This is a genomic window from Kribbella sp. NPDC050241, from assembly GCF_044459685.1.
Lineage (GTDB): Bacteria > Actinomycetota > Actinomycetes > Propionibacteriales > Kribbellaceae > Kribbella.
Genome location: NZ_JBITJE010000004.1, coordinates 337,647 through 395,317, shown reverse-complemented (window position 1 = coordinate 395,317; position 57,671 = coordinate 337,647). Strand labels below are relative to the sequence as shown.

General features: G+C 69.5%; 47 protein-coding genes (2 of these 47 cut by a window edge). 25 read left to right on the top strand and 22 right to left on the bottom strand.

Annotated features, from left to right (window positions below; genetic code table 11):
* Window positions 1–2,563 carry the 5' portion of an error-prone DNA polymerase gene (locus ACIBG5_RS22085; RefSeq protein WP_396393353.1) on the bottom strand. Its footprint begins 863 nt before the window's first position, so only the first 2,563 of its 3,426 coding nucleotides appear in the window; its start codon is at window positions 2,561–2,563; the stop codon falls past the left edge of the window.
* Between the two features lie 63 nt (window positions 2,564–2,626).
* Here ACIBG5_RS22085 and ACIBG5_RS22080 point away from each other — a divergent pair, with 63 nt between their 5' ends.
* Window positions 2,627–2,962: a hypothetical protein gene (locus ACIBG5_RS22080; protein WP_131353872.1), complete on the top strand. Its 336-nt coding sequence runs from the start codon at window positions 2,627–2,629 to the stop codon at window positions 2,960–2,962.
* 22 nt (window positions 2,963–2,984) lie between these two features.
* Window positions 2,985–3,758, top strand: coding sequence for an inositol monophosphatase family protein (locus tag ACIBG5_RS22075; RefSeq protein ID WP_396393352.1), 774 nt, complete (start codon window positions 2,985–2,987; stop codon window positions 3,756–3,758).
* Between the two features lie 10 nt (window positions 3,759–3,768).
* On the opposite strand, the gene ACIBG5_RS22070 is transcribed toward ACIBG5_RS22075, so the two are convergent.
* Complete coding sequence (locus ACIBG5_RS22070) at window positions 3,769–4,503, bottom strand: type 1 glutamine amidotransferase (RefSeq protein WP_396393351.1); 735 nt, start codon at window positions 4,501–4,503, stop codon at window positions 3,769–3,771.
* Between the two features lie 60 nt (window positions 4,504–4,563).
* Here ACIBG5_RS22070 and speB point away from each other — a divergent pair, with 60 nt between their 5' ends.
* The 5 genes from speB to ACIBG5_RS22045 all read left to right on the top strand — a co-directional run bounded on the left by speB (window position 4,564) and on the right by ACIBG5_RS22045 (window position 11,220).
* On the top strand, window positions 4,564–5,589 hold the full coding sequence (speB, locus tag ACIBG5_RS22065; RefSeq protein WP_396393350.1) for an agmatinase: 1,026 nt from the start codon (window positions 4,564–4,566) through the stop codon (window positions 5,587–5,589).
* 75 nt (window positions 5,590–5,664) lie between these two features.
* Complete coding sequence (locus ACIBG5_RS22060) at window positions 5,665–7,119, top strand: amino acid permease (protein ID WP_396393349.1); 1,455 nt, start codon at window positions 5,665–5,667, stop codon at window positions 7,117–7,119.
* A complete protein-coding gene (locus ACIBG5_RS22055; protein WP_396393348.1) occupies window positions 7,116–8,036 on the top strand; it encodes a universal stress protein in 921 nt (306 codons plus the stop codon). Before ACIBG5_RS22060 ends, ACIBG5_RS22055 begins: the two co-directional genes overlap by 4 nt.
* Before the next feature lie 2 nt (window positions 8,037–8,038).
* Window positions 8,039–9,304 (top strand): diaminopimelate decarboxylase, encoded by a 1,266-nt coding sequence (gene lysA / locus ACIBG5_RS22050; protein WP_396393347.1) that lies wholly within the window; start codon window positions 8,039–8,041, stop codon window positions 9,302–9,304.
* Window positions 9,304–11,220 (top strand): primary-amine oxidase, encoded by a 1,917-nt coding sequence (locus ACIBG5_RS22045; protein ID WP_396393346.1) that lies wholly within the window; start codon window positions 9,304–9,306, stop codon window positions 11,218–11,220. The genes lysA and ACIBG5_RS22045 overlap by 1 nt, the downstream gene beginning before the upstream one ends.
* Here ACIBG5_RS22045 and ACIBG5_RS22040 read toward each other — a convergent pair.
* Window positions 11,217–13,334, bottom strand: coding sequence for a transglycosylase domain-containing protein (locus ACIBG5_RS22040; RefSeq protein WP_396393345.1), 2,118 nt, complete (start codon window positions 13,332–13,334; stop codon window positions 11,217–11,219). The two genes, ACIBG5_RS22045 and ACIBG5_RS22040, sit on opposite strands and share 4 nt — an antisense overlap.
* A gap of 9 nt (window positions 13,335–13,343) precedes the next feature.
* On the bottom strand, window positions 13,344–18,860 hold the full coding sequence (locus ACIBG5_RS22035) for a carboxyl transferase domain-containing protein (RefSeq protein WP_396393344.1): 5,517 nt from the start codon (window positions 18,858–18,860) through the stop codon (window positions 13,344–13,346).
* 194 nt (window positions 18,861–19,054) lie between these two features.
* Between ACIBG5_RS22035 and ACIBG5_RS22030 the strand changes: the two genes are divergently transcribed.
* Window positions 19,055–20,410, top strand: coding sequence for an FAD-binding oxidoreductase (locus tag ACIBG5_RS22030; protein WP_396393343.1), 1,356 nt, complete (start codon window positions 19,055–19,057; stop codon window positions 20,408–20,410).
* Here ACIBG5_RS22030 and ACIBG5_RS22025 read toward each other — a convergent pair.
* Window positions 20,407–21,255 (bottom strand): NAD-dependent epimerase/dehydratase family protein, encoded by an 849-nt coding sequence (locus ACIBG5_RS22025; protein ID WP_396393342.1) that lies wholly within the window; start codon window positions 21,253–21,255, stop codon window positions 20,407–20,409. The two genes, ACIBG5_RS22030 and ACIBG5_RS22025, sit on opposite strands and share 4 nt — an antisense overlap.
* Before the next feature lie 107 nt (window positions 21,256–21,362).
* Between ACIBG5_RS22025 and ACIBG5_RS22020 the strand changes: the two genes are divergently transcribed.
* The gene (locus tag ACIBG5_RS22020) at window positions 21,363–22,523 is read left to right on the top strand and encodes a pyridoxal phosphate-dependent aminotransferase (protein ID WP_396393341.1); all 1,161 of its coding nucleotides are present in this window, start codon (window positions 21,363–21,365) and stop codon (window positions 22,521–22,523) included.
* Here ACIBG5_RS22020 and ACIBG5_RS22015 read toward each other — a convergent pair.
* The 5 genes from ACIBG5_RS22015 to ACIBG5_RS21995 form a co-directional block, all read right to left on the bottom strand.
* A complete protein-coding gene (locus tag ACIBG5_RS22015; RefSeq protein WP_396393340.1) occupies window positions 22,513–23,688 on the bottom strand; it encodes a DegT/DnrJ/EryC1/StrS family aminotransferase in 1,176 nt (391 codons plus the stop codon). The genes ACIBG5_RS22020 and ACIBG5_RS22015 overlap by 11 nt on opposite strands.
* Complete coding sequence (locus ACIBG5_RS22010; protein WP_396393339.1) at window positions 23,685–24,440, bottom strand: amidohydrolase family protein; 756 nt, start codon at window positions 24,438–24,440, stop codon at window positions 23,685–23,687. The genes ACIBG5_RS22015 and ACIBG5_RS22010 overlap by 4 nt, the downstream gene beginning before the upstream one ends.
* The gene (locus ACIBG5_RS22005; RefSeq protein WP_396393338.1) at window positions 24,437–25,120 is read right to left on the bottom strand and encodes an amidohydrolase family protein; all 684 of its coding nucleotides are present in this window, start codon (window positions 25,118–25,120) and stop codon (window positions 24,437–24,439) included. Before ACIBG5_RS22005 ends, ACIBG5_RS22010 begins: the two co-directional genes overlap by 4 nt.
* Before the next feature lie 4 nt (window positions 25,121–25,124).
* The gene (locus ACIBG5_RS22000; protein WP_396393337.1) at window positions 25,125–26,393 is read right to left on the bottom strand and encodes an ABC transporter substrate-binding protein; all 1,269 of its coding nucleotides are present in this window, start codon (window positions 26,391–26,393) and stop codon (window positions 25,125–25,127) included.
* 97 nt (window positions 26,394–26,490) lie between these two features.
* A complete protein-coding gene (locus ACIBG5_RS21995; RefSeq protein ID WP_396393336.1) occupies window positions 26,491–26,862 on the bottom strand; it encodes a DUF5997 family protein in 372 nt (123 codons plus the stop codon).
* Between the two features lie 56 nt (window positions 26,863–26,918).
* Between ACIBG5_RS21995 and ACIBG5_RS21990 the strand changes: the two genes are divergently transcribed.
* Both ACIBG5_RS21990 and ACIBG5_RS21985 read left to right on the top strand, forming a co-directional pair.
* Window positions 26,919–27,620, top strand: a complete 702-nt coding sequence (locus tag ACIBG5_RS21990; RefSeq protein ID WP_396393335.1) for a LysR family substrate-binding domain-containing protein — start codon at window positions 26,919–26,921, stop codon at window positions 27,618–27,620.
* 69 nt (window positions 27,621–27,689) lie between these two features.
* Window positions 27,690–28,208 carry a VOC family protein gene (locus ACIBG5_RS21985; protein ID WP_360449254.1) on the top strand — a complete coding sequence of 173 codons (519 nt, stop codon included), beginning with the start codon at window positions 27,690–27,692 and terminating at the stop codon, window positions 28,206–28,208.
* Between the two features lie 3 nt (window positions 28,209–28,211).
* Here ACIBG5_RS21985 and ACIBG5_RS21980 read toward each other — a convergent pair whose 3' ends face one another.
* Window positions 28,212–30,212, bottom strand: coding sequence for a GMC oxidoreductase (locus tag ACIBG5_RS21980; protein WP_396393334.1), 2,001 nt, complete (start codon window positions 30,210–30,212; stop codon window positions 28,212–28,214).
* 100 nt (window positions 30,213–30,312) lie between these two features.
* On the opposite strand from ACIBG5_RS21980, the gene ACIBG5_RS21975 reads away from it, so the two are divergent.
* A complete protein-coding gene (locus ACIBG5_RS21975) occupies window positions 30,313–31,410 on the top strand; it encodes an aldo/keto reductase (protein ID WP_396393333.1) in 1,098 nt (365 codons plus the stop codon).
* On the opposite strand, the gene ACIBG5_RS21970 is transcribed toward ACIBG5_RS21975, so the two are convergent.
* The 3 genes from ACIBG5_RS21970 to ACIBG5_RS21960 are packed head-to-tail and all read right to left on the bottom strand — an operon-like array spanning window position 31,397 to window position 33,989.
* On the bottom strand, window positions 31,397–31,993 hold the full coding sequence (locus ACIBG5_RS21970) for a TetR/AcrR family transcriptional regulator (protein ID WP_396393332.1): 597 nt from the start codon (window positions 31,991–31,993) through the stop codon (window positions 31,397–31,399). The two genes, ACIBG5_RS21975 and ACIBG5_RS21970, sit on opposite strands and share 14 nt — an antisense overlap.
* A 26-nt stretch (window positions 31,994–32,019) precedes the next feature.
* Window positions 32,020–32,979, bottom strand: coding sequence for an aldo/keto reductase (locus ACIBG5_RS21965; protein WP_396393331.1), 960 nt, complete (start codon window positions 32,977–32,979; stop codon window positions 32,020–32,022).
* The gene (locus ACIBG5_RS21960; protein ID WP_396393330.1) at window positions 32,979–33,989 is read right to left on the bottom strand and encodes a hypothetical protein; all 1,011 of its coding nucleotides are present in this window, start codon (window positions 33,987–33,989) and stop codon (window positions 32,979–32,981) included. The genes ACIBG5_RS21965 and ACIBG5_RS21960 overlap by 1 nt, the downstream gene beginning before the upstream one ends.
* A 74-nt stretch (window positions 33,990–34,063) precedes the next feature.
* On the opposite strand from ACIBG5_RS21960, the gene ACIBG5_RS21955 reads away from it, so the two are divergent.
* Complete coding sequence (locus ACIBG5_RS21955) at window positions 34,064–34,693, top strand: TetR/AcrR family transcriptional regulator (RefSeq protein WP_396393329.1); 630 nt, start codon at window positions 34,064–34,066, stop codon at window positions 34,691–34,693.
* Here ACIBG5_RS21955 and cpt read toward each other — a convergent pair.
* Window positions 34,671–35,204 carry a chloramphenicol phosphotransferase CPT gene (gene cpt / locus ACIBG5_RS21950; RefSeq protein ID WP_396393328.1) on the bottom strand — a complete coding sequence of 178 codons (534 nt, stop codon included), beginning with the start codon at window positions 35,202–35,204 and terminating at the stop codon, window positions 34,671–34,673. The genes ACIBG5_RS21955 and cpt overlap by 23 nt on opposite strands.
* Window positions 35,201–36,454: an MFS transporter gene (locus ACIBG5_RS21945; RefSeq protein ID WP_396393327.1), complete on the bottom strand. Its 1,254-nt coding sequence runs from the start codon at window positions 36,452–36,454 to the stop codon at window positions 35,201–35,203. The genes cpt and ACIBG5_RS21945 overlap by 4 nt, the downstream gene beginning before the upstream one ends.
* A gap of 100 nt (window positions 36,455–36,554) precedes the next feature.
* On the opposite strand from ACIBG5_RS21945, the gene ACIBG5_RS21940 reads away from it, so the two are divergent.
* The gene (locus ACIBG5_RS21940) at window positions 36,555–38,480 is read left to right on the top strand and encodes a potassium transporter Kup (RefSeq protein ID WP_396393326.1); all 1,926 of its coding nucleotides are present in this window, start codon (window positions 36,555–36,557) and stop codon (window positions 38,478–38,480) included.
* 3 nt (window positions 38,481–38,483) lie between these two features.
* On the opposite strand, the gene ACIBG5_RS21935 is transcribed toward ACIBG5_RS21940, so the two are convergent.
* Window positions 38,484–39,116 carry a maleylpyruvate isomerase family mycothiol-dependent enzyme gene (locus ACIBG5_RS21935; RefSeq protein ID WP_396393325.1) on the bottom strand — a complete coding sequence of 211 codons (633 nt, stop codon included), beginning with the start codon at window positions 39,114–39,116 and terminating at the stop codon, window positions 38,484–38,486.
* A gap of 126 nt (window positions 39,117–39,242) precedes the next feature.
* Between ACIBG5_RS21935 and ACIBG5_RS21930 the strand changes: the two genes are divergently transcribed.
* From ACIBG5_RS21930 to ACIBG5_RS21905, 6 genes are all read left to right on the top strand, one after another.
* On the top strand, window positions 39,243–40,457 hold the full coding sequence (locus ACIBG5_RS21930; RefSeq protein WP_396393324.1) for a helix-turn-helix domain-containing protein: 1,215 nt from the start codon (window positions 39,243–39,245) through the stop codon (window positions 40,455–40,457).
* 90 nt (window positions 40,458–40,547) lie between these two features.
* A complete protein-coding gene (locus ACIBG5_RS21925) occupies window positions 40,548–42,503 on the top strand; it encodes a PQQ-binding-like beta-propeller repeat protein (protein WP_396393323.1) in 1,956 nt (651 codons plus the stop codon).
* A gap of 4 nt (window positions 42,504–42,507) precedes the next feature.
* A complete protein-coding gene (locus tag ACIBG5_RS21920; protein WP_396393322.1) occupies window positions 42,508–44,463 on the top strand; it encodes a hypothetical protein in 1,956 nt (651 codons plus the stop codon).
* A gap of 30 nt (window positions 44,464–44,493) precedes the next feature.
* A complete protein-coding gene (locus ACIBG5_RS21915; protein WP_396393321.1) occupies window positions 44,494–45,726 on the top strand; it encodes a DegT/DnrJ/EryC1/StrS family aminotransferase in 1,233 nt (410 codons plus the stop codon).
* Window positions 45,726–46,454 (top strand): hypothetical protein, encoded by a 729-nt coding sequence (locus tag ACIBG5_RS21910; protein ID WP_396393320.1) that lies wholly within the window; start codon window positions 45,726–45,728, stop codon window positions 46,452–46,454. Before ACIBG5_RS21915 ends, ACIBG5_RS21910 begins: the two co-directional genes overlap by 1 nt.
* Window positions 46,448–47,179, top strand: coding sequence for an amidohydrolase family protein (locus ACIBG5_RS21905; RefSeq protein WP_396393319.1), 732 nt, complete (start codon window positions 46,448–46,450; stop codon window positions 47,177–47,179). Before ACIBG5_RS21910 ends, ACIBG5_RS21905 begins: the two co-directional genes overlap by 7 nt.
* Here ACIBG5_RS21905 and ACIBG5_RS21900 read toward each other — a convergent pair.
* The 4 genes from ACIBG5_RS21900 to ACIBG5_RS21885 form a co-directional block, all read right to left on the bottom strand.
* Window positions 47,169–47,708, bottom strand: coding sequence for a GNAT family N-acetyltransferase (locus ACIBG5_RS21900; RefSeq protein ID WP_396393318.1), 540 nt, complete (start codon window positions 47,706–47,708; stop codon window positions 47,169–47,171). The genes ACIBG5_RS21905 and ACIBG5_RS21900 overlap by 11 nt on opposite strands.
* Before the next feature lie 63 nt (window positions 47,709–47,771).
* On the bottom strand, window positions 47,772–48,077 hold the full coding sequence (locus tag ACIBG5_RS21895; RefSeq protein WP_396393317.1) for a hypothetical protein: 306 nt from the start codon (window positions 48,075–48,077) through the stop codon (window positions 47,772–47,774).
* Window positions 48,078–48,127: 50 nt separating this feature from the next.
* Complete coding sequence (locus ACIBG5_RS21890) at window positions 48,128–48,931, bottom strand: CPBP family intramembrane glutamic endopeptidase (RefSeq protein ID WP_396393316.1); 804 nt, start codon at window positions 48,929–48,931, stop codon at window positions 48,128–48,130.
* 3 nt (window positions 48,932–48,934) lie between these two features.
* Window positions 48,935–49,522: a TetR/AcrR family transcriptional regulator gene (locus tag ACIBG5_RS21885; protein ID WP_396393315.1), complete on the bottom strand. Its 588-nt coding sequence runs from the start codon at window positions 49,520–49,522 to the stop codon at window positions 48,935–48,937.
* A gap of 69 nt (window positions 49,523–49,591) precedes the next feature.
* On the opposite strand from ACIBG5_RS21885, the gene ACIBG5_RS21880 reads away from it, so the two are divergent.
* A complete protein-coding gene (locus ACIBG5_RS21880; protein WP_396393314.1) occupies window positions 49,592–52,006 on the top strand; it encodes a glycoside hydrolase family 3 protein in 2,415 nt (804 codons plus the stop codon).
* Here the strand turns inward: ACIBG5_RS21880 and ACIBG5_RS21875 are convergent.
* Window positions 51,966–52,958, bottom strand: a complete 993-nt coding sequence (locus tag ACIBG5_RS21875) for an ArsR/SmtB family transcription factor (protein ID WP_396393313.1) — start codon at window positions 52,956–52,958, stop codon at window positions 51,966–51,968. The genes ACIBG5_RS21880 and ACIBG5_RS21875 overlap by 41 nt on opposite strands.
* A gap of 58 nt (window positions 52,959–53,016) precedes the next feature.
* Here ACIBG5_RS21875 and ACIBG5_RS21870 point away from each other — a divergent pair, with 58 nt between their 5' ends.
* The 4 genes in view from ACIBG5_RS21870 to ACIBG5_RS21855 are tightly spaced (at most 52 nt apart) and all read left to right on the top strand, a layout consistent with a single transcriptional unit that may run on beyond the window.
* The gene (locus ACIBG5_RS21870) at window positions 53,017–54,291 is read left to right on the top strand and encodes an MFS transporter (protein ID WP_396393312.1); all 1,275 of its coding nucleotides are present in this window, start codon (window positions 53,017–53,019) and stop codon (window positions 54,289–54,291) included.
* Window positions 54,203–55,024, top strand: coding sequence for an ATP-binding cassette domain-containing protein (locus ACIBG5_RS21865; RefSeq protein ID WP_396393311.1), 822 nt, complete (start codon window positions 54,203–54,205; stop codon window positions 55,022–55,024). Before ACIBG5_RS21870 ends, ACIBG5_RS21865 begins: the two co-directional genes overlap by 89 nt.
* The gene (locus ACIBG5_RS21860; protein WP_396393310.1) at window positions 55,021–55,677 is read left to right on the top strand and encodes a hypothetical protein; all 657 of its coding nucleotides are present in this window, start codon (window positions 55,021–55,023) and stop codon (window positions 55,675–55,677) included. Before ACIBG5_RS21865 ends, ACIBG5_RS21860 begins: the two co-directional genes overlap by 4 nt.
* A 52-nt stretch (window positions 55,678–55,729) precedes the next feature.
* A protein-coding gene (locus ACIBG5_RS21855; RefSeq protein WP_396393309.1) for an ATP-binding protein crosses the window boundary here: on the top strand, window positions 55,730–57,671 show its 5' portion. The gene runs 173 nt beyond the window's last position; only the first 1,942 of its 2,115 coding nucleotides appear in the window; its start codon is at window positions 55,730–55,732; its stop codon lies beyond the right edge, outside the window.

Genomic DNA, 57,671 nt, shown 5'->3' with positions numbered 1-57,671 from the left:
GCAGGTGCGGACGGCGTACCTCGACGCCGTGGCGGCGGGCGTCGGCGACCAGGGACTGGGGTGAGTAGAAACCCATCGGCTGGGCCCGCAGCAGAGCGGCCAGGAACGCGGCCGGGTAGTGCAACCGCAGCCACGTGCTGGAGTAGACCAGCAGGGCGAAGCTGATCGAGTGGGACTCGGCGAACCCGAAGTTCGCGAAGGCCTCGATCTTGTCGTAGATCTCGTCGGCCAGGTCACCGGTGATCCCGTTGCGCGCCATCCCGGCGTACAGCTTCTCCTTCAGCGACGAGATCTTCTCGATCCCGCGCTTGGACCCCATCGCCCGGCGCAGCAGGTCGGCCTCGTCGCCGTCGATCTCGCCGACCGCCATCGCCATCTGCATCAACTGCTCCTGGAACAGCGGCACGCCCATGGTCCGCTCCAGCACCGGCCGCAGCTTCGGGTGCAGGTAGGTGATCGGCTCCTCACCGGTCCGGCGGCGGATGTACGGATGGACCGCGCCACCCTGGATCGGGCCGGGCCGGATCAGCGCGATCTCGGTGACCAGGTCGTAGAACCGGCGCGGCTTCAGCCGCGGCAGCGTCGCCATCTGCGCCCGCGACTCGACCTGGAACACGCCCACCGAGTCCGCGCGGCACAGCTGGTCGTAGACGCCCGCCTCCTCCTTGGGGATCGTGTGCAGCAGCCACGACTCCCCGATGTGCTCGCGGACCAGCTCCATGCAGTACTGCAACGCGGCCAGCATCCCCAGCCCGAGCAGGTCGAACTTCACCAGCCCCATCCACGCGCAGTCGTCCTTGTCCCACTGCAGGACCGTGCGGTTCTCCATCCGGGCGTGCTCGATCGGCACCACCTCTCCCACCGGCCGCTCGGTCAGCACCATCCCGCCGGAGTGGATGCCCAGGTGCCGCGGGAACTTCAGCAGCTCGGTCGCCATCGCCACCACCTTCGGCGGGATGTCGTGCTCGGTCGAGGTGATCTCCGGGCTCCAGCCGTCCACCTGCTTCGACCAGGCGTCCTGCTGACCGACCGAGTACCCCAGTGCCTTGGCCATGTCCCGGACGGCGGACTTCGGCCGGTACGAGATCACGTTCGCCACCTGGGCGGCGTTGCGGCGCCCGTACTTGCGGTAGACGTGCTGGATCACCTCCTCGCGGCGGTCGGAGTCGAAGTCGACGTCGATGTCCGGCTCCTCGGTCCGGGTGGTGGCGAGGAAGCGCTCGAACGGCAGGTCGTAGAGGATGCTGTCCACCGCGGTGATCCCGAGCGCGTAGCAGACCGCCGAGTTCGCCGCCGAGCCGCGGCCCTGGCAGAGGATGCCGTTGTCGTGCGCGTACCGGACGATGTCTTCGACGATCAGGAAGTACCCCGGGAACTCCTTCTCCTCGATGACCGCCAGCTCGCGCTCCAGCCGCTCGTAGGCGTCCGGCCGCTGCCCGCGGGTCCCGTACCGCTTGGCGGCGCCGTCGAAGGTGAGGTGCCGCAACCACGACATCGGCGTCTCCCCCTCCGGTACGTCGCGCAGCGGCAGCTTGGGTTTCGCCCGGGCCAGGTCGAAGGCGAGCTGGTCGGCCAGTGTCACCGATCGCGCCACGGCGCCGTCGTACCGGCGGAACCGGAACGCCATCTCCTCCCCCGAGCGCAGGAACGCCGTCCCGCTCGGCGGCAGCCAGCCGTCCATCGTGTCCAGGTCCCGCCGGGCCCGGACCGCGGCCAGCGCGGCGGCCAGCTTGTGCTGCGCCGGGGTGGCGTAGTGAACGTTGTTCGTGGCAACTACCGGGAGGCCGCGGTCGGCCGCCAGCCCGGCCAGAATCCGGTTCCGGGTCGTGTCGGCCGGAAGGTGGTGGTCGATCAACTCGACCACCACCCGGTCCTTGCCGAACAACCCGGTCAGTCGGTCCAGCTCACGCCCCGCGGCGGCCGGACCATCGGCGTGCCCGCCGAGCTCCAGCGCCTGCCGGACCAGCCCCTTGCGGCAGCCGGTCAGGATCAGCCAGTGGTCACGCCCCTCCGCGGCCAGCCTCTCCAGGTCGTAGACCGGCTTGCCCTTCTCACCGCCGGCCAGTTGTGCCTCGGTGATCTCGCCGGCCAGCTTGTGATAGCCCTCCTGTCCCTCGGCCAGCACCAGCAGGTGACTGCCCTCGGGATCGGCCACGCCGTTCTGCGGGCCGGTCAGGCCGAGCGACAGCTCCGCTCCGAACACGGTCGGCAGGGTGTACGCCGCTGCCGCCTCGGCGAACCGGGCCGCGCCGTAGAACCCGTCGTGATCGGTCAGCGCCAGCGCGTGCAGCCCCTGCCGGACCGCGGCCTCGACCAGGTCCTCCGGCTGGGAAGCACCGTCCAGGAAGGAGAAGTTGGAATGCGCGTGAAGCTCCGCGTAAGGCACCGCGTGCTCCGGGCGACGGACGGTGTCAGGCACATACGGACCGCGGTGCTGCGACCACGCCGGGCTGTCGCCGCCGTCGCCCGTCACCGGCCGCCCGCCGTGACTGCCCGGCCGGGACCGGTCCGACAGCTTCCGCTCCAGCTCCGACCACTTGATCGGCGGATTGTTGTGGCCCATCACACACCCTCCTATCAGGATCAAGACTAGAACATATGTTCGAAGAGGCGATAATCTGAAAACATGCTTGGTCGGTTCACGGTTCGCCCGGCCGACGACGGATCGAACGGATTCGGCGTCTGGGACGGTGCGGTCAACGGGTGGCGTGCGATGGGTATCGACAGCGAGACGGAGGCCCACCGGATAGCCAGCGATCTCGACGTCCAGTACGACGCTCACGGCCCACGTCCGGCGGACGCCGTACGGCGGGTGGACCCGGCCCAACCGGTCCAGCGCGCCGAGTGGCAGGACGGCGAGCTCGACGTCTGGATCCGCGACAACGGCGAGTGGCTCGGCCGGGTCTGCGACAAGGACGGCCACATCACCTGGATCCCCGGCACCGACCTCCGCCCGTTGTAGGCAGTCGGGTTGGATGGACGGCATGAGCACTCAGACCGACGCGGAGGTGGCGATCCGGACGGCCGAGGCCGGCGCCGCGGTCGTCCGCGCCAAGTACGGCGTACCGCTGGCCAGGTACGACAAGTCGCCCACCGACTTCGCCACCGAGGCGGATCTCGAGGCGGAGCGGGCGATCCTCGACGTCCTGCGCACCGCGCGGCCCGGCGACGCGGTGATCGGCGAGGAGTACGGCGCCGACGGTCAGGCGGCCCGGACCTGGTTGGTGGATCCGCTCTGCGGCACCCTCAACTTCGCCGCCGAGACACCGCTGTTCTCGGTGAACGTCGCCCTCCAGGGACCGGGTGTCGCCGCCGTCGCGCAGCCGCTCACCGGTGAGGTGTTCTGGACCGACGGGACGACCGCCGCGGTGCGCCGCGACGGTGCCGACTCGCCGGCAACACCGTCGGCGACCTCGCTCCTGATCGACGTCGATGTCGACGATCCACCCGGGAGCGACCTCCTCGGCGCCCGGATCCTGACCGACCCGACCCTCCTGGCGACCTTCGGGCTTCGGGTCTCGTCGACCACCCTCACACTCGCCTGGGTGGCTGTCGGTCGCCGGGCCGGCTACATCACCAACGGCTCGCTGGTCGACAGCGTGCACTTCACCGCCGGCATCCAGCTGTGCCAGGCGGCCGGCTGCGTCGTCACCGACTTCCGCGGGCAACCGGTGCACACCGGCCCTGGCCTGGTCGTCGCAGCGGACACCGCAACCCACGATCGTCTGCTGGAGGTCGTTTCCCGCTGCTTGAGGTAGCCGATCGGTGTCAGCGGGCCGGCTCGCGCGAGCCGGTGGCCAGGGCGGCGAAGGCGAGAGCGAGCGGACGCCATGCGGCGTACATCTCGGTCTCGGCCGCGCGGATCTCGGCCAGCCCGCGCTCCATCTCCGGACGAGCGGTGCCGGCCATGCACTGCGCCTCGTACCACCCCTTGACGATCCCGTACGACGCCTCCGGGTGCCACTGAACGCCCCACGCCGATCGACCGATCCGGAACGCCAGCAGGTCGCCGTCATCGCTTCCGGCCAGTTCGATCGCGCCGGGTGGCGGTACGGCCACGGTGTCGGCGTTCCACGCCACCGCGGGCGGTCGGGGCGACCCTGGATCGAGCCCTGGATCGAGCACTGGACCGAGCACTGGATCCATGGCGGCTTCGGCGGTCCAGACCGGCCGGAGCACGCGGGAGTTCTGGCCGTGCGGCCGGGAGATCACCTTGCCGCCCAAGGCGTCGGCGAGCAACTGGTGCCCGAGGCAGATGCCGAGCGTCGGCACTTCCTGCCGCACCGCGTCGGCGAGGAGCCTCTTGATCGGAGTCAGCCACGGCACCCGATCCGCGTCGTGCACGCCGGGCAGACCACCAAGCACGACCAATCCGGAGATCCCGTCCGCGTTCTTCGGCACGGGATCACCGCCGTCCGCGCGGCAGACCCGAAACGGTGACAACCAGTCGGTGAGATGGCCCGGCGGGCAGAGTTCGTCCGGCTGCACGACGAGTAGATTCACGGCCGCCAGACTACGTCGCCGTTCGGTTGACATGTGGTGGCTGGATGCCAGACTCCGAGCATGACCCGCTACGGGCAGCAGTTCGGGCCGGACTTCACGTTTCTCGGGGTGCCGGCCTGTGATCTGGACGATCCGGCGTCGTACGCGGATGCGCAGGTGGTGATTCTCGGTGCGCCGTTCGACGGCGGTACGTCACATCGGCCGGGTGCCCGGTTCGGGCCGATGGCGATCCGGATGCGGGACTACCTGGGCCACGACGGATCGCGGCCGAGTCTCGCGTTGCGCACCGACGGTCTGGTCGAGCTGAACGTCGTCGACGCCGGTGACGTCGAGATGTACTCCGGCGACATCGAGGTCGCGCTGCCCGCGCTCGAGGCGGCGGTCGAGACGGTGACCCGCTCGGGTGCGATCCCGGTCGTCCTCGGCGGCGACCACTCGATAGCGTTCCCGGACGCGAAGGGTGTCGCGAACGTACTCGGCCACGGCCGGGTGTCGATGCTGCACTTCGACGCGCACGCCGACACCGGCGACATCGAGTTCGGGTCGCTGTGGGGCCACGGCCAGCCGATGCGCCGGCTGATCGAGTCCGGTGCGTTGCGCGGGGATCGCTTCCTGCAGATCGGGTTGCGCGGGTACTGGCCGCCGCCGGACACGCTGGACTGGATGGCCGAGCAGCGGATGCGCTCCTACGAGATGACCGAGATCGTGCATCGTGGCCTGGACGAGTGCCTGACCGAGGCGTTCGTGATCGCCACCGACGAGTGCGACGGCGTCTTCCTGTCCGTCGACATCGACGTCTGCGACCCCGGCCACGCGCCGGGCACCGGGACCCCCGAGCCCGGCGGCCTGACCGCTCGTCAGCTGCTCGACGCGGTACGCCGGATCTGCCTCGAACTGCCCGTGGCCGGGATGGACGTGGTGGAGGTGAGTCCGCCGTACGATCACGCCGACATCACCGCGGCGCTGGCGAATCGGGTGGTGCTCGAGGCGGTGTCGGCGATCGCTCGCAAGCGCCAGGACGAGCGCAACGGCACGCGGTGGGATCCTGCCCACCCGCTGTTGAGTGACCGGCCGGAGCCGGGCTGACCTGTTCCGTCGGCCAATTCCGAGTGCCACACTCCGAATTGGGGGTGGGGAGACCTCCCTCGAGGGGAGGGCATCATGGCGATGACGGTGCGGCAACTGTTCCGTCGCAAGCCGGTCCCGGAGATGGCGCAGGAGAGCGGCACCGACACCGGGAAGAGCGAACTCGCCCGGACCATCGGCTTGTTCCAGCTCTCCATGTTCGGCATCGGTGCCACCATCGGCACCGGCATCTTCTTCGTCCTCGCCCAGGCGGTGCCGGTCGCCGGACCGGCGGTGATCTGGTCGTTCGTGATCGCCGGTGTGGTCGCTGGACTGACCGCGATCTGTTACGCCGAGCTCGCCAGTGCGGTCCCGGTGTCGGGATCGTCGTACTCGTACGCCTACGCGACGCTCGGCGAGCTGCCGGCGATCGGGGTCGCCGCCTGCCTGCTGCTCGAGTACGGCGTGTCCGCGGCCGCCGTGGCCGTCGGCTGGTCGCAGTACCTGAACGAACTGTTCGACAACCTCTTCGGCTTCACCATCCCCGACAGCCTGTCGCAGGCGCCGGAGCAGGGCGGTGTGTTCAACCTGCCCGCGACGATCCTGGTGCTGCTCTGCACCCTGCTGCTGATCCGCGGCGCGAGCGAGTCGGCCACGACGAACGCCGTCATGGTGTGCATCAAGATCGGCGTCCTGCTGCTGTTCATCGTGCTCGGGCTGAGGGGCTGGGACGCGAACAACCTGTCCGACTTCGCCCCCTTCGGCATCAGCGGGATCACCTCCGCGGCCGGCATCATCTTCTTCTCCTACATCGGTCTGGACGCCGTCTCGACCGCGGGTGAGGAAGTGAAGAACCCGCGGCGGACGATGCCCTTGGCGATCCTGATCGCGCTCGTCACGGTCACCGGGCTCTACATCCTGGTCACCCTGGTCGCGGTCGCCGCCCAGCCGTCCGGCGAGTTCGAGAACCAGGAGGCCGGCCTGTCGGCGATCCTGGAGAAGGTGACCGGCGCGACCTGGCCGGCCACCGTACTCGCGGCCGGCGCGGTGATCTCGATCTTCAGCGTCACGTTGATCGTGATCTACGGCCAGACCCGCATCCTGTTCGCGATGGCGCGCGACGGGATGATCCCGGAGCTGTTCCACAAGGTGAACCCACGCACCCACACGCCGGTGCCGAACACCATCATCGTGGCCGTGCTGATCGCCCTGCTGGCCGGGCTGATCCCGATCAACTTCCTGGCCGAGATGACCAGCATCGGCACCCTGGTCGCGTTCCTGGTCGTGTCGATCGGAGTGATGGTGCTGCGGCGGACCCATCCCGAGCTGCCGCGCGGATTCAAGGTGCCGGGCTATCCGGTCACACCGATCCTGTCGATCCTCGGCTGCCTGTGGATCATCAAGGACCTGCGCGCGGTCACCATCTGGGTGTTCCTGATCTGGCTCGCCGTGGCAATGGCCTGGTACTTCATCTACGGCTTCAAGCACTCGCATCTCGGCAGGCACGAGCACGTCGGGCTGATCCACGACGACGACGGGCCGACGCCATGACGATGATCGTCGGCTACGCCTCGGACGAGCGCGGGAAGGCGGCGCTCCACCTCGCGGCGATGCTGGCCCGGTCCGCGCACGACGACCTGATCGTCTGCACCGTCGTACCGGCGCCGTGGACGCCTGGAATGGCGCGAGTGGACGCGGAGTACCAGAACTACCTGGCGCAGACCGCGGACCAGGCGCTCGAGCGGGCCCGGAACTACCTGCCGGGTGACGTGCCGGCGACGTACGTCCGGTACAGCGCCCGGTCGGCGCCGGCCGGTCTGCTCGAGGTGGCCGCGCAGAACGACGCCCGGCTGATCGTGCTCGGGTCGTCGTCGGCCGGCGCGTTCGGCCACATCTCACTCGGCAGCGTCACCGACCGGCTGCTGCACAGCTCGCATGTCTCGATCGCCCTGGCCACCCGGGGATTCCGATGCCCGGGGGATGCCAAGGTCCAGCGGGTGACCGCGGCCTTCGGCGGCACCGAGAGCGCGGAGGAGCTGGTCCTCGCCGCGGCAGCGGTCAGCGCCGACGCGGGTGCTTCGCTGCGCATCGCCACGTTCGCGGTGTGGTCCCGTCCGGCGTACACCACCCGGCTCGGCACCGACTCCGAGGACCTGGTGATGGACGATTGGCGGGCGGAGGTGGAGAAGACCGTCGCCGCCACGCTGACCCAGGTGAAACACCTGCCGCACGGGCCGCGAACGGTCGAGACGGTGATCGGCTCCGGTGCGAACTGGGCCGAGGCGATCGACGACATCGGTTGGGAGCCCGGCGACATCCTCGTGGTCGGGTCGAGCGAGCTCGGGCCGGTCGCGCGGGTGTTCCTCGGCTCGCGGGCGACCAAGATCCTGCGGCACTCCCCCGTCCCGGTCCTCGTCGTACCGCGCAACCGGGCCGAGGAGCTGGCCGGACGCGCCGCTGAGAACTGACCATGCATCAGGCCGACCGGAGCGACCTGCTCTCGCTCTTCCCGGCCGGCAGCGGCCTGACCGGCGACGGCATGCTGGTCGTCGCCGGCTGCCGTGCGGACGACCTGGCCGCCGCGTTCGGTACGCCGGTCCTGGTCGTCGCCGAGGACGCCCTTCGCTCCCGCGCCCGCGAGTACCGCGAAGAGCTGTCCGCCCGCTGGCCGGACTCCCGCGTGGTCTTCGCGTCCAAGGCCTTCCCCTGTACGGCGGTTCAGCGGGTCATGGTCGAGGAAGGACTCGGCCTGGACGTCGCCGGCGGTGGCGAGATCCTGACCGCACTGAAAGCCGGTGTCGATCCCGGCCTGATCGTCCTGCACGGCAACGCCAAGAGCGACGACGAGATCGCGCTGGCTGTCGAACACGGCATCGGCCTGGTCGTGGTCGACAACGCCGACGACGTCGACCGGCTGGAAGCGACCGGCCGCACCCAGGACGTCTTGGTACGCATCATCCCCGGTGTCACCGCTGATACCCACAGCCATGTGCTGACCGGCCACGAGGGCTCGAAGTTCGGCCTCGCCCCACCCGACGCGGCCCGGTTGATCCAGCGCATCGAACACAGCCCACGGCTGCGGATGCGCGGTCTGCACGTCCACGTCGGCTCGCAGATCCTCGACGTCGAGCCGTTCGCGGAGTCGGTGGAGCCGCTCGCGCGACTCGGCGAGTTCGAGGTGTACGACCTGGGCGGCGGCCTCGGCGCCCGCTACACCTGGTCCGACGAGCCGCCCACGGTGGCGGCGTACCTCGATGCTCTGATCGGCGCGGCGAAGCAGCAGCTGCCCGCATCCGCGCACCTCATCATCGAGCCTGGACGCAGCATGGTCTGTACGGCGGCGACCACGATCTACCGGGTCACCACGGTCAAGCGCGGTGCGATCACCTTCGTCGCGGTGGACGGCGGGATGGGCGACAACCTGGAGGTCGCGTTGTTCGAGCAGCGGTTCGAGGCCGGCATCGTCGGACGGTTCGAGGGTCCCGGGCTGGAGACCGTGACCGTGGTCGGGCGGCACTGCGAGAGCGGCGACGTCCTCGTCGACGGCGTACCGCTGGCGGAGCCGGCTGTGGGTGATCTGCTCGCCGTTCCCGCGACCGGGGCGTACTGCTACACGATGGCCAACAACTACAACGGCAATCGCCGGATCCCGGTGGTCTTCGCAACCGGCGGCCGAGCCCGGCTTGTCGTACGACGGGAGTCCTGGGACGACCTGATGGCCCGGGACGTGGACTGATGGCGACCCATCCGCTCGAACCGCTGGACGAGGACGAGTTCCGGCAGACCGCTGCGATCCTGCGCAGGGACCGGGAACTCGGCGGGTCCTGGCGGTTCGCGGCGATCGAGCTGCTGGAGCCGGCCAAGTCCGCGGTCCGCGCCTGGCGTCCCGGCGACCCGGTACCGCGGACCGCGTTCGCCGTCCTGTGGAACCGGGCCGACAACCAGACCTGGGAAAGCGTCGTCGACCTGGCCGGCGACCGGGTGGTGTCGTGGATCCACGTCCCCGGCGTCACCCCCAACGTCACCGGCGACGAGTACCACGAGGTCGACGAGGCGATGCGCGCCCATCCGGACGTGATCGCCGCGCTGGCCGAACGCGGCATCACCGACCTGTCGCTGGTGATGATCGAGGTCTGGACGTACGGCAAGGCGCTGATGCCGGACCAGTACCGCGACCGGCGGCTCGGCTGGTGCGACATCTGGTACCGCGAGACGCCCGACGGCAACCCGTACGCCCACCCGGTGTCGGGCCTCAAGGTCGTCGTCGACATGAACACGCTCGAGTTGCTCGAACTCGAGAACGACCACGACCACGGGCAGCCCGAGGTCGACGCGGAGTACGCGCCCGGACCGTGGACCGGCGTACTCCGCACCGACCTCAAGCCGCTGCACGTCACCCAGCCCGAGGGCGTCTCGTTCACCGTCGACGGCACCGAGCTGAAGTGGCAGAACTGGACCATGCGGCTGGGCTTCAACCACCGCGAGGGCCTGGTCATCCACCAGGTCACGTACGACGACCATGTCAACGGCCGCAGCGCCATCCGGGACATCGCCTACCGGATGTCGTTCGCCGAGATGGTGGTCCCGTACCGGGACGCGTCCTTCGACCACTACCGGCGTACGGCGTTCGACATCGGCGAGTGGGGTCTCGGCTTCATGACCACCTCGCTCGAACTCGGCTGCGACTGCCTCGGCGAGATCGTCTACCTGGACGCCGTACTGCACGACACCCACGGTGAGCCGGTCACGATCAAGAACGCGATCTGCCTGCACGAGGAGGACAACGCCGTCTTGTGGAAGCACGTCGACCACACGACCGGTGCCGAGGTACGGCGGATGCGCCGGATGGTCGTGTCGTGTCACGCGACCGTGGCGAACTACGAGTACTTGATCTACTGGCGCTTCTATACCGACGGCAACATCGAGTGCGAGGTCCGGGCGACCGGGCTGATGGTCACCACGCCGTTCGCCGCGGACGGTACGCCGCCGGCCACCGGCACGGTCGTCGACAAGCAGACGTACGCACCGTTCCACCAGCACTTCCTGGTCGCGCGGCTCGACCTCGACGTGGACGGCGACGCGAACACCGTGCAGGAGGTCGACTCCCGCGCCCTACCGGTGTCGGACGACAACCCGTACGGGCTGGCCGTCGTCACCGAGGCGACCCCGATCCGGTCCGAGTCCGAGGCCGCCCGAGACTTCGACTGGGCGGCCCAGCGCACCTGGAAGGTGGTCAACCCGAACCGCGTGAACGCCCTCGGCACCAATCCGGCGTACAAACTGATCCCGAGCGCGTCGATCCCCGCACTGATGGACCCCGGTACGCCGCAGTACCTGCGGGCTCCGGTGATCGGGCACACGGTGTGGGTGACCCGGCAGCACGACGAGGAACGCTGGCCGTGCGGCGATTACCCGACTCAGTCGACGGTCGACGACGGGATGACGCGCTGGATCGCGGACGACGAAGCGCTGGAGAACACCGACGTCGTGCTCTGGTACGTGTTCGGCATCCACCACGTCACCCGGGTCGAGGACTGGCCGGTGATGCCGGTGGACACGATCGCCTTCTGGCTGAAGCCGTTCGGCTTCTTCGACCGCAACCCGGCGCTCGACGTCGCCCCCAGCAGCGAGCATCACGACGCAGGGCACTAGCGGCGCCCGTTGCCGCTGGCGTCCGGACCCCCGTTCTGGTCCGCCGGCTGGGGGGCACCCAGCATCTTGCGCGGTGGCGCCTTGAAGTGGCGCAGCGGCATGCCCTTCAAGGCGCCTTCCATCGCGGTCTGCCACAGCGGCCCGGCGGTGCCGGAGCCGGTCGGGTCGGAGATGTCCCGGCCGTCGAGGGTGTGGCGGTACATCAGGTTCGTGTAGGGAAGATTCGCGTCCGCCACAACTGCGGCGCCGGCCAGGTTCGGCGCGTAACCGGCGTACCAGACGGCGAGGTTGTCCTGGATCGTGCCGGTCTTGCCGGCCAGGTCCCAGTTGCCGAAGTTCAGCCGGCCGCCGGTGCCGCCAGGCTCCATCACCGCACTGAGCACCCGGTTGACGCCGTCGGCGACCTGCGGGGAGAGCGCCTGGTTGCAGTCGATCTGCGGCGTGTCGATGTACTTGCCGGCCTTGTCCCGCACAGAGGCGACGACCAGCGGCTTGCAGTACTTGCCGCGGGCCGCGAACGTCGCGTAGGCGTTCGACAGCATCAGCGGGGTCACATAGCCGACGCCAAGCGTCATCGAGATGACCTGGTCGAGTGGATGCAGCGTCTGTGCGTTGTACATCCCGAGCTTGGTCGCGACCCGGGCGATCGGGCACAGCCCGACCCGCTGCGACAACTGCAAGAAGTAGGTGTTGGTCGAGAACCGCGCCGCGTCGACCATCGTGAGGTTGCCGCCGCGGGTCGAGTTCTGCGGGGTGTAGTCCGGGTCCCGGGTCCAGCCCGAGCAGGTGCGGAACCGCTTCCCGCTCAGGTTGATCTGCTGCGGGGAGTTGATCCGGTAGTTCAGCGGCACGCCTTTCTGGATCGCCGCCGCGATCGTGAACGCCTTCATCGTCGAGCCGTTCTGGAACCCGCCGAACCCGCCGGCGTAGGACTTCTCGACGTTGTAGTTGTAGTTCGTGTGGTTGCGGCCGTTGCCGTACGGCTTGCTCTGCACCATCGCCTTCACCAGGCCGCTACCCGGCTCGACGATCGTGATCGCCGCGACCGCGGTGTCGGTCGACTTGCTGTGCGCGGTGATCGACTTCTGCGCGGCCCGCTGGATCCGCGGGTCGATCGAGGTCCGGATCAGCAGCCCGCCGGTCTTCAGGTAGTGGTCGCGGTCCTTGACCGTCACGCCGAGTGCCGGGTTGTCCAGCAGCTTCGAGACGACGTACTCGCAGTAGAAGGGGTAGCGGGAGCTGGCGCAGCCGTTCGGCACCGGCAGGACCCGCTTCAGGTTGATCACCGCGGTCTTCACCGCCGCGTTGGCCTGCCGAAGTGAAATCACCTTGAGCTCGAGCATCCGCTTCAGCACGACGTCGCGCCGCGCCTTCGCGCGCGCCAGGTCGTTGGTCGGGTCGTAGCCGGTCGGGTTCTTCACCAGGCCGGCCAGCATCGCGGCCTGGGGCAGGGTCAGCTTGTCGGCCGTGGTCCGGAAGTAGTGCTGTGCCGCGGCCTGGACGCCGTACGCGCCGTCGCCGAAGTTCACCAGGTTCAGGTACCGCTCCAGGATCTCGTCCTTGGACAGCTGGCTCTCGATCGCGATCGCGTACCGCAGCTCGGTCAGCTTGCGCTCGTAGGTGACCGCGGTGGCCCGCTGGCGTTCCTCGGCGGTCTTGGCCTTCTCGACCAGGCTGAGCTTCACGTACTGCTGGGTGATGCTCGACCCGCCCTGCTGGACCTCGCCCTCGGTCTGGTTGCGGACCATCGCCCGGATCGTGCCCTTCGCGTCCAGGGCCCCGTGGTCGTAGAACCGCGAGTCCTCGATCGCGACGATCGCCCGGCGCATGATCGGGCTGATCCGGCTCAGCGGCACCGGGATCCGGTTCTGCTCGTACAGCGTCGCGATCAGGCTGCCGTCCGAGGCGAGGATCCGGCTCCGCACCGCCACCGGATCGACCACGAGCTCCCGCGGCAGATCCTGCACCGACTTGGCCACCTGCTCGCTGCCCTGTCCGGCGAATCCGGCGAAGGGGATCGCCAGTCCGGCCGCCAACGCGCCGGACAGTACGCTCACGCCGATGAAAGTGATCAACGAGTGAGCCTTACTGCGACCGCCCCTCTCGGTCCGCATACCTCCAGGTTAGGTGAGTGGTCCAACTCCCGGTAGACCGGAGATGATTGCCTCGATCAACCGTGGGCGCAGTTCGTTCGCTGTGATCACCGCATCGACCGATCCGACTTCGACCGCGCGCTGGATGTTGTGCACGCGATCGAACCCGATCGCGACCTCTCCCAGCTTCTCCGCGCGTACGGCGGTGCGCACCTCAGCCAACTCGGTCGCGAGCGCGGCCCGCTCCGCCCCGGTCGCCTCGCCGACCCGCTCGGCCAGCGACGCGACTCGCTCGTCGGCTGCCGTTCGAGCGTCGACCTCACCGGCGAAGACGACAGCGGCCGCCGGCGCTCCGCCGATCACCGACGCGAATGAGCCGTCCACTGCCAGCACGGTCATCGACGGGTTGAGCGCCTTGGAGAAGACCACGAACGCTCCACCGTGGTAGCGCGACACCACGCAGAACACGATCGGGCCCTGGAAATTCACGATCGCGCGGCCGATCTCGGCGCCGTACTCGAGCTGGAGGTTCCGCATCGAGTCCGGCGAGCCGTCGAAGCCGGACAGGTTCGCCAGCACCACCAGCGGCCGGTTGCCGCTGGCCGCGTTGATCGCCCGGGCCGTCTTCTTCGACGAGAGCGGGAACAGCGTGCCTGCGGTGTAGGTGTCCGGCCCGTCGGTGGGCGGGAACCCGCGCCGCGGCACCGACTTGGACTCGATGCCGATCAGGCAGACCGGGTAACCACCCAGGCGCGCGTCCTGCACGACCGCGGTGTCGGCGTCGGCCATCCCAGCCCAGCGCTCCAGCACCGGATGATCCTGGTCCGTGACGGATCGCATCAGTGTGCGGATGTCGAACGCCTTCTTGCGGTCCGGGTTCGTCGCCGCGGAGAAGATCTCGCCGACGGTCCGGAAGTCGCTGCCGGGCGCGCTGTGCGGGTACGTCGTGACATCGCGATCCAGCGGATCCGACGTCTCGGCCCGGCGCGGACCGATTTCCCCCGGGACGACGTACGAGTGGTCGTAGTGCGCCATCAGCACATCGCGGGCGCCCTTGAGGTCAGGAGCCCAGTACTGCGCCTGGCCGTTCGGACCCATCACGCGGTCGTAACCGCCGATGCCGAAGTTGTCCTCGGCCGAGACGCCACCGGCGAAGTCCAGCGTTTGCTTGCCGGTCAGCACCATCGCGCTGTCCGGCGTCATCACCAGGATGCCCTTGGTGTGCATCAGCATCGTGGCCTCGGCGTTCCAGTACGGCTGCGCGCCGACGTTGATGCCGGCCACGACGACGTTGATCTCGCCGCCGTCCTGGGTGAACTCGACGATCCGCTTCAGCGCCTTGGCGACCCAGTCCATGTTCTCGGTGCCGGAGTCCATCGAGATCCGGGCACCGGCCGACAGCGAGTACCACTCGACCGGCACACGCATCCGCTCGGCCAGGTCGAGGGCTGCGATGATCCGCGAGCACTCCCCCTCGGCGACCGCGCCGAGGGCCTTGGTCGGATCGCCGCTGAGCGCGACCCGGGTGATGCCTTCGGGGTGCCGGGTGGTCGGCGTACTGACGATGCCGAGGATGACGCCGGCCTTGTTCAGGCCGCGCGGGCGGTCCACCGGGACCAGGGCGCCGCTGTCGTCGAGGTCGTACTCGACGAAGGAGCCGCCTGCACCGGCGACCATGCCGCTGACCTCGTACGGGTAGATCGTGTTGCGCCGGCGCGACCGCTGCACCTTCTGGGCGTAGTCGTCCAGCGGCATCAGCCGTCCGGTCGGCGGCTGCTCGACCGAGGTGACGACACCCGCGCCAGGCTGGTAGTAGAACCGCGCCGCCACCAGGTTGACGCTGCCGTCCGGCGCCGCGACCCGACCCTGGACCAGGACCTCCTCGATCCCGGCGCCCGCGGTCATCGGCGCGATGTTGCGCTGCAGCGCGGTGACTTCGTCGACCTGAGCCTCGACCACCGGCCAAATGTGCACCCAGACGTGGTTCATGTCGAGCTTGGCACCGGCCGCGCCGCGGTCGGTCCGGGCCCGGCGGATCGCCTCCAGGCAGTTCGCGATCGCCCGCTCCGCGTGCGGCAGCGAGGTCACCTGCCCGTCCTCGTCCCGGACCACGACGAACTGGCGAACCTGCGCGAGCGCGACCAGCCGCTGGTCGGCTTCGTTCTCCCGCGACACACAGTGGTACAGCAGTACGTCGTCCGGCCCGTCCAACCGGGTGATCCGGAAGTCCCGCAGCCGCCACAGGTTCAGCCGCCGGCCGACCATCGGGTGGACGCCACGGACGTTGTCGTCCTCGGCCACCGAACCGCCGGCCGGGCGATAGGTGAAGTACGACACCGGCCGCCCCTGGCCCGGAGCGATCGCGACCGAGAACCGGCGTACCCGCTGGGCGACCGGCTGGTCGGCGACCATCCGGCGGTACAGGTCGGACGCCTCCTGCTGGGAGGCCGGCAGGTCCGGGCCGTACAGGTAGAGCTCGACCACGGCCTCGTGCCGGGGCGGGCGCGCGTCGATCTGCGCGGTCAGCACGCGGGACAGGCCGCTGTCCGGGTCCGCCAGCTCGGCCACCGTGCCCACCGAGGTGACCAGATGACTCGGCCGGTCGTCGATCGTGTAGTCGGCGGTCGCGAACGGCCGGCCGTCGACGGCGAACTCGCGCAGGTCGTGCAGTTCGTACTCGCGGTAGTGCCGACGGATCAGCACCTCGAGCATCGGCTCGCGCTCACCCCAGCCACGCTCCAGTCGCTGCGCCAGGAACCGGACGATCGGCTCGGGGATTGTGGCCAGCGCGTCGACCCGCTCCTTGCGGTCCGCTGCCTCCGGATCCGCCGCCAGCGCGGCGACCTCGTCGCCGACACCCTCCAGGACCGACGCCCGCTCCGCATCCACCTGCGGCTGGTCGAACCACCGGAACCGCACGCTCCGGGCCAGGTCGCCGATCACCGGGAAGCGCAGTTGGGTCGCCAGCACCAAGCGGTCGAGCAGGTCGTGTGCGGACTCGTCGACCGGCGACACCGGCCGCGGCTCGGCGATCCAGCGCTGCAGCAGCGACGACACCAGCAGCACGTCCGGAGTGGAGCGCTGCTGAGCCAGGAAGATCCGGAAGACGGCCTCCTCGAGCTCGGTACTGCGCTCCAGGTCGGTCACGCCGTACTGGCCGAGCACCCGGGTCAGCCGGGCGCGGAACTCGGCCGGCAGACCTCCGCGGTCCGGATCCAGGCTCTGCAGGTAGGTATGGAAGTGCTCGCGTGGGCTGTGCACCCGGTTCTCGGTGCTGATCTCCTCGCCGGCCGGCCGGTTGCGGCTCAGCTCGACGAAGTCCGCGAACACGCGCAGCAGGTCGATCTCGGCGACGACCGGAGGGTCCGCCAGCTCGGACCGCGCGGACAGGTAGTCGGCCAGCATGCCGCCCTCGTCCGACGGATCGATGTCGAACCCGAGCAGCATGCTGCGCAAGTCGTCCAGACCCCGCTCGACCCGCTCGGCCGCAGACTTCTCCCCGGATCCGTTCGGCAGATCCAGCTGTACGCCGTTGTCCGTCGGAGCAGCCGCCTCGGCCCCGGAGTCGTCCGCGACCGGCTCCAACCGCAGCAGGGGTGCACCGGTCTCGACCTGGCTGCCGGTGGCGACGAGCAGTTCCTTCACGGTCGCCTTGAACGGCGCGTAGAGCACCGTCTCCATCTTCATGCTCTCCAGCACGAGCACCGGCGCACCGGCCTCGATCTCGGCCCCGGTCTGCACCGGCGTCGCGACCACGAGAGCCGGCGCGGGAGAACGCAGTACGCCGCCTTCGTCGCGGCTGACCCGGTGGGTCACACCGTCCACCTCGATCAGGTGGACCGGACCGTGCGTCGCGGTGACGAGGCGGAACCGCTGCCCGCCGACCACGAGCCGGCTGGTGTAGTCGTCGAGCCGCTCCAGCTCGGCGTCCACCACCTTGAGGTGGTCGTTGCCGGTCCCGACACCGACCCGGAACCGGTCCGGCCCGATTCGCGCCACCGTCACCCGGTAGCTCGCCCCGCGCAGCTTCAGGTCGATCGCACGACCCACCTCGTGCTGAATCTGCGGACGGCCGCCGTGCGCGGTCTCCAGCAGTCGCACCCGCTCGACCTGCTCGGAGTCCTCGTACCCCTCGATCGCGGCCGCGACCAGAGCGACGCCCGAGTGCCGGTGCGAGACCAGCCGACCCTCACCGCGGACCCGATCGATCCAGCCGGTGTCGGCGCTGCCGTCGATCACCTCGGGCTGGTCCAGCAGTTCGAGGATGAAGCTCTTGTTGGTGGCGCCGCCTTCGATCAGCACCGTGGTCGCCCCGACTGCCCGGCGCAGCCGCGCCAGTGCCTCCTCGCGGGTCCGCCCGTAGCCGATGATCTTCGCGATCATCGAGTCGAAGTCGGCCGGAATGCTGTCACCGGCGCTCACTCCGGTGTCGACCCGGATGCCGGGTCCGGACGGCAGGTCGAGTACCGCGATCCGCCCCGGCGACGGTGCGAAGTCACGGTCCGGGTCCTCGGCGTTCAGGCGTGCCTCGACCGCGTGCCCGCTCTCGACCGGCTTCGTGCCCTCCAGCAGGCCGCCGTTCGCGACGTGCAACTGGGCCTTCACCAGGTCGAACCCGGTGGTCAGCTCGGTGATCGGGTGCTCCACCTGGAGCCGGGTGTTCACCTCGAGGAACGCGAAGCTCTTCTCGCCGGGGTGATACAGGAACTCGACCGTCGCCGCACCGCGGTAGCCGACCGCGAGCGCGAGCCGCTCGGCGGAGGCCTTCAGGTCCTCGACCTGGCCGGCTGACAGCAGCGGTGAGGCGGACTCCTCGATCACCTTCTGGTTCCGGCGCTGCACCGAGCAGTCCCGGACGCCGAGCGCCCACGCCGTCCCCTGGCCGTCAGCGATGACCTGCACCTCGACGTGGCGGGCGCCGGTGACCAGGCGCTCCAGGAACACCACGCCGCTGCCGAAGGCCCGCGCGGCCTCGTCGCTGGTCCGCGCGTACGCATCGGTGAGTTCGTCCGCCGACCGGACCACCCGGATGCCGCGGCCGCCACCACCGGCAGTTGCCTTGAGCATCAATGGGTACCCGATCGTCCCGGCCGCCTGCAGCGCGGCCTCCAGCGACTCGACCGGGCCGCGGCTCCAGGGCGCGACCGGTACCCCGACCTCCTCGGCGATCAGCTTGGACCCGATCTTGTCGCCGAGCTTGCGCATCGCCTCGGCCGACGGCCCGATGAAGGTCACGCCGATCCGCTCGCACAGCTCCGCGAAGGCGGGGTCCTCGGCCACGAATCCCCAGCCGACCCAGGCCGCGTCGGCCTTCGTCTCGCGCAGCGCACGCTCGAGCACGGCGAGGTCCAGGTACGGGCGCGCCGACGCCGGCCCGAGCGGGTAGGTGATGTCGGCCTCGCGGACGAAGGTCGCGGTCCGCTCACCGTCGGTGAACAAGGCGACAGTCTCGATCGGGTCACCGCCCTCGGCGTTGACCTCGCGAACCGCGTTGATCAGCCGCATGGCGGCTTCACCCCGGTTCACCACTGCGATACGCTTGAACATCGACCGCCTCCGTGTCTCACCCTGTTGTCGCAGTTGGGATCGCCAACCGCTGGCACAGGTTTTCAGCCTTGCCTGCCTACCGTCGAGTCGGCCCCCCATCCAAGCGTGTTTTCGCCAGTTTCGGCGTGACCCCGCGCGTGCGGAAGACTGCGGGCCAAGGGTGGAGTCTCTGGAGGGGAGGCACTGTGTCGGGTGTGGATGAGTTGGTCGCGCGACTGCGGGTCGAGGTCGGCGGGCCGGTCCTGGTTCCTGGTGACGAGGGGTTCGCGGAGGAGGTCGCCGGTTTCAACACGGCGGTCACGCACAGTCCGGCCGTCGCGGTCGGGATCACGTCGGAGGCGGACGCCGCAGCCGTCGTACGGGCGGCGGCGTCCGCCGGTCTGCCGGTGCGGGTCCTCGCGACCGGGCACGGATCGCCTGCGGTCACCGATGGCGTCCTGGTCACCACGTCCCGGTTGACGGGCGTGACTGTCGATCCGGACCAGAAGGTCGCCCACATCGCCGCGGGTTCCCGGTGGGCGGAAGTCATCGCCGCGGCCGGACAGCACGGGCTCGCGCCGATCATCGGCGCCTCCGACGCGGTCGGGTGCATCGGCTACACCCTCGGCGGCGGCCTGGGTCCGCTGGCCCGGACCTTCGGCGTCTCGTCGGACTGGGCGCGCGGCTTCCGCGTCGTCACCGGCACCGGCGAGGTGGTGACGGCGAATGCGACCGAGCATCCCGACCTGTTCTGGGCGCTGCGCGGCGGCAAGGGCGGCCTCGGCCTGGTCACCGCGATGGACTTCGCGCTGGTCGAGCTGACCACGCTGTACGGCGGTTCGGTGTTCTTCGACGCTCCGGACATCGCCAGGGTGTTCATGACGTGGGCGAGCTGGACCAAGACGCTGCCCGAGACTGCGAACTCCTCGGTCGTGATCCTGCGGCTGCCGCCGCTGGAGTTCATCCCCGAGCCGTTGCGGGGCAAGACCGTCCTCAACGTCCGCTTCGCCTTCGTCGGTGACCCAGCCACGGGCGAGCGCCTCTTCCGACCGATCCGCGACGCCGGTACGACGATCGTCGACTCCGTCGGCGAGATGCCGGCCACCGACATCGCGCTCATTCACAACGATCCCAAGGGCCCGACGGCCGCGTGGGACCAAGGTGTGTTGCTCCGTGACATCGACGCCGGTTTCGCCTCCGCGTTCCTCGAGGTCGTCGGGCCGGATCAGCAGGTCCCACTCGTCGCGGCGGAGATCCGGCATCTCGGCGGCGCGGCGCACCGCGACGTACCGGAAGGCAGTGCGGTGGGTGGACGCGGTGGCGCGTACAGCCTGGTGATGATCGGTGTCCCCGATCCGGGCTTGTTCGAGACGGTGCTGCCCGCTACGGCGGGTGGCGTGCTGGATCGGCTGTCGGCCTGGGTCTCCCCCGAGACCACCGTCAACTTCGCGGCCGGCTTCTCGCTGCCGGGCTCGTACGAGGCGGCATGGCCATCGGACACCTTCGCCCGGCTGGCCGAGGTACGGGCGTCGTACGACCCGCAGAAGCTGTTCCCGTACGGGCCTGCCTAGTCGCGCCAGGAGTGCTGGGGTTCGTAGCCGAGCAGGCGGCGGGCCTTGTCGATGGACAGCAGGGTGTCGTTCGGGCCGAACGGGCGCTTGACGGGGACGCCGGGGAACACCTCGGCGAGGAGTTCCTCGTTCGGCCGGGACATCACCGTGTCGGCGTTGGCGACGATGAACACGTCGGTGCCGGTGATGTCGTAGTCGAGCGCGCGGCGGACGGCCTGCGCGCCGTCGCGGGCGTCGATGTAGCCCCAGAGGTTCCACTTGCGCGCCTGCGCGTCGGCGTCGAACGACGGGAAGCGTGCATAGTCCTCGGGGTACATCACGTTCGAGAACCGCAGGCCGATCAGCTTCAGGTCCGGATGCCAGCGGCACAGTTGCCGGGCCAACTCCTCCTCGAGCGTCTTCACCAGCGAGTACGTGCTGTTCGGCCGCGGCGGGTAGTCCTCGTCGACCGGCACGTACGGCGGGAACTCGTCGAACGGCAGGCCGAGCACGGTCTCGCTGGACGCCCAGACGATGTTGCGGACTCCTGCCCGCAAGGCGGCCGAGAACACGTTGTAGGTGGCCGTCATGTTGTTGTGGAAGGTCGCCGCGTTCGGCCGCAGTCCGGGCGCCGGTACGGCGGCCAGGTGGACGACGGCGTCGACGCCGTCGTGGCGGTCGTCGATTCCGGCGATCGCCTCGTAGGCCTGGCCGAAATCGGTCAGGTCGACCCGCGACGCCACGACACCGGTCCGTGCCGGCGGTGCCTGATCCAGAGCGACCACGTCCCAGCCGTGGTCCAGCAGGTGATCGACCACCGCCCGGCCGAGTTTCCCGCTACTTCCGGTGACCGCTACCCGTGCCATCCGCACTCCTTCGAGTCGCTCGCTGACCGACCAACCCGATCATGGCACGCGTCTCACGACACAGGACCGTTGGCCAGGAAGTGGACACTCCGCCTAGGCTCGAAGGCGTGAAGCTTGCTGGGCGGATGAATCGACTGGGTACCGAATCGGCGTTCGAGGTGCTGGCCAAGGCGAAGGCCCTGGAGGCACGCGGCCGCGAGATCGTGCACCTCGAGATCGGCGAACCGGACTTCGACACCCCGGAGCACGTCGTCGCCGCCGCGCAGCAGGCGCTGGACAAGGGCCACACGCACTACGTGCCGGCGCCGGGCATCCCCGAACTGCGCACCGCGGTCGCGGACTTCCTCGAGCGCACCGGCCGGCTGACCACGACGCCGGACAAGGTGCTCGTCACGCCGGGCGCCAAGCCCATCATGTTCTTCACGATCATGGCGCTGTGCGAGGAGGGCGACGAGGTCCTCTACCCGGACCCGGGCTTCCCGATGTACGCCTCGATCGCGGCGTTCGCCGGCGCGAAGCCGGTGCCGGTGCCGCTGCGCGAGGAGAACGGGTTCGTCATCGACCCCCAGGAGCTCGCGTCATTGGTCACCGACCGGACCAAGCTGCTGATCCTCAACTCCCCGCACAACCCGTGCGGCAGCGCCTCGACCCCCGAGCAGTTGGAGGCGATGGCCGAGATCGCGATCGCCAACGACCTCGTCGTACTCAGCGACGAGGTCTATTGGGCGCTGCGGTACGACGGCGACCACCACAGCGTGCTGGACGTCGACGGCATGGCCGAGCGGACCATCCTGCTCGACGGCTGGTCGAAGACGTTCGCGATGACCGGCTGGCGGCTCGGGTTCGGTGTGTTCCCGGAGCCACTGGTCGAGCCGGTGACCCGACTGCTGATCAACTCGGTGTCCTGTACGTCGGCCTTCAGCCAGTACGCCGCGATCGCGGCATTGGAAGGACCGTGGGACGACGTCGAGCGGATGCTCGAGGCCTTCCGGGAACGCCGCGAGGTGATCGTCTCCGGGCTGAACGCCGTACCGGGTGTGTCGTGCGTCGAACCGGGTGGAGCGTTCTACGCGTTCCCGAACATCAGTGAGCTCGGGCTGTCCGCGGCGACGCTGGCCGATCGGCTGCTCGACGAGGCCGGCGTCGCCTGCCTGCCGGGCACATCCTTCGGGGCGTACGGCGAGGACCACCTGCGGTTCTCGTACGCGAACTCGGTCGAGAACATCCGGCGCGCCCTCGACGCGTTCGAGGCACTGGTCACGAGCTGACGAACGCCTGGTGGACTTTCGTCGCGGCGGTGACGATGTCAGACAGCTCCGCCTCGTCGGCCATCAACAGACTCTGACGGATCCACACGACCGTGTCCGCGGCCTCCTCCGCGACCGGGCACGGCTGCAGGTCGGAGTACGCCTGGAGTGCGCTCTCTCGGGACAGCGAGCGGTAGCCGGCATCCAGCGGAACACCTTCGGCAGCCATCGCCGCGAGGAAGTCGTCCTTGCCGTGCCCACCGAACGCGGCCGGGTCGTAGCGGACCAACCCGAGGTGATGGCTGCTCGCGGTAGTGCCCGGCGGCTCCGGCAGAACCTCCAGACCATCAACGCCGGCCAGCTCCCGGCGGAGGAACTCCACCGCGCGATGCCGGGTCTTGACCTGGTCGTCCAGTACGCCGAGTTGCGGCAGCAGCACGGCGGCCTGGAACTCGGTCATCCGCAGGTTCCACCCGACATCCGGATGTTCGTACCACCCGCCCTCGAGACTCCGGCCGACGTTGTGCAGCGCCCAGACCTTCCGGTACACGGCCTCGTCGTCGGTCACGATCAGCCCGCCCTCGCCGGCCGTCATCGCCTTGCTGGACTGGAAGCTGAAGCACGCGGCGTCACCCAGCGTCCCGACCGGCCGATCGCGCCAGGTCGCACCATGCGCCTGCGCCGCGTCCTCGACGATCGGTACGCCGTACTCCGTCAAGGCATCGACGTCCGCGGGGGCACCGGCCAGATGCACCGGCATGATCGCCTTGGTCCGCGGACTGATCAGCCGCCCGACCGCGGCCGGGTCGAGATGGAGTGTCTCCGGCGTGACATCGGCCAGTACCGGCCGCGCGCCGGCCAGCACCACCGCGGTCGCGCTCGCGACGAACGTGTAGGCGGGCACGATCACCTCGTCGTCCCGGCCGACCCCGAGGGCGCGCAGCGCGAGGAAGAGCGCGACCGTCCCGTTCACGACCGAGATGCCGTACCGCGCTCCGATCGACTGAGCGAAGGCGGTGGTGAACTCGGCCACCTTCTGACCGGAGGTCGCACCCCAGTCGCCGCTGTCCAGCACCTCGAGCAGGAGTTCGCGCTGCTCCGCGGTCGCGGGCGGCGGCCAACTCGGCCAGCCCGCGGTCCGGACCGGCGTACCGCCGTCAAGCGCCAAAGTCGTTGCCACTGTCATCGACATCCCTCCAGGAGCCGGGTCATCGTGCCGAACAGCAACAGATCGCGGTCGGCCTGATCGATCGGCGCGAGTTGCACCCGGCCGACCCCGACCCGCAGATCCAGGAACAGCGCGTCGGACCCGAAGACCATCCGGTCCGCGCCCACCGCATCGACCAGCCAGGCCACATGCCGCGCCGTGGTCCGGGATCCGCAGAGCTCCAACGTGACATTCGGGTACGTCGACGCCACCTCGGCCGCCGCGGGGAACCCGGCCGGCAACAGACCGGCGTGACCCATCAACAGTTTCACGGCCGGATGCCGTGCGGCAACGGTCGCGAAGTGCGCCGGACCGCACCACGGCGAACCGAACATGCCATGCGCGAGCACTACGCAGCCGCGCTCGGCCGCCAAGCGGAAGGCGGGTTCGTACGCCGGCCCGTCGAGCGCGTGCTCATGCGTGTCCGGGTGCAGCTTCAGCCCGATCACGCCTGGTGCGTCGAGCAGATCGGCCGTCCGTCGCGCCGCCTCGGGGTCGTGCGGGTCGTAGACGGCGTACCCCAGAAAGCGGCCTGGAAAGCGCTCGATCTCCTGGAGCAGCAGGGCGTTCCCGGCGCGAGAGTCCGGGCCGATCGCGAGCAGGTGCGAGACACACATCGTCGCGACGCCGCAGCCGTCCATCACCCGCACCAGGCTCTCGGTCGAACTGTCCGGGATCGCGAAGGCGAACCACGCCCCGAGATGACCGTGGGCGTCGATGATGCCCGTCATCCGACCAGGCCCAGGATGTTGCCGCTAGCAATCAGTTCGACCTCGTCCGCCGGCAGCTCCAGGTGGTCGAGCTGGAACCGCGGCCCCGCGTCGTCGGTCAGTGGCGCACCGGTCCCGAACAGCACCCGGTGGGCGCCGTACCGGCGTACGACCCATTCGACCGCGAGATGACCGCACAACGTCGCCGTATCCACCCGTACCTCGGGATGCGCGTCCATCAGGTCGGCGAGCTCGCGCAACGCGCGGTAGCCGGTGTTGATCAGCACGATCCGCAGCGACGGCACCTCGGTCGCGAGCCGGTGGATCTCCCCCGGACCCACCGACTCCAGCGCCAGCAGTACCGAGACAGCGCTCCCGGCCAACTCCCGCGCCACCGCGATCCCGTGCGGCGCGGTCAGCAGGAACCGATGCTCGGCCGGACACATCCGCACCACCCGAGCACCCGCCGGCACGCCGGTTCCCAACGGCCCGGGCACGACGACCGGCACCCGGATCAGCCGTGGATCCGCCGGCAACTCGGCCACGACGGTCGGGTCGTAGTACAGGTCCTGCGAATGCACCACACACGCCGCGTCGATCGCCAACCGGTCGAGCTCGGCCAGCAGACCCGGCGCATCCGCACTCGGTACGTCGCCCGTCGGCACCGGACCGACGATGCGATTGACGTCGACCACTCTCATCCGGTCAGCGCTGTCTCGAGAGCAGATCGTTGGACTGCTTGGCCGCCGCATCCAGGGCCTCTTGCGGTGTCTTCTTGCCGGTCAGCACGGCCTGGATCTCGACCGACAGCAACGTCATCACCTGGCGGGCGGCCGGGTTGACCTCACCTGAGTAGGCGTACTGCAGGGCTTCCTCGAACTTCTTCGCCTGCTCGTCGGCGGCCGGCACCGGCGCGTCGGTGCGTGGGGACAGGAAGTTGGACGCGGTCGCCAGGCTGATCTCCTGCTTCGGCTGGGTCATGAAGCCGAGGAACTTCTCCGCCGCGTCGACGTTCTTCGATCCCGCGTTCACCGCGAGCCCGCCGGGCAGCCCGAACCCGACCCGCTTCTTGTTCTCCAGTGGTGCGCCGACCACGACGTTCGCGGCGCCCCAGCTCGCGGCCACGGTCTTGGCGTCGATCAGGGTGTTGGTGAAGCCCATCGCCACCTGCTGCTTGCCGAGCGCCTGGTCGGCCACCACGTTCGCGTTCGACAGGGCGCTCTTCGGGATCCCGCCGTCGTCGTACAGGCCCTTCAGGAACGTCAGCGCCTCGACACCGGGTGCCTGGTTGAACGCCACCGATTTGCCGTCGTCGGCGAACACCTTGCCGCCGGCCTGCCACAGCAGCGGGTAGAAGCTGAGGTTCAGCGACGCCTCCGGCGAGGCGGAGTAGTCCAGCGTGGCGACACCGGCCTGCTTGAACTTCGGCACGGCCGCCTTGATCTCGTCCCACGTCTCCGGCGGCTTGGTGATGCCGGCCTTCGCGAGCAGTTTCTTGTTGTAGACCGTCGTGGTGACCGTGTGGTAGATCGGGACCGCGTACAGCTTGCCGTCGACCTTCAGCGCGTCCAGGGCGCCGGGCAAGAACTTGTCCTTGTCCGCGTCCAGCACCTTGTCGACCGGTTCGAGCGAGCCGGACGTGACGAACTGCGGGATCTGGTCCGGCCCGAGCAGCAGGACGTCGGGTCCCTTGCCGCCGGAGAACGCCGTCGCCAGCTTCTGGTCCCGGTTCGCCCAGGGCTGCTGCTCGATCCGCAGGTCGATGCCTGCGTTCGCCGCCTCGAAGTCCTTCTCGATCTGCGTCCAGTACGTCGTGGCCGCCTTCTCGTCCGCGATCACGGGGTACATCCAGACCGTCACGACCGCCTGGTCCGAGGACCCGCCGGAACCGCCCGAACCGCCGCACGCACTCAATCCGGCCACCACCGCTACTGCGGCCACGGACCCCACGACCCGGCTGACTCCGACCTTCATCAGGACCTCCCAGACGTACGCACGGCTGTGACCGCCTTTACGGTCATGACCGAAAATAGTGCCTGAGTGACGGGTCACGTCAAGGGGTCGGGCCGGACTAGTCCGTCTTGTTCTTGAACTCGGCGGCCTGGCGGCGGACGTCGGCCTGGGTGGCCCGTTCGTGCTCGAGCCAGTCAGGGTTCTCCGACTTGATGGCCTCGATCTCGTCCGTGGTCAGCGCCTCGGTGATGCCGGCGCGGGCGAGGCCGCTGATCGAGACGCCGAGCTTGGCCGCGACGACGGGCCGGGGGTGCGGACCGGTGCGGCGCAGCTCGCGGAGCCACTCGGGCGGCTCGGCCTGGAGCGCGTTCAGCTCGTCGCGGGAGACCGCGCCGTCCTGGAACTCCGCGGGGGTTGCCTGGAGGTACACCCCGAGCTTCTTGGCCGCCGTGGCCGGCTTCATCGTCTGGGGTGTCTTACGCGCCGTCATGCCGCAAGGGTAGCGACCATGCCCGTCCTGGCGTGACGCCCGGTAACCTGGCCACCGTGACCGGCCCCCGACCCACCTTCCGGCTGGGCTATGTGCCCGGCGTGACACCTGCCAAGTGGGTGCGGATGTGGGCGGAGCGCCTTCCCCGGATCCCGCTGGAGCTGATCCAGGTCACCGCCGCCGACGCGCCGGACCTGGTACGTCGCGGCGAGGCGGACGCCGTACTCCTCCGGCTCCCGATCGACCGTGACCGCCTGCACGCCATCCCCTTGTACGTCGAGCAGACGGTCGTCGTGGTTCCGAAGGACCACCTGGTGACAGCGGCCGACGAGGTGACCACCGACGACCTGGCCGACGAACTCATGCTCCACCCGCGGGACGACGTCCTCGACTGGGAACGCCCACCCGGACGGGTGATCGACGAACGTCCCGCGACCACGGCGGATGCGATCGCACTCGTTGCCATGGGCACCGGGTTGCTCGTCGTACCACAGTCACTGTCCCGGCTGCACCACCGCAAGGACCTCACCTACCGGCCGCTCCTGGACGCGCCGGAGTCGCAGGTCGCGTTGAGCTGGCCCGAGGACGAGACGTCTGAACTGGTGGAGCAGTTCATCGGGATTGTCCGCGGCCGGACGGTCAACAGCAGCCGCGGCGCCCAGCCCGCCACGAAAGCCCCGGCCAAGAAGGCCGCCGCCAAGAAAGCGCCGGCCACCAAGGGAGCGGGTAAGAAGCCGGGCAGACCTCGCCGCCGCTAGCGCGCAGCCGTGGCCCTAGGTTGAGTCTTCAACTATCATCGAAAGGGTCCCGACGAGAGAGGTTGTTCGATGGCGATCTTCCGCTTGAACCATGCGGTGCTGTACGTGCGGAACGTGGCCGAGAGTGTCGCCTTCTACCGCGACGTGCTCGGGTTCGGCTACACCGAGGGCGGCGACGCCTACCAGGGCGCGGCCTTCCTCCGAGCGCCCGGCTCGACCAACGACCACGACCTCGGCCTGTTCGAACTCGGCCCGCAGGCCGGCCCGTCCGGTGCCGGGCAGACTACCGTCGGGCTCTACCACCTCGCCTGGGAGGTGGACACCCTCGGCGACCTCCAGGACCTGTCCGCCACGCTGGCCGAGGCCGGCGCCCTGGTCGGTTCGTCCGACCACGGCACCACCAAGTCCCTGTACGGCAAGGACCCGAACGGGCTGGAGTTCGAGATCGTCTGGATCATCCCGGCCGACCTGCTCACCGACGAGGACCGGGCGAAGGCCGGAGTACGCCGCCTGGACCTCGCCGCCGAGGTGGACAAGTACGGCCGCGACGCCCGCAGCGGCGTCGGCATCTCCCGCATCCTCGCCTGACCATCACCTAGTGAGGTGCGCGGCGATCCGCAGGGAGTTGGCCAGCACGGTGAGCACTGGGTTCACTCCCCCGTTCGTCACATGCACCGAAGCGTCGGCGATCCGGACGTTGTCGTGGCCCCAGACCCGGCCGTACGGATCGGTGACCGACCGCGCCGGGTCGTCGCCCATCCGGCACGTGCCCGCCTGGTGCTGCCCGCTGCTCGCCTGCCGCGTCGTACCCACCCCGCCGACAGCCGTCCGGACCGCGCCCGCTTCCTCCAGCCACTCGCGGGCCTTCGCGCTCATGAAGGCCTGCGAGCGGACGTCCTCCGGGTGGATGGAGCCGCTGATCGTCACGACCGGATTGCCGAAGCGGTCGCGGACCCGCTGATCGACCTGCACCCGGGATTCCGCCGACGTGACCTCCTGGATCGGTCCGACAACTCGCAGCATGCGTCGCGCCTCCCGCCGCATCGCCAGCTTCCCCTCCGCCCCGGCCCGCGGGATCAACCCGGCGCCGGTCAGATAGTCGTACGTCGCGGCCGGCGTCGGGACGAACTCGTTCGCCAGCATCCCGCCACCCACGATCCCGTCGTTCCCATGCCGGAAGTCGCAGGTCGCGATCGAGACACCTGGGCCGATCAGATCGGCCAGCTCGTCGTCGAACAGCCCGACCGCACCGGCGTACACATGAGCCTGCAGGTGCCGGCCGACCTGGTCCTGGTTGTTGCCGAGGCCATCGGGTTCGCGGTCGTGGGCGCTGTTGAGCAGGAGCCGCGGCGTCTCGGTCGCACCGGCGGCGATCACGACCTCTTCACACTGCACGGTCCGGCGCCAGTGCCCGTCCTCGGCGACCAGAGCGACACCGGTCACGCGGCCGGACGCATCGGTGACCAGTCGCTCCGCAGTCGTCTCGGTGACCAACGTGCACCGTCCGGTCGCGAGTGCGGCCGGCAACGCCGTGTTGTGGGTCCCGGACTTTGCTTCGACCGGGCAGGCGAATCCGACGCACTGCCCACACCGCACACAGCCCGCCCGTCCTTGGTAGTCGACCGAGTTGATCAGCAGCGGTACGTCGAGAGTTCCCCAGCCCAGCCGCTCCGCGGCCGCCGCGAGCCGTGTCGCCGGACCGGTGCGTGGCATGGGCGGCATCGGGAGCTCCCGCGGCTCGTGCCACGGGTCCACACCGCCACCGCTCACCCCGAACCTCTGCTCGGCCAACGTGTAGTACGGCGCCAGCTCGTCGTACGTGATCGGCCAGTCCGACAGAGCGCTCCCTGAAGGAACTCCGTAGGTGCTCGCCATCGCGAAATCGCGAGGCACGAACCGCCAGGCCTGGGCGCCGTACACCCGAGTGCCGCCGCCGACCGTGAAGGCGTTGTTGCCCCATCCACCGTCCGGCGGCAGCACTTGCCGCGGTACGCCATCGACGACCGCGACCCGAGGGCGTCCGAACGGATCCGGGTCGGTCAGCGCGGGCAGCCCGGCCACCGAGCGCGGGTTCCGCAGGTGGTCGCGGGACAACGACGCGGTGGTCGGGTAGCGACCGGTCTCCACGACCAGCACCGACCGCCCGGACTCGGCCAGCACCTGAGCGGACGCACCACCACCCGCGCCGGAGCCGACCACGATGCAGTCGTAGCGATCCACCAACTCCGACCGCGGCGTGATGCGCAGGTCGGTCTGCACCGGCTCCCACGCCCCGGCCTTGTCCGCCTGCCAGCCGACCATGGTCCACGCCGACGGCCGGACCTGCCCATCCCCCGCGTAGAAGCCCTGCGCGATCATCCGCACCAACCAGGCGCCAACCGGATCAGCCAGCACCAGGTCGAGGTCCGGCTCATCCCCCGCGACGTCCAGTGCCCGATCGACCCGCACGAGCCAGTCCGGCCGGTCCTCGGTCACCACTCGCTCGATGAACCCCACCGCTCCGGCCTCGGCCGCCGACGGGAAGTCGTCCGCCGGGATCGCGATCTCCGCCAACCGCCCGAGCACCATCCGCTGCCGTTCCGACAACCCCACAGTCCGATCCCTTCGCCGATGGACGAGCATCAACCCCAACTCAATCACGCCGTCACCGTTTGTACTTGCCGGTCCATTTTTTGCAAGCAACGCTGTGGGCATGGCACTTGACGACTACTACTTGCTCGGCCGGTCCGGACTGCGCGTCAGCCGGCTGGCACTGGGCACGATGAACTTCGGCACCGGCGGACTCCACGCGCCGTACGGGAAGACCGAGGACGACGCGCGATCGATCTTCCGCCGGTACATCGATGCCGGGGGCAACTTCATCGACACGGCGGACTTCTACACCGCCGGTGAGAGCGAAACGATCCTCGGCAAGCTGATCGACGAAGCCGGACTCCGCGAGCGGATGGTGCTCACCACCAAGTTCACCAACAGCGTCGACCCCGGCGATCCGAATGCCGGCGGCAACGGCCGCAAGCACATGATCCGCGCGGTCGAGGAGTCACTGCGCCGGCTACGCACCGACTACCTCGACCTGTTCCTGCTGCACACCTGGGACCGCATCACCCCGATCGAGGAGGTCCTGCGCACCTTCGACGACCTCACCCAAGCCGGCAAGATCCGGTACGCCGGCCTGTCCGACGTACCGGCCTGGTACGCCGCTCGCGCCCAGACACTCGCGGACGCGCATTCGTCGGTGCCGATGGTCAGCCTGCAACTGCCGTATTCGCTGGTCGAGCGGACGATCGAGACCGAACACGTCCCGCTCGGCCAGACGCTGGGCCTCGGGATCACGGCGTGGAGTCCGCTCGGCAGCGGATTCCTCACCGGCAAGTACCGCCGCGACGACGCGCAGGGCGTGACCGGCGACGGGCGGCTCACCGGCGACGCCGCCCCGGTGCGGACGTGGACCGACCGGCACTGGGACCTGCTCGACACGGTCAGGTCTGTGGCGGACAAGCTCGGTGTGACGATGGCCCAGGTCGCGGTCAACTGGGTCGCCACGCAGCCCGGCATCGCCTCGGCGATCGTCGGCGCCAGCACCCCGGAGCAACTCGGCTCCTCGCTGGCGTCCCTCGAGTTCGAGATCCCCGCGGAGTTGCGATCCACGCTCGACGAGGCGAGCGCCGTACCGCCGGAGTCGGTGTATCGCATGTTCACGCCGGAGTACCAAGGCTGGCTGGTCAACGCCGGAGCCAAGGTCGCCGACAAGCCGGCCGGCTACCAACCGCCGGTGCTCAACTGGCGGTGATGTCCCCGCGGAGGTAGTCCAGGCAGAGGTCCAGCGCGTACTCCAGGTGCTTGGCCGAGCCGGACGACATGAGGATGACGACCCCGCCCTGGACCGACGCGATCAGGGCCGCGGAGGCGCGGGCGGGGTCCACCTCGGCCCGGATCTTGCCGTCGGCCTTCATCTCCTCGATCCCGGCCTGGACCCGGCGCTGCCACTGTGCGAGCAGCTTGCCGGTCACCGCCTGCGCGGCTGGGGTGTGCCGCCCGATCTCGGTGATCAGCACACCGAGTGGACAGTTCACACCCTGGCGCCGGTACTTCTCCACGACGACGTCACGCCACTCCCGCCACGCTTCCCACGTGGTCAGCCGCCCGAGCTGCGGCTCCTGGTCCTCGATCACCCGGTCGGCCTCGCGCTCGGCGACCGCGAGCAGCAGCTGCTCCTTGCCTTCGGGGAAGTAGTGGAACAGCTGGCTCTTGCCCGTCCCGCTCCGCCGCCCGATGTCGTCGAGCGTCACCGCCCCGACGCCACGGTCACGGATCTCCGCGGCCGCCGCGTCCACGATCCGATCCCGCGTCGCCACACCCTTCGCCGTCAGCACACCGTCGACTGTACCCGCCGGTCCATTCAGGTGGTCACCGGATGCGGACGGTACGGCGCTTCCACCAGCGCTCGCTCCTCCGCGGTCAGCGTGAGGTCAACAGCAGCCACCGCGTCGTCGACATGCTGGGTGCGGGTGGCACCGACAACGGGAGCGGTGACGCCGCCGGCGCCGAGGAGCCAGGACAGAGCGACCTGAGCCGGGGGCACACCACGATCGGCGGCGACCGCGTGGACGGCCTTCACCACCGCTTGGTCGCTCTCGCCGTACAAGTCATCGGCGACCGGGTCGCTGCCGGATCGCGTCGTACCTCCTCCGGTCCGTGCCAGCAGACCGCGGGCGAGCGGGCTGTACGGAACGACGCCGACGCCCTGGTCGACGCAGAGCGGGATCATCTCGCGCTCTTCCTCCCGGTAGACCAGGTTGTAGTGGTTCTGCATCGAGACGAACGGGATCTGTGTCAACTGCTGGGCCACCCGCTGCGCCTTCGCGAACTGCCAGGCGAACATGCTCGACGCTCCGAGATAGCGGGCCTTCCCGGCCCGGACGACATCCGCGAGCGCGTCCATCGTCTCCTCGATCGGCGTCTCGTCGTCCCATCGGTGGATCTGGTACAGGTCGACGTACTCGGTGCCGAGCCTGCGCAGCGACGCGTCGATCGCGTCCAGGATGTGCTTTCGGGACAGGCCGCGGTCATTCGGTCCGGGGCCTGTCGGGTAGTACACCTTGGTCGCGAGTACGTAGTCCTCGCGGCGGCCGAAGAACTTCCGCAGCAAACGGCCGGTCAGCTCCTCGCCAGTGCCCTTCGAGTACGCGTCGGCGGTGTCGAAGAACGTGATCCCGGCGTCCACTGCTCGCCGTACGATCGGCTCCGCGGCCGCCTCGCCCAGGTGCCACTCCCGGGCGCCACCGGTGCCGAAACTCATCATCCCCAGGCAGATCCGCGAGACCCGCAGACCGGTCCCGCCCAACCGGACGGACTCCATCAACCGCGGCCGCCGTTCAGCTCGGCCAAGGCACCGAAGACGCGCTTCGGCCGCCAGCCACCGTCGTCGTCGGTCGCGACGAGCCCGTACGACGAGAGGTCGAGATCGTGGGCGGGGCCGCCGGGCCGGTGTGGCAGTTCGTACCCGGCGAAGCTGAACCAGAACGCGGCCGCGAGCTCGATCCGGTCGAACTCCTCGACGAGCTCCAGCAGGTACTCCACTTGTTCCTCCTCATCGCGCTCGTAGTGCCCGTTGATCGCGGGCGGGTCGACGGCCCGGTCGACGATCATCCAGCCCGAGCCGCCCCGCGCGGCGGCGCCACGGTAGGCGCAGCAGCCGAACTCCGTGACGGCGACCGGCTTGCCCCACTTCTGCCGCGCCAGCAACTCGTCGTGGAACGTCGCCGCGTTCTGCTGGTCGCGGTACGCGTCGATGCTGACGATGTCGAACAGCTCCCAGTTCACGTCCTCCCACATCCCGGCGGCGTAGGTGATCCGGCCGCCGAACTCGGCGCGCGCCGCGGCCACCAGCCGCTGCTGCACGTCGCCCCACCGCGCGAGGCCCTCGTACAGCTGCGCGAGCTTGTCCTGATCGGTCCAGGTCGCCGGATCGGCCATCGTCGACAACCGCTCCCCCGACGTCTGGCCGGGCACGAATCCCTTGCAGAACACGGAAAGCTCGCAGCCCAGCACCAGGACGACGTCGCCCCGGCCGCTCGTCCGCAACGTCTCGGCGCGCGTCGCGCAGCCGGACAAGAAGGCGATGAACTCGTCCGGCTCGAGATCCATCGGGACCGGCGAGAACCACAGGTCCAGGCCGGCGTCGAGGGCTGCCTCGCCCGCGATGGTGAGCCGGTCCGGGTCGTTGCCCGAGACCCGCACGGCGGGAGCGTGCAGGTCGTCGGCGATGGTCCGCAGTTCGTCGCGGACCGTGCCGGCGTCGAAGCGCCGGCGCGTCGAACGGCCGTCGTACTGCAGGCCGGTGTCGTAGTTCACCCCGAGAGGACGCATGGGCACTACGGTAGCAATCAATCTCATACTCGGTACATCTTTTTATCGAGTACGAGTTCACCTACCCTGACGACGTGGACCAGCACCCAGCGCCAGGGCGCCGCGAGCGCAAGAAGGCCGAGCTCCGGACCCGGATCTCCGACATGGCGACGGCGCTCTTCCTGGAGCGTGGCTTCGACGCGGTGTCCGTGTCGGAGATCGCCGAGGCCGCCGACGTCGCCCGGCCGACCGTGTTCGCCCACTTCGCGCGGAAGGAGGACCTGCTCTTCGACCGCTACCCGGAGGCCGAGGCCCTGGTGGTTGCCGCCGTCACCGATCGCCCGGCCGACACCTCCGCGGTCGCTGCGTTGTCCGAACTGATGATCAGACTGGCCGACGAAGAGCATCCGCTGTCCACGATCCGCGGTCGTTTTGCGGCGTTCTGGCGGCTGGTCGAATCCTCACGTGCGCTGCAGTCACGCGCTCGCGAGCTACTCGACCACCTCGAGCAGGCGATCGCCGCTGCGATGGAGGCCACCGGCGTACCTGATGCCCGCCTCACCGCAGCCCTGGCGGTCGCTGCGTATCGGACCGTCCACCTGGAATCGATCCGCCGGATTCTGGCCGGTGACGACGAGGCTGCGGTCGCCGCTGATCACCTGGCGCGGATCGGCTCCGCGCTCGCGCGGGTCGAGGACGCTGCTACTTCAGGTGGCGGGCGATAGTCCGGGCGCAGTCCAGCGCCTCCATGTGACTCGAGTCGACCTCGACGTCGTAGCTGACGCCCTCATGGACGAGGGTGGCCTGCAGAGCCGCCATCCCGACCGCCCGGTCGCCGCGGGCCAGTTCGCGCCCGGCAGCTACCTCTGGGTCGCAGTGGACTCCGACCCAGAGGATCTCGACCTCGCCCGCCGCGTCCCGCCAGCGCTGCTGCGATGCGGCTCCGCCGAGGAACACGTCGTCGATGACGACGTTCGCACCGGCCCGGCACATCGCGACGATCCCGGCCGTCCAGGCCGCTTCCAGCCGCCTGAACTCGGGTCCGACCACGACCTCGCCGTTCGGGCCGATGTGGATCCCGTCGTCCGACGCCTGCATCGCGGCCGGCATCGCCTCCACGAAACTGTCCGCCCCGAACGTCAGCCAGCGTTCGTCCAGGATCGCCTGCAGGCACCGGATCATCCCGGACTTCCCCGAACTGGACCCACCGTTGACCACCATCAGCCGACCCGTCACGCCGGCAACGATAGCGATTCCAGGGGCTTGCGACTGGTCCGGGCCCAGCTCCGCCCGGCCAGCAGCAGGAACGGTACGGCGAGGAGCTGGATCACCGCGCTGATCAGGTAGGCCGTGCCATAGCCCCAGACATCGGCGGACCGGCCGAGCGCGGGCTGGATGACCGCCCCGCCGCCGGAGGCGAGCAGGTTGTCCGACGACAACACCGTCGCTCGCTGGGCCGACGGGATCTGGCTGTTCAGCAGCGCCTGCCGGACCGGCCCGATCGCCGCGAACATGACGGCCCACAGGCTCAGCAGCACGAGCGCCATCCAGAAGCCCGAGACCAGGCCGATCAGCACCAGCGTGAGCACGGTGACACCGGTCGCCACGAGCATGAGCGTGGTACGACGACGGAACAGACGGCCCAGGTACGCCGCGGAGGCGCCGCCCACGATCTGCGCACCGGCGACGAGTCCGGCCGACAGCCCGGCGACCGCATACGAATCGGGGTTGCCGTACAGCTCGAGGAGATACGGCTGTGCGGCGTAGAAGCCGTAGACGCCGACGCCGGCCCCGAACAGACCCGCGAGCATCAGCCAGCGGACCGGCGGATTGAGCAGCCCGTGGGTCAGCGAGGCCCGGAGGATGCCGCGCATCTCACCGGCCACCGACACCCGCGGCTTCGGCGTGAAGCCGACGTCGCGCATCGACCGCCACGCCACGACGAACGTGACCGCGAGCAGGACCGCGCGGACGACGTACGGGACACCGAGGTTCGTCCATTGGGCCAGCAGCCCACCGGAGATCGAGCCGACCAGCATGGCGACGCCGTTCGCGATCTGGCCCTTCGCGAACGCGGCGTCCAGCTCACCGTCGTACCCGGTGGCGTGCAGGCCGTCGACCAGCCAGGCCTCGGTCGCACCACTGAAGAACGTGAACCCCAGCCCCAGCAGCGCTGAAGCGCCCGCCCAGGCAACGAACGGCGCGTGCTGCTGCCAGAGCAGCAGGTAGAGCAGCGTGGACCCGAACAGGGTCGCCGCACCGAGCAGGTATGACGCCCGCCGGCCGACCGTGTCGGCGACGACACCGGTCGGCACCTCGAACAGCATCATGCCGACCGTGAAGAACGCGTTCGCGGCGAAGGTCTCGCCGATGCTCAGGCCGGCGTCGAGCAGGAACAACGTGTTGATGCCCCAGATCATGGACGACGCCCCGGTCGCCACCGCGCTCAGCGTGACGTACGTGCGCAGGATCCGCTCCGGACTCATCAGGTCCCTCCTTCTCGGTCACCTGGTACGTCGGAGTGGTCGGCCGGTTCTCGACGTCGGTCCGCGAAATGGCCACCCCGGGGCGGTAGGGTTCCGGCCCGTGAACGCTTCTGGTGCGCCCCACGGCTCTGCGCGGGACACGGTGCGGCTGGCGGTGATCGTCGCGGCACTCGGAGTGGTGTTCGGCGACATCGGCACCAGCCCGATCTACACGTTGCAGACCGTGTTCAACCCGGAGGACCCGCATCCGGTCCCGGTCAGCACCGACAACATCTACGGCGTCGTTTCGCTGATCTTCTGGTCGGTGATGATCATCGTCACAGTCACCTACATCCTGCTGGCGATGCGGATCGACAACGACGGCGAGGGCGGCATCATGGCCCTCATCACCCTGCTCCGCCGCTGGGGCAGCCAGCGCGGCGGCCGCGCGGCGGTGGTGCTGGCCGCGCTCGGCATCTTCGGCGCCTCACTGTTCTTCGGCGACAGCATGATCACGCCGGCGATCTCGGTGCTGTCCGCGGTCGAGGGACTCAAGACCGTCGAGGCGTCGATGGCCGACTACGTCGTACCGATCACCGCGGTGATCATCGTCGTACTGTTCCTGGTCCAGCGGCGCGGCACCGCGGCGGTCGGCAAGGTGTTCGGACCGGTGATGATCGTCTGGTTCGTGGTGATCGGTGCCTGCGGCATCAGTGGGATCGTCCAGCATCCCGGCATCCTCCGGGCGTTGTCACCGACGTACGCGGTCGGCTTCCTGACCGGCCACTTCCATTTCGCGTTCTTCGCCCTCGCCGCCGTCGTCCTGTCTGTCACCGGCGCCGAGGCGCTGTACGCCGACATGGGTCACTTCGGGCGCCGGGCGATCACCCGTGGCTGGCTGGGCATGGTCCTGCCGGCCTGCACGCTGAGCTATCTGGGTCAGGGTGCGCTGATCCTCGAGGACCAATCCAACCTCAGCAGTCCGTTCTTCCTGCTCGTCCCGGACTGGGCCCGGCTGCCGCTGGTAGTCCTGACCACAGCCGCGACCGTGATCGCCGCGCAGGCGGTCATCACGGGGGCCTACTCGGTCGCGTCCCAGGCGGCGCAGCTCGGGTATCTCCCGCGGCTGCGGATCGCGCACACCTCGGAAACCACGATCGGCCAGATCTACGTGCCGTGGATCAACTGGCTGCTGCTGACCTCGGTGCTGACCCTGATCTTCGCGTTCCGCAGTTCGGCGGCACTCGCCTACGCCTACGGCATGGCGGTCACGGGCACGATCACGATCACCACGTTGCTGTTCTTCTACGTCGCGCACATCCGGTGGAGCACCCCGCGCTGGATCATCGTCACCGGCGCCGTCCTCCTGCTGTCGGTGGACCTGCTGTTCGTCGCCGCGAACCTGACCAAGATCCTGCACGGTGCCTGGCTGCCGCTGCTGATCGCGCTCACGGCGTTCACGATCATGACCACGTGGCAACGCGGCCGGGCGATCGTCACCGCCGAACGCGAACGGCTCGAGGGTCCGCTGGACCAGTTCATCGAGGAGCTGCGCTCCGGCGGGCTGGTGGCTCAGCGGGTTCCGGGTACGGCGATCTTCCTCAACCGCGGCCGCACGACGGCACCACTGGCTCTGCGGGCGAATGTCGAGCACAACCAGGTGCGGCACGAGCATGTCGTGATCGTCTCGATCCACACCGAGCCGGTGCCGCGCGTCGCCGACGACCAACGGGTGACCGCCGACGACCTCGGGTACGGCGACGACGGGATCACCCACGTCACCGCGCGGTTCGGGTACATGGAGACGCCGGACGTGCCCGCGGCGCTGGCTTTGCTCGACCCGGAGGCGACCGAGGGCCGGATCGACCTGGAGCGGGCCTCCTACTTCCTGTCCAAGATCGAGCTGCGCAAGGGGCCGGCGGCGACGATGGCGACCTGGCGGAAGCACCTGTTCATCGCCACGTCACACATCACCGCGGACGCCGCCGAGTACTTCAACCTGCCTCGCGACCGGACGGTCATCATCGGGTCGCACGTCGAGGTCTGACCACTACAACCAGGGCGGCGGCGGTGCTGCCGGCTTGCCGTCGGGCGTGAGCACATCCTCGTAGGGACGGCCGGTCAGGTACGCCGCGCGCTGGTGCAGCGGACCGTGCACCTGCGGGTCGGTCTCACTCTTCGCGCGGATGTCGGCGCAGAGTTCCTCGAGGAAGTCGGCCGGCAGGTCGGCAAAGGTGATACCGGTGCCGAGGTCGACGGCATGGATCATCACCTCCATGCTGCGCATCCACGCCACCTCGGTCACCGGGATCGGGCGCCCCTGCGCGCTCCGCACCTGGGCCTGCCACTGCTCCTCGGTCAGCTCCGACATGGCCTCGGCCAGGGTCTGCGCAGTCACCTGGAACCGCTGCAGCAGTTCATCGGCGGGACGCTGCGACCCGGCTTCGATGTCGGAGTTGCGCTGCTCCGGCGACGTGTACATGCGCCGCTCCTCGCCGGTCCGCGCCCAGTGCACCAGGTTGCCGAGGGCCTCCGCGTTGTTGGACAGGTGCGCGGCGACATGCTTGCGCGTCCATCCGGGCAGTGACGACGGAGCCTCGAGATCCGCGTCCGCGAGCGCTCCGGCGCACAGCGCCGTACCTTGGGCAACCCAACCGTGACTGGTGGCGAGTGTGCGCGTCATGCTCGAAACCTAGCGGACCGCGGTGAACCCTTGGTCGGCTGCGTACGGCGCGCGTTCTTGCAGGGGGTCGGTGATCTGGTGAGACTGAGCGCGCCGGACATATGCGCACAGTGAGGAGGACCGCGGATGGTGACGACGATCGGGGTTGTCGGTCCGTCGGATCTGGTCACGTCCACCAGCCGTGTCCTCGCCTCCCAGCGCGGCATCGAGGTCGTGCCGCTGCGCTACCGCCGCGAGACCGACACCCCGAAGGTGATGGCCGAGGCGCCACCCACGGTCGACGCCTGGCTGTTCACCGGAGTCGTCCCGTATCAGATCGCCGCGGCGAACGATCTCCTCGACCGCCCCGCCGTGCACGTCGAGTACACCGGCGCGACCCTGATGCGCGCGCTGGTCCAGCTCCTCCGCGAGGGCCGCGACATCACCTCGATGAGCATCGACATCCTGGACGAGGCGCAGGTCCACGAGACGCTCGGCGAGGTCGGGCTGCCGACCCGCGGCATCCGCGTCCTCCCGTACCGCCCCGGCCTCAGCTCCGACGACGTCCTCGCCTTCCACCGCGAGGCCCGCGCGACCGTCGCCATCACCTGCATCCGGTCGGCTTACGAGAAACTTCGGACCGAGCAGACGACGCTCCGCCTGGCGCCTTCGGTCCACTCGGTCCGCGCGGCGGTCAACGGTCTGCTGTTGGTCCACGACGCTCTGCGCAGTGACGACGCGCAGATCGCCCTCGGCCTGGTCGAGATCGCAGCCGAGGGCGAGAGCGCCCTGCGACGCGAGGCCGGCTCTCTCGGCGGCAGCGTCATCCGGTACGACGACAAGCGATTCCTGGTCGTGGCCACACGGGGACCACTGGAGCAGGCGACCGCGGCGTTCACCGAGCTCGGCATGCTGAACAGGCTCAAGGAGCAGTTCGGACCGGTGCGCATCGGGTTCGGCATCGGCGGCTCGGGCACCGAGACCGAGGCACTGGCCCGCCGCGCCCTCGGCCGTGCGAAGACCGCCGGACGAACCGCCGCCGTGATCTCGCTGCGCAACGACATCGACCTGGTCCTCGTCGGCGGCGGCGCACCCCGCGCGCAGCAACGCTCGAAGCTCCAACTCCTCGCGCAACGCGCCGGCCTGTCCAAGGCCACCCTCGAGCGACTCCAGGAGTTGGTCCATGCGACCCCGGAGGCCGGTCTCACCACCCGGACCGTCGCCGACCACCTCGGCATCCAGCCGCGCACCGCCCGCCGGGTCCTCAACCGCCTCGAACGCGCCGGCCTGGCTGATGCCACCGGCACCCAGGCGGGCCCCAGCAGCGGCCGCCCGCTGATCATCTACCGCGTCCATCTCTGACCTGTTGACGCCCCGAATCGGGCCCGCGTAGGGTTCCGGGATAATTACAGCCATGACCGTAATAGCGGTAGGCTCATCCCGGGAGGCCTTGTGGACAAGCGGTTCACACGGAGACTGATCGGCACCGTCGTCGTTTGCGCTACATTGCTGAGTGTTGGCAGCTCCGCCACGGCCGCAGTTCCGGCCAAGCCCGAAAATCCGGTCACGATCGACACCCTCGGCCCGGCGTCCGCCGTCACCTCGACCAGCGTGGCCGAGCAGATCGGTGACCAGATCTGGACCGTGACGTCCGGCGTCTCCCCGGTGCAGGTCGGTGCCTTCGACCCGGTCACGCGCACCGTCGATCGCAAACTCGCGCTGCCCAGCGGCGCCGGCGCCTGGGCCATGGCGCACCTCGGCACCGATCTGTACGTCGGCCTGTACACCCCCGGCGACGTCTACCGCATCGACACCGCGACCGGCACCGCCACCAAGGTCGCGCAGTTCGGCTCGTTCATCTGGTCGATCGCCGCCACCCCGGACGGCAAGATCGTCGCCGGTACCTACCCCGACGGCGCCGTCCACGAGTACGACCCGGCCAGCGGCACGACCAAGTCCTACGGCGCGGCGATCGCCGGCGAGCAGTACGTGCGCAGCATCGCCGCCGACGCGACCACCATCTACGCGGGCGTCGGCACCAAGGCCCACCTGATCGCGATCGACCGCGCGAGCGGCGATCGGCACGACGTACTCCCTGCCAAGTACGCCGACCGCACCTTCGTCGCCACGCTCACCCTGTCCGGCAGCACGCTCGCCGCCGGCCTCTCGCCGACCGGCACGATGCTGCTGTTCGACACCGCCGACCTCAGCAACCCGGTCGAGGTGCAGACGCCCGGCGGAGATCAGTACGTCACCGCCATCACGATCGACCCGCCGACCGGCGATGTCTACCTCGGCACCCGCCCGTCCGGGACGCTCTACCGGTACCGCGGCAGCACGCTCACACCGCTCGGTTCGCCGTACGACGGCGCGTACTTCAACCGGATCTTCGTCGACGGATCGACGATCCGGGCCGAGCTGACGAGCCAGGTCGTCGACTTCGACGAGGCGACCGCCACGTTCAGCGGCACCGATCTCGGCCAGGCCGGACTGCCACCCGCGCCCGAGCAGGCGATGGGTATCGCGGCCACGGAGACCTCGGTGCTCGTCAGCGGCAAGGCCGGCATCCAGGTCCACGATCTCGCCACGGGCACCAGCACGCGGACCTTCCTGCCCGGTGAAGCCAAGACCCTGACCCCGGTCGGCGATGACGTCTACCTCGGCGTCTACACGCTCGCGCGGTTGTGGGCGATGAAGCCGAACGGCTCCGGCCTGCACGAGCTCGGCCAGATCGGCAACGAGCAGACCCGCCCCACCGACGACGCGTACGACGCGCGCTCACAGACCTGGCTCATCGCGACCGAGCCCGACTACGGGAAGTACGACGGAACGCTCACCGAGCAGCACCTCGACACGGGTATCCGCGAGGTCCACCGCGGCGTCGTACCGCACCAGTCGGTCCGCTCCGTCACCACGGACTCCGGCATCGCCTACCTCGGCGGGGCGACGCGCAACAGCCTCGGTACGACGCCCATCTTGCCCGAGGCAACGGTTGTCGCCTTCGACCTTCGCAGCAACCGCCCGCTGTGGGAAGTGGCACCGCTGGCCGGCGCCCAGAGCTACAGCGACCTCCTGACCTACCGTGGCAACCTCTACGCGACCACCGACGACGGGCGTCTCGCTGTGCTGGATCCGCACACCGGCAAGCTGCTCTCGACCGTTGTCCTCGGCACCAGTCAGAGCCGGCTGACGGTCGCGCGTTCCGAGCTCTTCGGGACGGACAGTCAGCGCGTGTTCCAACTCGTCCCGAACCGTGAGGGCGCGCCGACGGTGACGACGGTCGTCGACGGACTGGCCGCGCAGATCTACAGCTACCCGCTGATCACGACGTCGCCCACCGGCGACGCCCTCTACACGATCAAGGGCCGGGATCTGGTCCGCATCGGAAACCTGCCCGGGGAGAAGTGAGCCGATGACCCAACTCTCACGCCGTACGCTCCTGGCTGGGGCCGCGATCACGACCGTGGCCACTGCCGTCCCCAGCGTCGCCGCGGCCGGCGACGGCCCGATCGACGGCAGCACACTGCCGACCTTCGGCCCCGCCTGCCTGACCGCCGCCGTCGTGGCGATGGCCGTCCACGACGGGCATGCGTACGTCGTCAGCCGGGGCATCGTGCCACCGCGACTGAGCGAGATCGACCTGACCACCCGAAGGGTCACCAGGACCGTCGAACTCCCGGTAGGCGAAGGCGGCTGGGGCATAACAGTTGCCGCCGGCAAGGTGTACCTCGGCCTGTACCCGGTTGCGGACGTGTACTGCTTCGACCCGGCGACCGGATCGGTCGCCCGCGTCGGCAGCCTGGCCGGAGCCGGCGGGTTCGTCTGGGACATGGTGACCGCGCCCGACGGCCAGGTCTTCGCGGTCAGCTATCCGAACGGCACGATCTGGCAGATCGACCCCAGCACCAACGCACTCACCCGCCTCGGCACGCCGGTCACCGGAGCGCAGTACGGACGGTACGTCGGCGCCGCGGGCAACTTCGTGTACGCCGGGATCTACACGCCCTCGGAGCTGATCGGCTACGACCGGAGCAGCGGCGAGTTCCGCGATCTCACGCCCGAACCGATCCGCGGGCAGAAGTTCGGCCCGTTCGCTGCAACGACCGACCGGCTCTTCGCGGGCAGCGACGGAGCGCTGTCCAGCATGGCTCTCGATGGCACCGACGTCCGAACCGTCGCGCTGCCCGCAGGCGAGACGAGCATCGACGCGATCACAGTCGGCGCGGACGGTACGGCGTATGTCACGACCCGCGGCTCGGGGACGGTCTGGTCCTGCGGTCCGAGTGACACGAGTTTGACCGCGGTCGCCACCCCGGCGCCGGCAGACGAGCACCGCAGTCTCCACCTCCTCGACGCGACCACACTCCTCGGCTCGACCGGATCCGGGGTGCTCTGGTGGCTCGACCTCACCACCGGCGAGTTCGAACTGCTCGATCTGATCGACGCCGGTTTCACTCCGGCGGCGGACAAGCCCCAGTCGATCCAGCTCGGCGATCCGCACCTCTACGTCGGCGGCCACTGGGTCGTGACCGAGCACACCGTCCCACCGGGTGCAGGCGCCGGTCGGCGCATCCGGGTGCCAGGTGAGGCGAAGACCCTGACCTGGCTCCGGGGAGAGCTGTACAGCGCCCTCTACCCGAGCACCGAGGTGGTGCGGATCAACCCGCGCAGCAACGAGGTCCACAGCTTCGGGACGATCGGCCACGACCAGCAACGCCCGTGGCAGGCGGCGTACGACCCGAAATCGAAGCTGCTCGCGATCGCGTCGGCACCAGGCACTGGCAAGCTCACCGGCGCGCTGACGCTCCTGGACCCGAGGACCGGCAGCCTGGACGTCCACTACGGCATCCTCCCGGACCAGAGCGTGATGACGGTCGCGATCGACGACGGCATCGCCTACATCGGCGGCGACGTCGTCGGTGGTGGCGGGATCACCCCGACCCGGATCTCGGCCGCGATTGCGGCGTTCGACCTCCAACGTCGGCGACTGCTGTGGACCGCCGAGCCGCTCGCCGGTGAGCGCTCGATCCAGAGCGTCGCGGTCAAGGACGGCATCCTGTACTGCGTACTGAAGCGAACCAGCGGCGGCTGGTTCACGTACGACCTCAGGACGAAGGCGGTCGTCCGTGGCACCAACAAGTTGTCGGGCTACGGCCAGATCTTCACCGACCGCTCCGGGGTCTATGGTGAAACGAACTTCGGCGGCAATCTGTACCGGCTCGGGCCTGGCCTGGCCGAGGCGGAGCTGCTGGTGAACAACCTCGGCGACGGGTGGTACACCGTGCCTCAGCTGACCCCGGTGTCCGGCCGGCGGCACGTCGTCTGGGGCCTGGCCGACCGCGATCTGGTCCAACTGCCGTTGCCGTAAGCAACCTCAACCACGTGAGGACGCGTTTCGATGGACAACACCACGCTCGCCCGTGACGGCGGCACCCCGGTGCGCACCACTCCCCTGCCGTCGGTGTTCGACTCCTCCGGCCGCCGGTTCGGCGACGAGGAGGTCAAGGCCGTGGAGAGGGTGCTGCGCAGCGGCATGCTCTCGGCGACCTGGGGTACCGAGGTCCCCGCTCTGGAGCGGGAGTTCGCGGACCTGCTGGGCGCCGGGCATGCGGTTGCGTGCAGTTCGGGTACGGCGGCGCTGCACCTCGCGGTCGCGGCGGTGAATCCGGAACCGGGTGACGAGATCATCACCACGCCGATCAGCGACATGGGCACGGTGTTCCCGATCATGATGCAGAACGCCGTACCGGTGTTCTGCGACGTCGACCCGATCACGGGGAACCTCGATCCGGCTGCCGTCGCCGCCGCGATCACGCCGAGGACGAAGGCCGTGCTGGCCGTGCACCTGTTCGGCAAGCCGGCCCCGATCCGGGAACTGCGGGAGCTGTGCGATCAGCACGGGATCGTGCTGATCGAGGACTGTGCGCAGGCCTACCTCGCTCCGGTCGGTGACACGTTCGCCGGGCGAATCGGGCACATCGGCTGCTTCAGCCTGCAGCAGACCAAGCACATCAGCGCCGGCGACGGTGGTCTTGTGGTCACCGATGACGCGGCCCTGGCCCGGCGGATGCGGCTGTTCGCCGACAAGGGCTGGCCGCGCGACACCGACGAGCGGACCTATCTGTTCCTGGCTCTCAACTACCGGATGACCGAGCTGGCCGGGGCGGTGACCCGAGCGCAGTTGTCACGGGTGCGGGAGATCGTCGCGGATCGTCGTACCGGCGCCGCACGCGCCACGACCGGGATCAGCGACCTGTCCGGCATCACGGCGCCACCGGACAGCGGCGATCACGTGTACTGGCAGTACCCGCTGATCATCGACCCGGAGGTCGCGGGCGACCTGCACGAGTGGGCGGCGGCCCTGACCGCCGAGGGCGTGCCCGCGGTCGGCGGCTATCTGACCAGCCCGCTGTACGCCGCGCCCGCGGTGCGCGAGCGGATCACCTACGGGCAGTCCCAGTTCCCGCTGCAGGACGTCGAGTACCCGCCCGGCCTCTGCCCGAATGCCGAGGAGCTGATCAACAGCCGGCTGCTGGTCCTTCCCTGGAACGAGAACTACACGGACGCGGACGTCGACGACATCGTCGCCGCGATCCGCAAGGTCCACAGCGCACTGGCCCGGGAGGCCTGATGAACGACACTCCGCACCTGCTGGACTGCGACGTACTGGTCGGGCACGACGTCACGACCGGTCGCTGGAGTCGCCCCGACGCGGTGCAGGACGTGTTCAAGGCCACCGGGATCTCCGGTGGTGTCGTGTCCTCGCTGCGAGCCGTGCACTTCGACGTACCGACCGGGAACGACGAGGCGCGGCAGGTTGCCGACAGCAACGGCTGGTCCGCGGGCCCGGTGCTCGACCTGCGCGACGTGCTGGGCGCCGAGCGGGAACTCGAGCGGGTACTGGCCCAGCCGGACCGGCCGCAGACGGTCCGGCTCGCGCCGACCGCGCAGGGTGTGGAGCCGGGTTTCCCGTCGTTCGACCACGTGGTGCGGCTGCTGGTGGAGGCGGACCTGACGATCTTCGTGGAGGGCGACGTACGCAAGATCGGTACGCCGTTCCGCGGCCTCGGGGCGCGCGTCGTGTTCCTCGACACGCACTTCTACCACCTCGGCGACTTCATCGTGCTGGCCCGCGCGGAGAGTGGGTTCCACACCTCGACCCGGATGCTCACCGGGCCGGACTCGCTCGAGATCGTCGCCGGTGAGGTCGGCTCCGAGCGGTTGCTGCTCGGCTGCCGGACTCCGTTCCACGAGACCCACTCCGTGGTCCGTCGCCTGCTGACCTCGAAGCTCACGGCCGCCGAGATCGCCCAGGCCGGCAGCAAGTCCCTGACCAACCTCCTGGAGCCGGCATGCTGATCGACGTACACGCGCACTGGGGTCCGTGGTTCTTCTCCATGGACGTGCGCAGCATCGACGTCAACATCGACCTGATCGACCGCTTCGGCATCGACGTCCAGCTGGTCTCCGCGATCGAGGCGATCGTGTACGACGCGCCCGCGGGGAACCGCTCGCTCGCGGCGCAACTCCCGGCCGACTCGCGGCTGCGCGGCATGCTGGTGGTCGACCCACGCCGGCTGGACGAGGCCCGGGCCGATCTCGACGAACTGCTCGCCGGCGACGGACGCTCCCGGTGGGTCGGCGCCAAGATCCACACCGAGTACAGCCGCACCCCGATCGCGTCTCCCGGCATGCAGGCCGCGATCGAGCTCACCACCGAGTTCGGGCTGCCCACCCTGGTCCACACGTGGGGCGAGAACGTCCTCGACCTCGCCGACGTAGCGGCCCGCGTCCCGGACGCTCAGGTGATCGCCGGCCACATGGGCGCCTTCGGCTGGCCGCACCTGCCCGAGGCCGCGTCCCGCTCGGACCGCATCTGGTTCGAGCCATGCTGGTCCGCCCCCGACGCCAACAGGATCCGCTGGGTCCTGGACCAGATCGGCCACTCCCGCCTCATGTTCGGGACCGACGCGACTCTGATCGACCCCTCGGTCGCCCTGGGCGCCTTCGAAGCCGCCAACCTGACCCCGACCGAGCACGACGCCATCATGTGGCAGAACGCCACCGGTCTGTTCAGCCTCTGAGCGGCTGGTTCGGGGACACGAAGACGACGATGTCGGTCTCGGGCCCCCGGACGGGTGGTTCTTGCCAGCCGATCCGGCGGTAGAACGCGAGGCTGTCGTGATTCTGGTTCCAGGCCAGTAGCCAGGCGCGCGGTTGCTCCTGGGTCGCAGTCTCCAGCAACCGCCGCCCGAGTCCGGTCCCGCGGGCGTGCGCGAGCACACCCAGCTCGTCGATCTCGAAGGCACCGACCAGCAACTCCTCGACCTGCTCCGGCCCGAGCCGCTTCTGCACGCTCCCGTAGGACCGATCGGTCCGGAACGGTGCCGGCGTGATCCAACCGGTCACGAACCCGGCGATCCGTCCGTCATCGGACCGCTCCACCCAGGCCTGGAAGCCGTCCCGCCGAGCGTCGCCCTCCAGCCGCCGCCGGAACGCGATCCGCGTCTCGTCCGGATCCCGGTGCTGCCACGGCGGCGCCGTGAACACCTCGACGTACGCCTCGGTCAACTCGTCCGCGATCTCCAGCACGCCGGCCCCATGACTCTCCACGAGCCCAACCTAATCAACCCGTGGTGCAGTGGACGCCGGTGGTAGGCGTCCACCGCACGGCGGTCAGGTGGTCACGGGCTCCGGCTCGGGTTGTGGTGCCGGCCTGGAGGGTGGTGGAGCGGCGGCGATGGCCTCCAGCTCGGTGCGGAACTGAGGGAGCATCCAGCGCAGTGGCTGGTCCAGGACTCTGGCGATGGTCGCCTCGTCGACGCGCAGCAGGTCGGCGATGCGGGCCAGCGCGTCCGGTTCGTCGGTGGCGGCGTGGAGCAGATGCACCACCTCGTGCCGGTGGGCGAAGACGGCCAGTGCGGCGGCGGCCAACCCCGGATCGATCTCGGGCGGACTTGCGATTTCCCCGTTAACAGTCACGCATCATCAACCCGATCCACCCCCGATCGGTTACGTGTCAGTCGTTTCGATCACCCTCCGCCGGGCAGCCAGCCGACCTTGCCGATCAGGTACGTCGCCCCCACCAGGGCAGCGATATCGATCAACGTGTGGGCCACGACGAGCGGGCCGACCCGGCCCCAGCGCCGGTACAGGTAGCAGAAGATGACGCCCATGATGACGTTGCCGGCGAAGCCGCCGAGGCCCTGGTAGAGGTGGTACGAGCCGCGCAGCAGCGAACTGGTGACCGTCGCCTGGGTGGTCGACCAGCCCAGCTGGTCCAGCCGGTGGTTGAGGTAGCCGAGGACGATGACCTCCTCGAGTACGGCGTTCTGCACGGCGACGAGGATCAGGATCGGGATGCGCCACCAGTAGTCGGGCAGCTGGGACGGGTCGACGGACAGGTTGGCGCCGGTGGCGTAGGCGGCGAGGTAGAAGGCCAGACCTGCTCCGCCCACGCACGCGGCAACGGCGGCGCCGCGGCCGAGATCACGGACCCGCTGCCGCAGGTCGAAGCCGATCGTGTGCAGAGACTCGCCGCCGCGGGCCAGGAAATGAGCGACGAGAGCGACCGGAACCAGGGCGTTGACGATCGCGAACACCTGCCAGGTGAGGTCCAGCCACGGGCGTCCCGGCGCCCGCGAACCGACGATGACCGCCGTCTGCCCGCTGATCGGCTTGGCCGACGTCAGTACACCGGTGAACGAGATCACCGCGGAGAGGGCCGACGCGCCCAACGACAGTGCCAGGACCAGCCAGATCTCCTTCGTCAGGACCCGCCGGTCGGCCACGGCGGGCGCGGGTGATCCGGCGGCCTCACCCGCGGAGCTCGTCATGCCTCAACTATCCACCGCTCCCCCAGCCGAACCGAGCAGGCCCACGACGTGAGTCAGGAGGTCGGCCGGCTCGACCGGCAGCCCGAACTGCGACTGGACCTGAAGGCCGTCCGAGAGCGCGATCAGCACGGTCGCGATCAGCTCCGGGTCCGCGGACGCAGTGAACGTTCCGGCGGCCTGACGGGCGCGCACGACGTCGGCCAGCGACTCGCGCAGTCGTGCGTAGCGCTCCGCGAAGTACGGGTGGGACGGGTGCTGTGGGTCGCCGGCCTCGGCGGAGAACGTCGAATAGAGCTGGACCAGACCCGGTACGTCGCTGTTGTGGCGGATGATCGCGGTCAGTTTGGCGATCAGGTCCGACTCGTCGAAACGGTCGACGTCGGCCTCGTCGCGGGCCCGGAGCACCGCCTCGAAGAGCTTCTCCTTGGAGCCGAAGTAGTGCAGCAGACCCGCCTCGCTCAGGCCGACCGCGGCGGCGAGTTCCTTGGTCGAGGTCTTGCGGTAGCCGTGCCGGGCGATCACCTCGAGCGCCGCGGTCAGGATCTCCTCCCGCTTCGCGACCCCCTTCGCGTACGGACCTCTGGCAGCCATGCGGGCGATGCTACCGAGACCGGGGACGAAAACCTAGCGATACTCGGTTTTGGCGCGTACAGTCGTCGCATGAACCCCAGCTCAGCCGATCTCGCCGCACTGCTCGGCCGCCTCACGCTCGAGGAGAAGATCCGGGTCCTGACCGGACAGGACTTCTGGTCGACCCACCCGCTGCCCGGCATCGGCCTGCGCTCGATGGTTCTCTCGGACGGGCCGAGCGGCGTCCGCGGTCCCGTCTGGGACGAGCGCGATCCGTCGCTGAACCTGCCGTCGGCCACCGCCCTCTCGTCGTCCTGGGACGTCGAGGTCGCCCACCGGTACGGCGTCGTGTCGGCACTCGAGGCCCGGCGCAAGAACGTGGACGTCGTACTGGGTCCGACGATCAACCTGCATCGCTCCCCGCTCGGCGGCCGGCACTTCGAGGCGTTCAGCGAGGATCCGGTGCTCACTGCCGACCTGGCCGCTGCGTACGTGGCCGGCGTACAGGAGCTGGGTGTCGGCGCGACGCCGAAGCATTACGTCGCCAACGACTTCGAGACCGACCGCTTCACCGTCGACGTCGAGGTGAGTGAGCGGACGCTGCGCGAGGTCTATCTGCTCGCGTTCGAGAAGGCGGTCTCCGAGTCGAAGGCCTGGCTGGTGATGAGCGCGTACAACTCGGTCAACGGAGCGACCGCGACCGAGAACGACCTGCTCGAGACACCGCTCAACACCGACTGGGGTTTCGACGGAGTCGTGGTGAGCGACTGGACCGCCGTACGCAGTGTCGAGAGCGCCAAGTACTCGCAGGATCTGGCGATGCCGGGACCGGCCGGCGCGTGGGGTGATGCGCTGGTCGACGCCGTACGGGCCGGTGAGGTCAAGGAAGAGGCGATCGACCGGAAGGTACTGCGGCTGCTCGCGCTCGCTGCCCGGGTCGGCGCGCTGGAGGGATACGAGAAGCCGGCCGAGGTGCCGCAGGTCGACGGCGTCGCATTCACCCGGACCGCGGCCGCTGAGGGTTCGGTCCTCCTCCGGAACAGCGGAGAGTTGCCGTGGAGCGCGGTCTCGCGGGTGGCTGTGATCGGCCACAATGCCCGCGACGCCCGCACCCAGGGCGGTGGGAGTGCGACCGTCATCCCGTCGTCCGTGGTCTCGCCGCTCGACGGCCTCCGGGCCGCGCTGCCGGATGCCGAGGTCACGTACTCGCTCGGCGCCGTCGTACAGGAAGGTGTCGCCGAGCTACCGCTCGCCACCATGGTCAATCCGGAGACCGGGCAGCCGGGCGCACGGGTTCGATTCCTGGACGCCGAGGGTGCCGAGTTGTTCGCCGAGGACCGGCTCTCCAGCGCGCTGGTCTACCTCGGCGGCGATGCACCGATCGCCGAGACATCGGTCGTCGAGTTCCACACCACCTACACCCCGGCCGAGTCCGGCGCGGCTCTGCTCGGCTTCGCGTCCGTCAACCGCGGCCGGATCTTTGCCGACGGCAAACTCCTCCGCGAGGACGTCGCCGTACCGGTGGGGACGGATCTTGGTGCGGCGCTGCTGTCGCCGCCGTCGATCTCGGCGCCGCTGGAGGTGACCGCCGGCCAGGCCGTCGACGTTCGAGTGGAACTCGACCTGTCCAAGCGTGACGACGGCCTCGGCAACGCCATGAGCATCACCGTGGGCGTCGAGCCGGACCGCTCCGACCCGCAGGCGCTGATCGACGAGGCCGTCGCGGCGGCCGCGGCGGCGGATGTCGCGGTCGTGGTGGTCGGGACCAACTCGAAGGTCGAGTCCGAGGGCTACGACCGCAGTTCGCTCGCACTTCCCGGCCGTCAGGACGACCTGGTCCGGGCCGTGGTCGCGGCCAACCCGCGCACGGTCGTGGTCGTCAACGCAGGCTCGCCCGTGCTGCTGCCCTGGCGTGGAGAGGTTGCCGCGCTCCTGGTCACCTACTTCGGTGGCCAGGAGTACGGCAACGCCTTGGCCGACGTACTGCTCGGCGTCGTGGAGCCCGGCGGGCGGCTGCCGACCACCTGGCCGCGCGAGGAGGCCGACGTACCAGTGATCGACGTGACACCACACGACGGGATCGTCCGGTACGACGAGGGCGTCCACATCGGGTACCGCGCCTGGCTGAAGGCCGGTACTGAGCCGGCGTTCGCCTTCGGCCACGGCCTCGGCTACACGACCTGGCAGCTCACCGACCTCCGCGCGGTCGATCCGTCGTCGGTCGCGCTGACCGTCCGCAACACCGGCGACCGCGCCGGCAAGCACGTCGTCCAGGTGTACGCCGAACGCCCTTCGACTGCTGTGGATCGTCCGGCCCGCTGGCTGGCCGGCTTCGCCGTCGTACGTCTCGCCGCAGGCGAAGCGCGGGAGCTCACCGTCCAGCTCCACAACCACACCTTCGAGCACTGGGACAACGGCTGGACCACCGAACCCGGCACCTTCACGCTCCGCGCCGGCTCGTCGGTCACCGACCTCCCGCTCGACTGCCCGATCGAAATCCGCTGACCGGCGCCGGTCGTCGTACGACGCGACGACCGGTGTCGGACTGCCAGTACAAGACCGAGCGTCCGGACCGGCGACGTTCGAGAAGACCCGCATCGGTCAGCACCCGCAGGTGGTCCGACACCGTGGCCAGCGACAGACCGGTGGTCGCGACCAGGACCGTCGTACTGACCGGCTCCGCCGCCTCGACCAGGATGCGGGCCCGGTTACGGCCGAGCAGCTGCACGAGTGGCTCGGCCGGTACCTCGGTCCCGGCGAAGATCCCGGTGACCGGATAGGTCAGCGCGAACCGGTCCGGTTTGCGCCAACTCACATTGACGCCCGGACTGTGGGCCGCGATGAACATCAGGTCGCGACCCCGCACGTCCGTAGTCGGGTAGTCCCATCGGTTCACCTGGATCCGCCCGTCTCCCAGCCAGCGGACATCCGGACCGAGCCCACGGAGTACGCCGGACCACCCCTGCTCGCTGAGTCTCGACGTCCGCGACACGATGTCGGCCTGCAGCACCCGCAACCGCCGCGGCCAGTCCGGCTCGACCGTCTCCGCCCACACCCAGCGCAGCAGGTCCGCAGCTTCAGCCGCGAGCCCTGTCGAGGTCAGCAGAATCTCGGGCAGCGGCGTCCGTACGACGCTGAGGTCAGCGCGGATGTGGTCGTCGTTCAGGCTCGTCAGCAACCGGAGCTCGTCGGCCAGCACCTGGTCCGGCTCGAGGGGCGGCACGGTCAGGAAGTCGGCGACCCAACTGCGGCCGAACGCGTTGTCGACGAGCGCGGCCCAGACCGGCCGGGCGCCCAACTGGGCCTCGAACGCGGCCTTGTGCTGGTCCTTCCAGGCCCGGAACCACGGCTCGACCGGCCGCTGCAGCAGCTTCAGCGCGGACACGGTCTCAGTCAGCTGCGACGTCCCGAACCTGGCGAGGGCCAGGGTGTCGGCGTCGACGAGAAACTCGGACAAGGTTTCGCCTCCACCCGAAACTGTAGGCCGCGGACGCCCTGCCGTCGAAGCTGCCGACATGAGCACCTACCGGGCGATCTTCAGGAACGCCGAGTTCCGCAACCTCTGGGTCGGCAGCGCCCTCGGCAACGCGTCGTCGACGATGACCAGCCTCACGCTCGCACTGATGGTCGACGCCGCGACCGGGTCGGCGTTGCTGGCGGCTTTGATCATGTTCGGCCCGTCGCTGGCCCAGGTGCTCGGCGCCTCCACGCTGATGTCGGCCGCCGACACCGCACGACCGCGGCGAGTCCTGACCGCGCTCGCCGCCCTGTCGACCGCGGCGGTCGCCGCCCAGGCTGCCCTCGATCTCACCGCGGGGATGCGGCTCCTCCTCGCACTCCTGGTGGCCTACGGGCTCTCGATCGGAGGTGGCGTCCGCTGGGGGCTGCTGAACGAGGTGGTCGACGAGGACCAGTTCATCCTCGGCCGATCCGCGATGAACCTGTCGGTCGGTGCGATGCAGATCGCCGGCTTCGGCATCGCCGGATTGTTGCTGCAGGCACTGAGCCCGGCGACCGTGCTGTGGATGGCGACGGCCTGCTCGGCGCTGAGCATCCCCGTCCTCCGCTTCGGTCTGCACGATCGCGCACCGCGACGCAGGGCCCGGACCAGCCTCGGCGAGACCTGGCGAGGCAACCGCCTTCTCCTCGGTCAGACCAGGACCCGGCCGTTGCTGCTCGCCCTGTCGCTACCGAACGGCCTGATCGTCGGCTGCGAGGCCCTCTTCGTCCCGTACGCCGGTCCGCGCGCGGGCTGGCTGCTGGCCGCGGGAGCCGCCGGGATGATGACCGGCGATCTCGTCGTCGGCCGCTTCCTCAGCCCGTCCGGTCGTCGTACCGCCGGTCGTTGGTTGCGGTACCTGCTCGCTGTCCCGTTCCTCGGGTTCGCCTTCGACCTGCCGATCGGCGTACTCGCGGCTCTGGTCGCTGTCGGCAGTAGCGGCTATTCGGCATCCTTGTCGCAACAGGAGGTGCTGGTCGAGCTGACGCCGGCCGGCCTCCGGGGGCAGGTGCTCGGCGTCGAGTCCGCGCTGCGGATGACAGCGTTCGGGATCTTCGCGATCCTGGCCGGCACGCTCGCCGACCTCACCGCGCCGGCACCCTCGATCACCGCCTTCGCGGCCGCGTCATTGCTCGTCTCGCTCGTCCTCACCCGCCCGCTGGCGAAGGTGATGCGGCCTGGTGGCCGGATAGTCTCGCCGCATGGAGATAGCGCGGCTGAGGAAGGTCTCCAAGCGGTACGGCCGACGGGAGGTTCTGACCGACGTCGATCTGCACCTGCAGGAGGGTGAGTTGCTGGCTCTCGTCGGCGCCAACGGTTCCGGCAAGTCGACGGTGCTGAAGCTGATGGTCGGCCTGTCCCGGCCAACGACCGGCACAGTACGGCGTACTGCGCAGATCGTGAGCTACGTACCCGACGTCTTCGCGTCGCACGACCGCCTCTCGGCCTCCGCTTATCTGCGGCATATGGGACGAATCCGTGGCCTGACCGCTGGGGCTGCCCGGCAACGGTCCGGCGAGCTTCTGGACAGGCTCGCACTGAGTGGCGGCGCGGACACTCCGATGCGGAAGCTCTCCAAGGGCAACGCGCAGAAGGTCGCGCTCGCCCAGGCACTGCTCAAGCCACCGCAACTGCTCGTCCTCGACGAACCCTGGTCCGGCTTGGACACCACGGCCCACGGGACGCTCCGGGAACTGCTCACCGAGACGGCCCGCGAGGGTGGCGCGGTCGCGTTCACCGAGCACTCGGACCAGGTCGTGAAGTCAACGGCCACGAGGGTCTGCGAGATCCATCAGGGCAAGCTCGTCCAACGCACCACGAACACACCGCACCAACTCACGGAGATCGAGCTGATCCCCGGCGCCGACCTCGAGTGGTCGCACCAGCCCGACGTTCTCGAGGTACGACGCCACGACGCCGGCGTCACGTTGATCCTGCCGACCGGCAGCCACGACGCCGCGTTGCTGACCGCCCTCAATCACGGCTGGTCAGTGGTCTCGGTTCGGCCGGTGAAGCCCGAGTGAGCGCCCTCTACCGGTATCTCCTGGCCAGCGTCCTGCTCTCCCAGCGTTACTTGCCGCCGACCCTGATCTTCCTCGCCGCGCTCGCGGTCGGCGTCACCTCGGACAACGGTCCGCTGCAGGCGTCGTACGCGTTCTGCGTGTTGGCCATGCTGATCTGCAGCACCTGGCTGGCCGTCAGCATCGTCAACCACGAGGACCCGACCCAGCGCAAGATCACGCTGGTGATGATGGGCGATTCCCTGCGCGTGCTCGCGATCACGGTCGCCGTCGTACTCACCTGGAGCGTCCCGCTCATCGCGGTCGGCCTGATCTATCCGATTGTCACCGGCAAGCACGTCATCACCGCCGGCAACCTGACCGTCGGCGCCGTCGCCCAACTGGCCGCCGCGATGATCGGCACCGCGATCGGTCTGCTCTGCTCGCGCCTGGTCATCCCCCGCATCGGCATCGCGACCCTGACCGCGGCCGCCGCGATCCTCGCTGTCCTGCTGATCCGCTGGGTCTCCCCGATCCGCCCGATCATGACCCTGCTGTCCAACGACCACACGGCGACCGAGGACGCCGTACCGCTGACTCTCCTGACCGTTCTCTGCGCAGCCATCCTCGCCGCCGCCCTCCTCGCGACTCGCGGCATCGCCGACCGCAAGGAGTGACGCACCATGCGAAGTTGTGGTCGGCTCTTGCGTTGGGGCGCACACTGACCGCATGGGGGGATCGAACGGAGACCACGGATCGCTCCCCGGCCGCGACCGGGAGCAGGCGTTGCTGGCTCGCGCCTTGCGGAGTGCGGCCGAGGGCAGTCCACGGGCGCTGTTCGTCCACGGCGAGGCAGGCGTCGGCAAGACGCGGCTGGTCCGAGAGACCTGCCAGGCCTCGCAGTTGCGAACGGCGTGGGGCAGTTGCGTCCGTTTCGCCGCCGCCGAGCTTCCGTACACGCCCATCGCCGGTGTGCTTCAGGACTGGCTGAACAGCGCAGGACCGACCGAGCGGGACGAGGTCCTGGCCGGCGCCGACGAGCTAGCGGCCCTGCTCCCCTCGATCGGCTTCGGTACGGCGATCGCCGGCGGACGACTGGTGCCGCTGGTTGATCTCGTCATCAGCCGGCTGACCGACCGCCGGCCCACGGTGGTGGTCGTCGACGATCTGCAATGGGCAGACGCGGCGTCCCTCGATGTGCTCGCCTACCTGATCGCGGGTTTCCGGAACCAGTCGTTGGCGCTGATCGCCACCTGCCGCGACGAGGCGCGGTCCGAAGGACACCCCCTGCACGGCTGGCTGGCCGACCTGCGCCGGATGCCGTCGTTCGAGGAGATCCACCTGGAGCGGCTGGACCTCGAATCGACAGCGGATCAGATCGCGGGCCTGACCCAGCATCCGCGGGATCTGGAGCTGGCCGCGCAGGTGCAGGCGATGTCCGACGGCAACCCTTACCTGACCGAACTTCTGGTCCGCGATTTCCCTGACCCGCAGGCCGCTCCCGTCGCTGTGCCGGACGCCCTGCGGGATGCGCTGCTCGCCCAATGGAATCGCCTGTCCCGGGAATCCAGGGACCTCACCCGTCTGCTCGCGGCCGCCGGCCGACCGGTACCGCTCGCTGTCCTGACCAGAGTCGCGGGAGAGCACGGCATCAACCCCGAGTACGTGACCGACTGCCTGACCGAAGCCGAGACCTACGGTGTCATCGAGTCGACCAGCGGCACACCATGGTTCCGCCATCCTCTGATCGCCGACATCCTGTACGACGGTCTCCCGCTGACCGCGGCCGGGAAGGTGCATGCGACCTACGTGCGAGTGCTGGAAGCCACGCCTGACGCAGCCGCCGCCGACCTGGCCGCGCACAGCCACTTGGCCGGACGGACGGACGACGCCTTTCGATGGTCGCTGCAGGCGGCTGACGAATCAGCCCGGTTGCATGCGGCGGCGGAAGAAGCGATCCATCTGCGCCGCGCGTGCGACCTGTGGGCGTCCGTCTCGGTCCGCGGCTCGACGCGCGACCGGATCCAGTTACTGCGGCGAACAAGTGCGGCGTACTCGAAGATCGGCGAACCCGGCGAGGCGGTCGCCTTGCTCCACCGAGCACTGGCGTTGGTCGACCGAGAGGCTGAGCCCCTGCTGGCCAGCGCGATCCTCACGAGTCGATCGAGGGCGCGTTCAAGTGATGGCGCGCCCTCGGATCTGGCCGACGCGCAGGCGGCTGTGGACCTCGCCTCGTCGGATCCGGACAGCCCCGAGTACGCGATGGCACTGGCCGAGACGATGCATGCGCAACAGGCGGTTGAGGTCGCCGAGCGGTCGGGCTCTGAGGACGCGCTCACGAGAGCACTCTGCAAGCGTGCGGCCGCGACGTACCTGCGGAATCCGTCCGACGCGCTGGCAGACGCCACACGAGCCGCGCAACTCGCGTTGTCGCACGGAAACCTGCGCGACCTGCAGGACGCGACGGTTGGCCGGCTCAATGCTCTGATCCAACTCGGCCGGTACGACGAGTTCCTGCAGGACGGCGTGACGGCGTACTGGCACCTGATCGACGGCGGCGCCGGCAAGTCCTGCCACGCCCTGGTCTTCCTGCTGATCGAGGGACTGCTGGATTCCGGTCGGTGGGACGAGGCGCGTGCGATGGTCCGGACGGCGCTGGCCGCTCGCTGCT

Excerpts from the sequence above, each read along its gene's own strand:
- ACIBG5_RS22080 (WP_131353872.1), top strand. The coding sequence starts at position 2,627 with ATGCTTGGTCGGTTCACGGTTCGCCCGGCCGACGACGGATCGAACGGA.
- ACIBG5_RS22075 (WP_396393352.1), top strand. The coding sequence starts at position 2,985 with ATGAGCACTCAGACCGACGCGGAGGTGGCGATCCGGACGGCCGAGGCC.
- speB (WP_396393350.1), top strand. The coding sequence starts at position 4,564 with ATGACCCGCTACGGGCAGCAGTTCGGGCCGGACTTCACGTTTCTCGGG.
- ACIBG5_RS22060 (WP_396393349.1), top strand. The coding sequence starts at position 5,665 with ATGGCGATGACGGTGCGGCAACTGTTCCGTCGCAAGCCGGTCCCGGAG.
- ACIBG5_RS22055 (WP_396393348.1), top strand. The coding sequence starts at position 7,116 with ATGACGATGATCGTCGGCTACGCCTCGGACGAGCGCGGGAAGGCGGCG.
- lysA (WP_396393347.1), top strand. The coding sequence starts at position 8,039 with ATGCATCAGGCCGACCGGAGCGACCTGCTCTCGCTCTTCCCGGCCGGC.
- ACIBG5_RS22045 (WP_396393346.1), top strand. The coding sequence starts at position 9,304 with ATGGCGACCCATCCGCTCGAACCGCTGGACGAGGACGAGTTCCGGCAG.
- ACIBG5_RS22040 (WP_396393345.1), bottom strand. The coding sequence starts at position 13,334 with ATGCGGACCGAGAGGGGCGGTCGCAGTAAGGCTCACTCGTTGATCACT.
- ACIBG5_RS22035 (WP_396393344.1), bottom strand. The coding sequence starts at position 18,860 with ATGTTCAAGCGTATCGCAGTGGTGAACCGGGGTGAAGCCGCCATGCGG.
- ACIBG5_RS22025 (WP_396393342.1), bottom strand. The coding sequence starts at position 21,255 with ATGGCACGGGTAGCGGTCACCGGAAGTAGCGGGAAACTCGGCCGGGCG.
- ACIBG5_RS22015 (WP_396393340.1), bottom strand. The coding sequence starts at position 23,688 with ATGACAGTGGCAACGACTTTGGCGCTTGACGGCGGTACGCCGGTCCGG.
- ACIBG5_RS22010 (WP_396393339.1), bottom strand. The coding sequence starts at position 24,440 with ATGACGGGCATCATCGACGCCCACGGTCATCTCGGGGCGTGGTTCGCC.
- ACIBG5_RS22005 (WP_396393338.1), bottom strand. The coding sequence starts at position 25,120 with ATGAGAGTGGTCGACGTCAATCGCATCGTCGGTCCGGTGCCGACGGGC.
- ACIBG5_RS22000 (WP_396393337.1), bottom strand. The coding sequence starts at position 26,393 with ATGAAGGTCGGAGTCAGCCGGGTCGTGGGGTCCGTGGCCGCAGTAGCG.
- ACIBG5_RS21995 (WP_396393336.1), bottom strand. The coding sequence starts at position 26,862 with ATGACGGCGCGTAAGACACCCCAGACGATGAAGCCGGCCACGGCGGCC.
- ACIBG5_RS21985 (WP_360449254.1), top strand. The coding sequence starts at position 27,690 with ATGGCGATCTTCCGCTTGAACCATGCGGTGCTGTACGTGCGGAACGTG.
- ACIBG5_RS21975 (WP_396393333.1), top strand. The coding sequence starts at position 30,313 with ATGGCACTTGACGACTACTACTTGCTCGGCCGGTCCGGACTGCGCGTC.
- ACIBG5_RS21965 (WP_396393331.1), bottom strand. The coding sequence starts at position 32,979 with ATGGAGTCCGTCCGGTTGGGCGGGACCGGTCTGCGGGTCTCGCGGATC.
- ACIBG5_RS21960 (WP_396393330.1), bottom strand. The coding sequence starts at position 33,989 with ATGCGTCCTCTCGGGGTGAACTACGACACCGGCCTGCAGTACGACGGC.
- ACIBG5_RS21945 (WP_396393327.1), bottom strand. The coding sequence starts at position 36,454 with ATGAGTCCGGAGCGGATCCTGCGCACGTACGTCACGCTGAGCGCGGTG.
- ACIBG5_RS21935 (WP_396393325.1), bottom strand. The coding sequence starts at position 39,116 with ATGACGCGCACACTCGCCACCAGTCACGGTTGGGTTGCCCAAGGTACG.
- ACIBG5_RS21930 (WP_396393324.1), top strand. The coding sequence starts at position 39,243 with ATGGTGACGACGATCGGGGTTGTCGGTCCGTCGGATCTGGTCACGTCC.
- ACIBG5_RS21920 (WP_396393322.1), top strand. The coding sequence starts at position 42,508 with ATGACCCAACTCTCACGCCGTACGCTCCTGGCTGGGGCCGCGATCACG.
- ACIBG5_RS21915 (WP_396393321.1), top strand. The coding sequence starts at position 44,494 with ATGGACAACACCACGCTCGCCCGTGACGGCGGCACCCCGGTGCGCACC.
- ACIBG5_RS21910 (WP_396393320.1), top strand. The coding sequence starts at position 45,726 with ATGAACGACACTCCGCACCTGCTGGACTGCGACGTACTGGTCGGGCAC.
- ACIBG5_RS21905 (WP_396393319.1), top strand. The coding sequence starts at position 46,448 with ATGCTGATCGACGTACACGCGCACTGGGGTCCGTGGTTCTTCTCCATG.
- ACIBG5_RS21890 (WP_396393316.1), bottom strand. The coding sequence starts at position 48,931 with ATGACGAGCTCCGCGGGTGAGGCCGCCGGATCACCCGCGCCCGCCGTG.
- ACIBG5_RS21885 (WP_396393315.1), bottom strand. The coding sequence starts at position 49,522 with ATGGCTGCCAGAGGTCCGTACGCGAAGGGGGTCGCGAAGCGGGAGGAG.
- ACIBG5_RS21880 (WP_396393314.1), top strand. The coding sequence starts at position 49,592 with ATGAACCCCAGCTCAGCCGATCTCGCCGCACTGCTCGGCCGCCTCACG.
- ACIBG5_RS21870 (WP_396393312.1), top strand. The coding sequence starts at position 53,017 with ATGAGCACCTACCGGGCGATCTTCAGGAACGCCGAGTTCCGCAACCTC.
- ACIBG5_RS21865 (WP_396393311.1), top strand. The coding sequence starts at position 54,203 with ATGGAGATAGCGCGGCTGAGGAAGGTCTCCAAGCGGTACGGCCGACGG.